Annotated in this window: 37 protein-coding genes and 1 tRNA gene (1 of these 38 running past the window's edge); 17 read left to right on the top strand and 21 right to left on the bottom strand. The window is 41.8% G+C overall.

What is annotated here, in order from left to right:
• Nucleotides 1-186: 186 nt before the first annotated feature.
• The 3 genes from C0V77_RS04455 to C0V77_RS04465 all read right to left on the bottom strand — a co-directional run bounded on the left by C0V77_RS04455 (nucleotide 187) and on the right by C0V77_RS04465 (nucleotide 3,978).
• Complete coding sequence (locus tag C0V77_RS04455; RefSeq protein WP_101725139.1) at nucleotides 187-2,634, bottom strand: glycosyl hydrolase family 95 catalytic domain-containing protein; 2,448 nt, start codon at nucleotides 2,632-2,634, stop codon at nucleotides 187-189.
• A 163-nt stretch (nucleotides 2,635-2,797) separates the two neighbouring features.
• Complete coding sequence (locus C0V77_RS04460) at nucleotides 2,798-3,553, bottom strand: sulfite exporter TauE/SafE family protein (RefSeq protein WP_101725140.1); 756 nt, start codon at nucleotides 3,551-3,553, stop codon at nucleotides 2,798-2,800.
• Between the two features lie 65 nt (nucleotides 3,554-3,618).
• A complete protein-coding gene (locus C0V77_RS04465; RefSeq protein WP_101725141.1) occupies nucleotides 3,619-3,978 on the bottom strand; it encodes a winged helix-turn-helix domain-containing protein in 360 nt (119 codons plus the stop codon).
• A 185-nt stretch (nucleotides 3,979-4,163) separates the two neighbouring features.
• Here C0V77_RS04465 and C0V77_RS04470 point away from each other — a divergent pair, with 185 nt between their 5' ends.
• Together C0V77_RS04470 and C0V77_RS04475 are read left to right on the top strand one after the other, a co-directional pair.
• On the top strand, nucleotides 4,164-4,670 hold the full coding sequence (locus C0V77_RS04470) for a molybdopterin-dependent oxidoreductase (RefSeq protein ID WP_101725142.1): 507 nt from the start codon (nucleotides 4,164-4,166) through the stop codon (nucleotides 4,668-4,670).
• A gap of 76 nt (nucleotides 4,671-4,746) precedes the next feature.
• Nucleotides 4,747-5,559 carry a mechanosensitive ion channel family protein gene (locus C0V77_RS04475; protein ID WP_101725143.1) on the top strand — a complete coding sequence of 271 codons (813 nt, stop codon included), beginning with the start codon at nucleotides 4,747-4,749 and terminating at the stop codon, nucleotides 5,557-5,559.
• 43 nt (nucleotides 5,560-5,602) lie between these two features.
• On the opposite strand, the gene C0V77_RS04480 is transcribed toward C0V77_RS04475, so the two are convergent.
• The 4 genes from C0V77_RS04480 to C0V77_RS04495 all read right to left on the bottom strand — a co-directional run bounded on the left by C0V77_RS04480 (nucleotide 5,603) and on the right by C0V77_RS04495 (nucleotide 9,712).
• The gene (locus C0V77_RS04480; protein WP_143706003.1) at nucleotides 5,603-5,797 is read right to left on the bottom strand and encodes a hypothetical protein; all 195 of its coding nucleotides are present in this window, start codon (nucleotides 5,795-5,797) and stop codon (nucleotides 5,603-5,605) included.
• Nucleotides 5,798-5,938: 141 nt separating this feature from the next.
• Nucleotides 5,939-7,312 (bottom strand): HAMP domain-containing sensor histidine kinase, encoded by a 1,374-nt coding sequence (locus C0V77_RS04485; RefSeq protein WP_101725145.1) that lies wholly within the window; start codon nucleotides 7,310-7,312, stop codon nucleotides 5,939-5,941.
• Entirely contained in the window at nucleotides 7,309-8,001 is a 693-nt protein-coding gene (locus C0V77_RS04490; RefSeq protein ID WP_101725146.1) for a response regulator transcription factor, read from the bottom strand. The genes C0V77_RS04485 and C0V77_RS04490 overlap by 4 nt, the downstream gene beginning before the upstream one ends.
• 358 nt (nucleotides 8,002-8,359) lie before the next feature.
• Entirely contained in the window at nucleotides 8,360-9,712 is a 1,353-nt protein-coding gene (locus tag C0V77_RS04495; RefSeq protein ID WP_101725482.1) for a M24 family metallopeptidase, read from the bottom strand.
• A 132-nt stretch (nucleotides 9,713-9,844) separates the two neighbouring features.
• Between C0V77_RS04495 and C0V77_RS04500 the strand changes: the two genes are divergently transcribed.
• From C0V77_RS04500 to C0V77_RS04530, 7 genes are all read left to right on the top strand, one after another.
• Nucleotides 9,845-12,235: a TonB-dependent receptor gene (locus C0V77_RS04500; RefSeq protein ID WP_101725147.1), complete on the top strand. Its 2,391-nt coding sequence runs from the start codon at nucleotides 9,845-9,847 to the stop codon at nucleotides 12,233-12,235.
• A gap of 149 nt (nucleotides 12,236-12,384) precedes the next feature.
• Nucleotides 12,385-13,425: a DUF4249 domain-containing protein gene (locus tag C0V77_RS04505; RefSeq protein ID WP_101725148.1), complete on the top strand. Its 1,041-nt coding sequence runs from the start codon at nucleotides 12,385-12,387 to the stop codon at nucleotides 13,423-13,425.
• A 30-nt stretch (nucleotides 13,426-13,455) separates the two neighbouring features.
• Complete coding sequence (locus tag C0V77_RS04510) at nucleotides 13,456-14,598, top strand: DUF4249 domain-containing protein (protein ID WP_229236195.1); 1,143 nt, start codon at nucleotides 13,456-13,458, stop codon at nucleotides 14,596-14,598.
• Between the two features lie 27 nt (nucleotides 14,599-14,625).
• Nucleotides 14,626-15,756, top strand: coding sequence for a DUF4249 domain-containing protein (locus C0V77_RS04515; protein ID WP_101725149.1), 1,131 nt, complete (start codon nucleotides 14,626-14,628; stop codon nucleotides 15,754-15,756).
• 42 nt (nucleotides 15,757-15,798) lie between these two features.
• Nucleotides 15,799-16,959 carry a DUF4249 domain-containing protein gene (locus tag C0V77_RS04520; protein WP_101725150.1) on the top strand — a complete coding sequence of 387 codons (1,161 nt, stop codon included), beginning with the start codon at nucleotides 15,799-15,801 and terminating at the stop codon, nucleotides 16,957-16,959.
• Between the two features lie 40 nt (nucleotides 16,960-16,999).
• Nucleotides 17,000-19,387, top strand: coding sequence for a TonB-dependent receptor (locus C0V77_RS04525; protein ID WP_101725151.1), 2,388 nt, complete (start codon nucleotides 17,000-17,002; stop codon nucleotides 19,385-19,387).
• A gap of 121 nt (nucleotides 19,388-19,508) precedes the next feature.
• Nucleotides 19,509-20,027 carry a hypothetical protein gene (locus C0V77_RS04530; protein ID WP_101725152.1) on the top strand — a complete coding sequence of 173 codons (519 nt, stop codon included), beginning with the start codon at nucleotides 19,509-19,511 and terminating at the stop codon, nucleotides 20,025-20,027.
• A gap of 29 nt (nucleotides 20,028-20,056) precedes the next feature.
• Here C0V77_RS04530 and C0V77_RS04535 read toward each other — a convergent pair whose 3' ends face one another.
• Nucleotides 20,057-21,022 carry a helix-hairpin-helix domain-containing protein gene (locus C0V77_RS04535; RefSeq protein WP_101725153.1) on the bottom strand — a complete coding sequence of 322 codons (966 nt, stop codon included), beginning with the start codon at nucleotides 21,020-21,022 and terminating at the stop codon, nucleotides 20,057-20,059.
• Between the two features lie 119 nt (nucleotides 21,023-21,141).
• On the opposite strand from C0V77_RS04535, the gene C0V77_RS04540 reads away from it, so the two are divergent.
• Nucleotides 21,142-22,629 (top strand): glycine--tRNA ligase, encoded by a 1,488-nt coding sequence (locus tag C0V77_RS04540; RefSeq protein ID WP_101725154.1) that lies wholly within the window; start codon nucleotides 21,142-21,144, stop codon nucleotides 22,627-22,629.
• 173 nt (nucleotides 22,630-22,802) lie between these two features.
• Nucleotides 22,803-24,464 (top strand): AMP-binding protein, encoded by a 1,662-nt coding sequence (locus tag C0V77_RS04545; RefSeq protein ID WP_101725155.1) that lies wholly within the window; start codon nucleotides 22,803-22,805, stop codon nucleotides 24,462-24,464.
• 45 nt (nucleotides 24,465-24,509) lie between these two features.
• Here the strand turns inward: C0V77_RS04545 and C0V77_RS04550 are convergent, their stop codons facing one another.
• From C0V77_RS04550 to C0V77_RS04560, 3 genes are all read right to left on the bottom strand, one after another.
• Entirely contained in the window at nucleotides 24,510-25,274 is a 765-nt protein-coding gene (locus C0V77_RS04550) for an SDR family NAD(P)-dependent oxidoreductase (RefSeq protein ID WP_101725156.1), read from the bottom strand.
• Between the two features lie 98 nt (nucleotides 25,275-25,372).
• Entirely contained in the window at nucleotides 25,373-26,278 is a 906-nt protein-coding gene (locus tag C0V77_RS04555) for an AraC family transcriptional regulator (protein ID WP_101725157.1), read from the bottom strand.
• Nucleotides 26,279-26,394: 116 nt separating this feature from the next.
• Entirely contained in the window at nucleotides 26,395-27,360 is a 966-nt protein-coding gene (locus C0V77_RS04560; protein ID WP_101725158.1) for a hypothetical protein, read from the bottom strand.
• 296 nt (nucleotides 27,361-27,656) lie between these two features.
• Between C0V77_RS04560 and C0V77_RS04570 the strand changes: the two genes are divergently transcribed.
• On the top strand, nucleotides 27,657-29,090 hold the full coding sequence (locus tag C0V77_RS04570) for a sensor histidine kinase (protein ID WP_101725160.1): 1,434 nt from the start codon (nucleotides 27,657-27,659) through the stop codon (nucleotides 29,088-29,090).
• Nucleotides 29,091-29,238: 148 nt separating this feature from the next.
• On the opposite strand, the gene C0V77_RS04575 is transcribed toward C0V77_RS04570, so the two are convergent.
• A complete protein-coding gene (locus C0V77_RS04575; RefSeq protein WP_101725161.1) occupies nucleotides 29,239-30,222 on the bottom strand; it encodes a DUF4382 domain-containing protein in 984 nt (327 codons plus the stop codon).
• 433 nt (nucleotides 30,223-30,655) lie between these two features.
• Between C0V77_RS04575 and C0V77_RS04580 the strand changes: the two genes are divergently transcribed.
• Nucleotides 30,656-31,012, top strand: coding sequence for a hypothetical protein (locus C0V77_RS04580; RefSeq protein WP_229236196.1), 357 nt, complete (start codon nucleotides 30,656-30,658; stop codon nucleotides 31,010-31,012).
• A gap of 16 nt (nucleotides 31,013-31,028) precedes the next feature.
• On the opposite strand, the gene chrA is transcribed toward C0V77_RS04580, so the two are convergent.
• Nucleotides 31,029-32,210, bottom strand: a complete 1,182-nt coding sequence (chrA, locus tag C0V77_RS04585) for a chromate efflux transporter (RefSeq protein WP_101725163.1) — start codon at nucleotides 32,208-32,210, stop codon at nucleotides 31,029-31,031.
• A gap of 95 nt (nucleotides 32,211-32,305) precedes the next feature.
• On the bottom strand, nucleotides 32,306-33,262 hold the full coding sequence (locus C0V77_RS04590) for an isopenicillin N synthase family oxygenase (protein ID WP_101725164.1): 957 nt from the start codon (nucleotides 33,260-33,262) through the stop codon (nucleotides 32,306-32,308).
• Between the two features lie 159 nt (nucleotides 33,263-33,421).
• Between C0V77_RS04590 and rpe the strand changes: the two genes are divergently transcribed.
• Together rpe and C0V77_RS04600 are read left to right on the top strand one after the other, a co-directional pair.
• Nucleotides 33,422-34,090, top strand: coding sequence for a ribulose-phosphate 3-epimerase (gene rpe / locus C0V77_RS04595; protein ID WP_101725165.1), 669 nt, complete (start codon nucleotides 33,422-33,424; stop codon nucleotides 34,088-34,090).
• A gap of 16 nt (nucleotides 34,091-34,106) precedes the next feature.
• Nucleotides 34,107-35,846, top strand: a complete 1,740-nt coding sequence (locus C0V77_RS04600; RefSeq protein WP_101725166.1) for a glycosyltransferase family 39 protein — start codon at nucleotides 34,107-34,109, stop codon at nucleotides 35,844-35,846.
• Between the two features lie 40 nt (nucleotides 35,847-35,886).
• On the opposite strand, the gene C0V77_RS04605 is transcribed toward C0V77_RS04600, so the two are convergent.
• Nucleotides 35,887-38,073, bottom strand: coding sequence for a DPP IV N-terminal domain-containing protein (locus C0V77_RS04605; RefSeq protein ID WP_101725167.1), 2,187 nt, complete (start codon nucleotides 38,071-38,073; stop codon nucleotides 35,887-35,889).
• Nucleotides 38,074-38,641: 568 nt separating this feature from the next.
• Nucleotides 38,642-39,517 carry a DMT family transporter gene (locus C0V77_RS04610; RefSeq protein ID WP_101725168.1) on the bottom strand — a complete coding sequence of 292 codons (876 nt, stop codon included), beginning with the start codon at nucleotides 39,515-39,517 and terminating at the stop codon, nucleotides 38,642-38,644.
• Between the two features lie 201 nt (nucleotides 39,518-39,718).
• On the opposite strand from C0V77_RS04610, the gene C0V77_RS04615 reads away from it, so the two are divergent.
• Both C0V77_RS04615 and C0V77_RS04620 read left to right on the top strand, forming a co-directional pair.
• Nucleotides 39,719-40,126, top strand: coding sequence for a hypothetical protein (locus C0V77_RS04615; protein WP_216824395.1), 408 nt, complete (start codon nucleotides 39,719-39,721; stop codon nucleotides 40,124-40,126).
• Nucleotides 40,127-40,722: 596 nt separating this feature from the next.
• On the top strand, nucleotides 40,723-41,853 hold the full coding sequence (locus C0V77_RS04620; protein WP_101725169.1) for a hypothetical protein: 1,131 nt from the start codon (nucleotides 40,723-40,725) through the stop codon (nucleotides 41,851-41,853).
• 379 nt (nucleotides 41,854-42,232) lie between these two features.
• On the opposite strand, the gene C0V77_RS04625 is transcribed toward C0V77_RS04620, so the two are convergent.
• The 5 genes from C0V77_RS04625 to C0V77_RS04645 form a co-directional block, all read right to left on the bottom strand.
• Nucleotides 42,233-42,306 (bottom strand) — tRNA-Arg (locus C0V77_RS04625).
• A gap of 60 nt (nucleotides 42,307-42,366) precedes the next feature.
• Entirely contained in the window at nucleotides 42,367-42,672 is a 306-nt protein-coding gene (gene nuoK, locus C0V77_RS04630; protein WP_101725170.1) for an NADH-quinone oxidoreductase subunit NuoK, read from the bottom strand.
• 56 nt (nucleotides 42,673-42,728) lie between these two features.
• Nucleotides 42,729-43,280 (bottom strand): NADH-quinone oxidoreductase subunit J, encoded by a 552-nt coding sequence (locus tag C0V77_RS04635; RefSeq protein ID WP_229236197.1) that lies wholly within the window; start codon nucleotides 43,278-43,280, stop codon nucleotides 42,729-42,731.
• Between the two features lie 77 nt (nucleotides 43,281-43,357).
• The gene (locus C0V77_RS04640; RefSeq protein ID WP_101725171.1) at nucleotides 43,358-44,119 is read right to left on the bottom strand and encodes a hypothetical protein; all 762 of its coding nucleotides are present in this window, start codon (nucleotides 44,117-44,119) and stop codon (nucleotides 43,358-43,360) included.
• Nucleotides 44,098-44,151, bottom strand: partial view of a 4Fe-4S dicluster domain-containing protein gene (locus tag C0V77_RS04645; protein ID WP_229236198.1) — the end only. 1,848 nt of this gene lie beyond the right edge of the window; only the last 54 of its 1,902 coding nucleotides appear in the window; its start codon lies off the right edge, out of view; its stop codon occupies nucleotides 44,098-44,100. Before C0V77_RS04645 ends, C0V77_RS04640 begins: the two co-directional genes overlap by 22 nt.

Below are 44,151 nucleotides of genomic sequence, written 5' to 3' on the forward strand. Positions count from 1 at the left end.
GTATTTTTTTGAGAATATATATAAGATTATACTGAGTTACGCAGATATGTACTACTTACATGGCTACCTATTTAGCCTTCAGGCATTGATAGCGTTACTTTTTAGCAGCCATTTCACTGTAATATGGCCGCTTATGTTTGAGTTGATAAATCTGCAGTAAGTCAAATATTCGCTTTGGCCTATCACTTACCTCTCCAACAATATTACATACGTTTCCTCTGCATCAGTAGGCAAGTCATACTCAAATTTTTGCCTGATAAAATCGGCATTGACTTTGGCTTTGGGTGATACCAGTGGCTCTTTAATAGCCGCCGTCTGAAAAAACGGATTAGGGTTTATGCCCTCTGCGTTACTCATGGTTATATCCGGGCTCAGTGCATTACCTACGCGCAGGCGGCAGTTACCCCCAATGGTAGATTTAATAACCAGTTCTGTTATTTTGCTGTCTTTCCAGGCCATTTTTACAATTTCAAAACCGCCTCTGGTTCTTAATCCACTCACGCTGCCTTCTCTCCATCTGTCGGGCAGGGCAGGTAATAAATGAATGGCCCCATCATGGCTTTGTACCAGCATTTCCGCAATACCGGCAGTGCAGCCAAAGTTGCCGTCAATCTGAAACGGCGGATGGGCATCAAACAGGTTGTCGTAGGTACCACCTCCTTTCCGGCCGGGCGCTTCGGCGGGCGACAACTGGTCGGTTATCAGTTTATAGGCGCGATTACCATCCAGCAGCCTTGCCCACCAGTTTACTTTCCAGCCCATTGACCAGCCTGTAGACACATCGCCCCTGTAAATTAATGAATTGCGTGCGGCCGCAAATAAGGCTGGGTTTTGATAGGGCGAAATCTGATTAGACGGAAAAAGACCATACAGATGCGAAATATGCCGGTGCTGGTCTTTGGGGTCGTCCAGGTCTTCCAGCCATTCCTGCAACTGATTATACTGCCCTATCTGCATTGGGGGGATCAATTTCAGTCTGGCTTTAATCTGATTTGCAAATTCAGCATCTGTTTTCAGAATTTCGGCAGCTTTGATAAGGTTAGAAAACACATCAAAAACCAGTTGGTTATCCATAGTTGCACCCGCTGTTATAGATGAGTTGGGCCTACCGGCAGGCGAGTTTTCAGGCGATGTGCTGGGTGTTACCACCAGCCATTGATGTGTTGGCTCTGTAACCAGAAAATCATGGTAGAAAGTAGCAACGCCCTTTAGAACCGGATAATATTTTTGCAGAAATACTTTGTTGCCACTGTATAAATACCTTTGCCACAGGTGCTGGCTCAGCCAGGCGCCGCCCATTGGCCACATACCCCAGAAAGCCCCGTCTACTGCTCCGTTTATACGCCATAAATCTGTGTTATGGTGTGCCACCCAGCCATTGGCGCCATACATTCTGCGGGCAGTTTCAGCGCCGGTTTCCGACAGCTCATGCACCATATCAAACAGCGGCTCATGCGTTTCTGGCAGGTTGGTGAGTTCGGCAGGCCAATAGTTCATTTCGGTGTTGATATTAATGGTGTACTTGCTGTCCCAGGGCGGATTCTCCTGATTATTCCAGATGCCCTGCAAGTTTGCGGGTTGCCCGCCGGGTTGTGAACAAGATATGAGCAGGTACCGGCCAAACTGAAAATACAACGACACCAGAGCTGGGTCGTTACCTTGTGCAAAAGCTTTCAGGCGTTCGTCGGTAGGCAGTTTTGCTGCTTCTGTTGAACCTAAATCTAATGTTACACGCCTAAACAACTGCTGGTACTCACATATATGGTTATTGAACAAATTGCTGTATGGTATTTTTGCTGCTTTTTCCATGTAGCTCCTGGCTTTTCTGCTTTCATCACCGCTTATATCCTGATAATTGACAAAGTTGGTGGCAACAGATACCAGAAGTGTAATGGCCGTGGCGTTTTCAACATTCAGGCTTGAGTCGTTTCTGCTCATTTGCCCATCGTTGGGTAGTATTCTGGCAATGGTGTTAAACCTTACCGCACCTTTTACGCCTTCATGGTCTTTGCCCAGCCCCCAGACCGATAACTCGTCTTTCTGAACTGCCGATGCCGTTTTAAAAGGGCTGTTCATTGATAAGCGGAACGATATACTTTTAGGCTTATTGGCATTCAGGCGAATGACCATTATCTGGTCGGGGATAGATATAAATGCAGTGCGTGTATATTTTATTCCGTTGGCCTGATAAGTGGTGGTTTGTAGAGCCTGTTCAATATCCAGTTCTCGTTTGTAATTATCGTAACTCTCATGGTTGGGGAAATCCAGTTGCAAATTACCCACAGGCAAAAACATCTGCCCGTGGTTTTTTCTGGCAATGATGCTTTTCTGTGCCAACTCCTGTGCTTCCTGATTTTTACCTTCAAAAATTAATTTTCTGATGCCCGGCAATGCGGCTTTGGCATCGGGGTTATCGTTGCGGCTGGGGCTACCCGACCAGAATGAAGATTCGTTCAGCTGAAAAGTTTCAGTCTTTACATTACCATAAACCATAGCGCCTAAACGTCCGTTGCCTAATGGCAGGGCTTTGGTCCAGGTGGTATTGGCCGGTTGCTTGTACCAGAGCTTAAGGTTGGCCTGCTGGGCTTGCAGGGCCGTAGTAAAAAATATAAGAATGAATAAGATTCTTTTCATAAAAGGAAGTGTACAGGGTTGTTAAATTATTCAATCTTACTTTGCCGGGTAGAAAAGCAGCAGTTATGGAAAAGCAAAGAGCAATTGTGCAACAAATATAACAGCTTCCGGAAACCTTTTGGTGTTTCGGTGTTAAAAAAGGAGAATTTGACCCGTTAAGAAATCAGGTAAAGAAAAGCTTGATAGTGGCTATGGCAAGCCCGGTGGCAAGCAGGTATCGGAGCGTTGGAATATTGAAACGCCGGCTACCAAAATAAGACCCCAGCAGCCCGCCTGCTATGGTAGCGCCTACTGCCCATTGCAGGTCTGGTGTGAGATGAATGCCCCCTTTTGATAACTGACCATACAAACCGGAAAGTGAATTGACAAAGATAAACAACGCCGATACCGCTGCGGTTTCTTTGAGTTTTGCCCAGCGCATCAGCAACATCAAGGGGCTAAGGATAATACCACCGCCAATGCCTATCATACCCGATAATAGCCCGATGGATGCACCGGAAATGAGACTTGCCCATAATGGCACAGGGCGATTAGGGGTTTCTTCAGACCTGAACTGGTATAGCAAACGTGCAATTGATAGAAGAATACAGGCCGCCAGAATTTTTTTATACAGGCTATCGGGCAGTGTCATGGTACCCCCCAGATACGCCATTGGAATACTTGCCAGTGCAAACGGCAGAAACAGGTTGACTCTGAAATAACCCGCTCTATAAAACCCTATAAAAGAAAACAAGGAAACCGCCAGGTTCATGATTAGCGCAGACGATTTCATCATCGATGGCGCTACTCCTGCCAATGCCATTACTGCCAGGTATCCGCTTGCCCCTCCATGCCCAACAGAAGAATAAAGAAACGCCACAATGGCCATCAGAAAAAGCAGAAGATAGAAGGAAGAGTCCATGAGAATAGATTGAGCCATTCGCTATATTTATTAAAATACAACGCAATATCAGTATTTTACTGAAGGCAATAAAATATTTACTCCTATAATTTTTGGGTCTCCTCTCTCATAAATGCCTCGAATCGTTGTTGCAATGCTTTATAGGCCTCTATGGCCCGGTGGCCCTCGTCAGTTACGATGGCTCCACCGCCCTGTTTGCCACCTACTTGTGTAGCCACTAAAGGTTTTTCTGACTGGGTGTTCATAGAAGTAATCAGGTCCCAGGCTCTTTTGTACGACATCTGCATGGCCTGTGCCGCTTTAGAGATTGAACCATGCTCAATGATAAGTTCCATTAGCTGAATGCGCCCCTTGCCCAGATACCGCTCTGAGCCATCAGCACGTTCAATCCAGATACTACCGGCCACTTTTATGTCTTTCACGCCAGAGGGTAACTCCTGCATAGTTGTTGTGTTTAAATAAAGCTCTTTTACAAAAATAGTGTAAAGCCTTGAAAGAAATACATACCCCATTACTAATTACCCGATTATTTATAGCCTCTTCATTTATTGTGTTTGCATGAAATGTTCTATATTTGAAACGCTATATTTTTTCAAATATAGCGACTCTACATAAAACTACCAAACGAATGATGACCAGCTCTTTCCGAATTCAATTATCGCTCTGCATACTGGTGCTTATGCTTGTTTCAGGCTTTGCTGATGCACAGACAACCACCCTGAAAGTAGAAGGCGAGGTTGAAAAACCACTTATCATTGCTGAAACTGATTTTGCGAAACTGCCACGCACCGAGGTTAAAGGCAGAGACCAAGACGGTAAAGAGCATTTGTTCAGTGGTGTTGCCGTATCAGAAATCTTAAAGCAGGCCAATGCCACACTTGGTACCCAGCTGCGTGGCAAAAACCTGACCAAATATCTGATTGCCAAAGCGGCTGACGGCTATCAGGCAGTTTTTGCTTTACCTGAACTGGACCCCGAATTTACAGACCAGCTAATCATCATAGCCGATAAGGTAGATGGGCAGGCACTGCCCAAAGGCGAAGGCCCCTTTCGATTCGTTGTGCCTAAAGACAAAAAACACGCCCGTTGGGTAAGAGAAGTGGTCAGTATCAGGGTAGTATCTGCCATTCAATAAAACCGGATGCCGGTATTTTGGTAATTACAGGAGGTGTAGATTACCTTTGTGGCATAAAACATTCTGTTGCCATAGTATGAAAGGTGCGTTTCTTGATTTTTTCCATTCGGTAAGTATTCTTATTATTCTGGTTGTGGCATTAATTGTGTCGCAGGTGGCACGTAAGGCATTAAACAGATACGCCCTACGCAGTACCGGCAATATGCGTATCAATGCCACTACTTTCAGTTTCCTGAAAAATGCCTCCAGCTTTGTCATTTTTGCCGTGGCGCTGATAGCCGTTATTCATCTTATACCTGGTCTGGAGAAACTGGCCACCACGCTTTGGGCCAGCGCAGGTATATTATCGGTAGTGATTGGTCTGGCAACGCAACAAACCTTTGGCAATATTGTCAGTGGCATCTTTATTGTAGTATCAAAGCCCTTCCGGATTGGGGATTCTATCAAGCTCCCCAACGGTAACCAGGGCATTGTGGAAGACATCACGTTACAGTTTACAGTTATCAATAATCCTGAAAACGGGCATATTATTGTTCCGAACGCGGTTATTACCAGAGATTACGTGGTGAATTCAACAATTATAGATGACAAGGTGTGTAATCTTATCAACCTGAAAATCATGACTGATGATGTAGACAGAGCCATACTGCTGCTTCAGGAGATTGCTTCTGCACACCCCGATTTTTATAATGCCTCAGGATCTGAAGTAAACCGGGTTTCGACCGATGAATTAAAGCCTGTTATGGTGCAGGTAGTAGACTTGATGGACTCATGGATTACCCTGCGCCTGAGCGTATGGTGTAAGTCTTCAGCCAAAGCCTCAGGTATGAGGTCTGACCTGCTACTGGCCATCAAAAAACGCTTTACGGCCGAAGGTATAAAAATATAAAGGCTACCCTTTCAGGTAGCCCCTTGTATCATTCTTCTTCAAATCAATCTTTCTTTTCTTTTTTATGGTGTTTTTTGGCTGGCTCGGTAGTTTTGTTTTCAGCTTTGGCTTCTTTTTTCTCTACTTTGGCCGGTTTTTCTTTAGGAGCTTGTTGTTTAATGCCACCTTTGGCAGCAAATGTAACAGGGGCGAAAAGGATAGCAACTGCTAAAGCTGCTAATGAGATTGACTTTTTCATGTTTTTAATAGTTTTGAGATTTGTTAGTTGTCCGCCTGTCTGGCGAACTTTCTGTGACAAATCTCAGCCAAAAGTATTAAAATCATTATAAGCCGGTATTAAATGCCGATTAAACTATAAGTACCCACATTAAAATACTGCTCAGTGGGTATCTGCATTGGGTAACTGAACCGTCACTTTGGTGCCTGAATTGAGCTCGCTCTGAATACTTATTTTGCCTTTGTGCAGCTCTACTATTTTATTACAGACAGATAACCCGATACCAAAACCGGATATATTGAGTGCATTCTTTGAGCGGTAGAAAGGCTCAAAAATTGAGTCGAGGTCTTCTTTAGGTATACCTATGCCTTCGTCTTTTATACTTATCAGGGTGTGGTTTTTTGTAAAATCTATAATGACCTCTGCCTGCTGCAAGGGCGAATACTTGCAGGCATTATCTATCAGATTAATAAAAGTGGTTTTCAACAATGCCTCATTGCCAAATACAATAATTGAATATTCGTTTTCGGGTTCCTGGGCGTATTTCACAGTAATTCTATACTCCGGCTTGCCTAGCCCCAGCTCGTCTTGCGCCTGAAAAATAATGTCGTCAATCCGTACTTCGCCAAAATTAATGAGAGGCGATTTAAACGGACGTACAATTTGCAGCAACCCGTTCGACAAATTTATCAACCTGTTGATATCGTGCCGGATATTCTTTAAAATGCCTTTGTGCTGGTCGATAGTCAGGTTCTCCTCCAGACTAATTTCTACCTCCGACTTCAACGCCGCCAATGGTGTGCGTAGTTCGTGAGAGGCATGAGAAACAAAGCTTTTCTGGAGTTCGAACGACTGCTCCAGCCGCGAGAGCATCTTGTTAAAGGCCGCAGCCAGCATACCTATTTCGTTTTTGGTATCGTATCCTTCAATACGCTGCCTTAGGTTGTTGGCCGTAATTGTGCTTATTTTACTGATAAACACATTAACAGGCTTTAGGGCATTGCCTGCAAAGAAAACCCCCAGTATAATAGTAATTAATATACCCACCAATAAACCCACAACCAGTGTATGTCGCAGATTTTTGAGTTTGCTTTTACCGAATTTATCATAGGCCGAGGCCAGAACCACATAGTTTTGCTTACCCAGATTATAAACCAACCCCAGCGATTCGTTTTCGCCTTTTGAAAGCTCTAAGAATTTTGCTTCACGCACGCGGTCCAGCAGGGCGGCGTCATAATCAATGACAATGTCGTCAATGTTACTGTAGAGCAACTCGTCTTTATCTGAAAAAATCAGGATTTTTTCGTCGTGAAGGGCGGTGAGGGTGTTTTTATCGATAATTTTGAGCAATGCCATGTCAATTTCATCTACTTTAATAAAAAAGGATGCGGTTGTCAGGGCCTTGTTTTTCAGACGCTCCAGAAACTCTTCCTCTCTGTAGGAGGCCGATTGCTGGTAGATAATCCACGAAAACAAAGACAATAAACTGGCAACAATTATTGAAAACTGGATTGCTATTTTGGTTTGAATTTTCATGCACTTTCTCTAATCATATAACCCAGCCCCGGGCGGGTATGAATCAACTTAGGCTCAAAGCCCTTATCAATTTTGCGACGCAGAATATTAATATAGACCTCTATTACATTGGTGCCGGTGTCGAAGTGAATATCCCATACGTTTGTGGCAATTTCTGGCTTAGAAATAATTCTTCCCTGATTTCGTACCAGAAACAGCAGGAAATCGTACTCGCGGGCAGTTAGTCTTATCTCCTGCCCTGCTCGTTTCACCAGTTTACTGTCCAGAAAAATCTCCAGGTCAGCAATTCGCATTATATTGCCCACATTTTCAGGCTCAGCATTATTATGTCTTAAAGCCACCATTACACGGTGATACAATTCTCTGAAATCGAATGGTTTAACTATATAATCATCTGCACCTGCCTCAAAACCTTCTATTTTATCTTCAATCTCGCTCATGGCTGTCAGCATCAGAATCGGTAATGTAGGTTTAACAACTCTCAGGTGTTTGCAAACATCAAAGCCATTCATTTCGGGCAGGTTAATGTCTAATATTATCAGGTCATAATCTATTGACTCTGCTCTTTTTAGGCCAAGTGTACCGTTGTGAGCCACGTCTATTTCAAAACCTTTGTTGGCCAGGCCGCGTGTAAGTAATTGAGCAATTCGCTGATCATCTTCAATTACCAGAATTTTCTTTACCGACATTTCCTTTCTGAATCTTTATAATTGTACTTAATCTTAATCATATTGCTCTGGCGGTAAGCTGCTTTGAGCGGCTTACAGCATCTATTTTCAAGCCAATAACTTATTCAAAGATACAAAGCTAAAACTACTGTTTCAGGCATTTATTTTTTTTTAAGGTTTTTCTAACAAACAATTAAGGAGCATTTCAAGGCCAAAAAAGAATTATGGGCTAACATTACATAGAAAAGTGCGAATAGATAAAGCGGAAGATAGGTTCAACTAATTTCGGTAAATCCGTACTTACAAGCATTTCTTAGCTTTGGGATTCATATTATAAAATTGGTAAAGATTGCAATTATCTTTACCAATTTCTTTTTCATTATTTCACACCGCTCAGCGGTTTAGGGATCGGAATAATCTCTGTCTGCCGACCATCAATGTAGCGAAAACCCTTCTCGTCAAAGAATCCGTCTTCTTCCAGCATTATTCTGATGGGCTTCTTCCATTCAGGTAAATCTACCGACACATTCAGTTCAATTGAATAAGCTGTATTGAAATTGAGTGGGTAGTCTCCGCTGCCAATGGTTTTACCCTGGTTGTCCCACATACCTATGGTTGGCCCCGCTGCATGGCCGTGATTCCCGATGGGATGCGTATAAATTGTGCCTCTTAAACCCTCTTTCTTAGACTGCGTAAGCGCCTTTGCCAGAATCTCGTTTCCGGTTAAACCTGCCTTGAAATTATCAGTGAGGTTATCCTGTAAACGGTTACCTTGTTTGAAAGCAGCTTTCAGATACCCGGGTACATCTGCCTCGCCGGGTTTAAGCACATAGGCATGCTGCTGCTGGTCGGTATTAAGGCGCAGATAGGTAATGCCGAAATCGCAATGCAACAAATCGCCGGGCATAATTACCTGCTTTTGCGGCCGCTTTGAAAATGTCCGCAGGTGGTCAAAGTTTTCAGGGTCAAATCTTTGAATATCAACCGTTGGGTGAAACCAGGTTTCCAGGCCTAAATCAGTTACTCGCTGGCGCAGCCACCACACCACGTCGTCGGTAGTGGTAATGCCGGGCTGAATAACCTTATCTGAAAATGCCTCCTGAATAATTTCGTGAGAAATACGACATATCTGCTGGTAAATAATCATTTCGCGGGTGGTGCGGGTTTCCAGCCAGTTAACGGCAAGGTTGGCTGCCGACACTACTCTTCCCTGTAAATCTGTTGGCAGTTTATCTAAAAACTCTTTGTGTTCGGTGTAGGTCAGCCCATCGGCATGGGCATAGTGGGTCGAAAAATTAAGGCCTATTTTCTTAGGGTTCTTTTCTTTTATTACCTTCATAAGGGCATCCCACTGGTCAGGGTTGGTGTTCAGGTCCCATTCACCTTTCAGCAAATTACCTACGTCGTAGCGTGCAATGGCCAGTCTTTCTACACCTTCTTTTGGTCCTTTGTCAAAAAACACCATAATTGTACGTCGGCGTGCCGAAAGCCAAACAGAAGGAAGCATGGTTTTCATAACGGGGTCTTCGTTATATTCTCTTGCTATCAGCACCCACATATCAATACCTTCTTTGCGCATCAGCTGTGGCAACAGATTATTCATTCTGTCTTCCAGAATTTCATCTATCACCACTGCCCGCTCTCGCTCAGAAAGAATGAGCGGAATTGCATTCTGTGAAAGAACTTGGTTGACGGTTAAATAAAAAAATACAAACAGGTAGATTTTTTTCATGATGTTTAGTTTGATTGACGTTCCCAAAGATAATTCGGGCTTATTAAAAAAAATGAGCAATTGTAACATTTTTTATTAGCTATCTGATTTCGTCATTATTTCAATATATTTGTTTAAACCTTCTGCTACCCTATGAAAACACCCATTACTCTTTTGTTTACACTTTTCTGCTGTGTATCAGTACTGGCCCAAACCAAAACTCAGGTGGTGAGAGGCAGTGTAATTGACCGCATAACCCGCCAGCCCATTACAGGTGCCTCAGTACAGGTAACAGGCACTACACAAGGAGCCATTACTGATGCCTCGGGGCTGTTTTCAATTCCTGATGTTGCCATAGGGCGTCGTTCTGTGAAGTGTACTTCAATTGGCTATGAGGCTTACGCAAGCGAAGAGTTTATCCTTAATTCAGTAAAAGAAGCCGTGCTCACCATAGAGATGGCAGAAGCAAGCAGCGATTTGCAGGAAGTAAAAATAACGGCTTCACAAAACACCAGCCGACCGGTAAATGATCTGGCTTTTGTAAGTGCAAGGTCTTTTACGGTTGAAGAAACCGAGCGTATCCCGGCATCGGTTAACGACCCCGGCCGGATGGCGCTGGCGTATCCGGGCGTTAAGCCCGGCCGCGACGAAAACGAAAATAAAATTATTGTAAGAGGTAATTCACCTTATGGCATTTTATGGCGGTTGGAAGGAATTGATATCCCTAACCCCAATCACTTTGCGCAGCCGGGTTCGGGCGGTGGAGGCATTACGGTTTTCAGTGCACAACTGCTGAGCCGCTCAGATTTCTTTACCGGCGGTATGCCTGCCGAATACGGCAATGCCATTACCGGAGCCTTTGATATCCGGTTCAGAGAGGGGAATCAGCAAAAAAGAGAGTATCGCACAAAAATAGGCTTACTTGGGCTGGATTTTTCTACCGAAGGGCCAATCACCAAAGGTCGTTCGTCTTACCTGGTCAATTACAGATACTCTACCCTGGGGTTATTGAGCCAGATGGGATATTACCTTGTGGGCGAACGGGTATCCAATCTTTTTCAGGATTTATCGTTCAAGCTGGCTTTTCATAGTAAAGACGGTAAGAAAACCACTACCGTTTTCGGATTAGGAGGGCTAAGCACCGAACATTATTTTCCGGTAGAAGACCCTGATAAACGCATACCCGGAAAACCCGATAACTGGGAAGACCGGCTGCGCCCGGCCAACATGGGCGCTATGGGCGTTACCCATACCAGTAATATCAACGAGAAATCGTCGCTCAAATATGTTGTGGCCGTAATAGGAAGCTCAATCATACGTAACTCTGACACCCTGAACCTGAAAGATGAACGGTTCAGGTACGACACCCAGCGATTCTCTGAATTCAGGCTTGCGGGTTCGCTTAGCTACAATTATAAGTTCAGCAGCCAAACAAGGCTGAAAACCGGGTTGATATTGAATTATATTGACTTCGACTTTTTCAGAGAAACCGCCCCCCGTAATAACGTAACAGACATTAACCAGCTTCAGGCCGGGCGGCAGGTATCTGTAAGCGGCAGCGGCAGCACGCAAACGGCGCAGGTCTATGCACAGATAGTGCAGAACCTCGGCAATGGGTTTACGCTAAACGCCGGCTTGCATAGCATGCACCTTTTTCTGAACAACACCGCCTCTTTAGAGCCACGGTTATCTGTCATGTATCGTTCACCCAAAGCGCATACCATCAGTTTTGCTTATGGGCTATACGCACAGCTTTTGCCTATGAGCGCTTATTTTTATAGCAAAAGAGATACCATAGCAGGGGTAATTACCGCGTCTAAACCCAACAAGAATTTGTCTTTCCCAAGGTCTAACCATTTTATTTTGAGTTATAGTTATGTAACACCCGGCCTCTGGAAATTCTCAGCAGAAACCTATTACCAACTACTTAGAAAAATTCCGGTTGAGCCTGTAGCCGGGTCATCTTACTGGATGTTAAATTACTCTGACTACTTCCCTGAGTCTACTACTGTAAGCAAGGGCAAAGGTAAAAACTACGGAATAGACCTATCTGTTGAGCGTTTCTTTTCAAAAAAATACTACCTGGTTATTACAGGCTCGTTGTTCAATGCCCGATATCAGACGTTTGACCGTAAGACCTACAACTCTTCTTTCAATGATGTGTTCAGCACTGCATTTACTTTCGGGCGCGAATTTACTTTTAAAAACGGCTCTGTTTTTCAGATAGGCGCCAGGTCAATTTATAACGGCGGCTTTAGGTTTACTCCTCTTGACGAGGCGGCATCTGCCATTCAGAAAACCTACGTTCAGCTTAAAGGAGCCGACTATTCGTTGCAGGCACCTGCCTATTTCCGTTTGGATGGCCGGGTATCGTACAGAACCAATAAAAGTAAATATGCAACGGTTGTGTCGCTTGATATTCAGAACGCCACCAACCGGATAAACTCAACAAGCGTGCAATACAACAGCGTTGAAAACCGGCTTGAAACCCGAAAAACCGGAAACGGCCTGGTGCCGGTTCTCAGTTTTCAGGTTGACTTCTAGCCCAGTAAGTATAATTAAGGCTTTTCAACGGCTCATTAAGGGGTTTCATCTATTAAATATCCTCACTACACATTATTAATTTCTAATCTCTCTTTGAATAATTATATTTGTAATAATTAGTTTCACAATAGATAACATATATTGTTGTGATGGAAAGATTCTCAAAAGCTACACTTTTTTTGCCTGCAAAACTGCTATGCGCCTGTGTTATACCTTATGAGATTCCTCTGCCAAATAATGCCCGGTACCTGGTTGTAGAAGCTAATTTAAATGATGTAGAACCGACACAGGCCATTCGTATTAACGAAACCAGCAATTTTAGCGGAGACATTTACAATACACCTGTAAAGCGCCTGAATGTTGAATTAATAGTGAGCGGCTCAGAAAAAATCAGCCTGCACGAAAACCAAAACGGAGTTTATTATTTGCCTGAGTTTTTTCGGATTGAACCCGGCAGAACTTACAAGCTGCGGTTTAAAAAACCCGATGGAACTACCTATGAGTCGACAGAGGAAAAAACAACGCCGGTACCTGCCATAGACCGCATCTTTGACAATTTTGAGGTAAAGGGTCTGAAAGGCGATTTGAATGATATACCGGCCAGCTATGTTTTTCTGGATTTTCAGGACAACCGTAACACCACCGATTATTATTTATGGCCCTGGAAACTTTGGGAGAGCCAGAAGTTTTGCCGAATAGATTATTACGATTATTACTGTAAAACTAACTGCTGGGAAATTTTAAATAATAAAGACATTAATGTTTTCAGCGATAGATTTTCAAACGGAAAACTGGTTAAATCAAGGCTGGTAGCAAAAATACCCTATTATTCTTTTGATGGTGCCCTGCTTGAAATTAAACAACTGACAGTATCAGAAAAGGCATACAAATATTTTAAACTGGTAAGCGAACAAAAGCAAACCAATGGAACACTGGTAGACACACCCCCTGCGGCTATTATAGGAAACATCAGGAATCTAAATAACGCTGATGAACCCGTTACAGGTGTTTTTTCGGTAGCAAGTATGGTGGTTCAAAAGTATTGGTTAAGTCGGGAAAATGGCATTGGCAAAGCTGCCCCAATCGGGTTGTTAGGTCGTAAACCTAATTTATCTACTTTTCCTCTCTCTTATGCTTGTGAAAAAGGGCCGACACGCACACCTGAAAAACCAGATGGCTGGTTAAATTAATCACACAACAAATAATAAATGCAGATGTTCATGAGTGCTAAAAAGACCTGGGTGTTTTTGTCAATTGTTTTTGGCGTGTTTGCCTGCGTCGAACCGTTTGAAGTTGCGTTCCCCTATGGAAGAAAAATACTGACTGTAGACGCTACCATTAAAGATACCGACGAACAGCAGACTTTTAGTATCACAGAGTCTGAAAGCCGTAATAGCACGGTTTATACTTTTCCGGTTAGCAATCTGAAAGTGGAAGTTATTGTCAATAATACAGATAAGATAACACTTACAGAAAAAGACGTTGGCATTTATGCGCTACCTGCGTCGTTCAAAGTAAAGGCCGGGAATGCGTATAAACTTGTTTTCGTAAAACCTGACGGAACAAAATATGAATCGGCAGAAGAAATAATGACAACCGTACCCGAAATAGAAAAAGTTTATGATGACTTCATGCTGAACGGCCTTGAAACTGCCTCTGGTAAAGCGCCGGCAAATTATGTTTACGTTGACACCAATGACCCCGCCGGCGAGAAAAACAATTACGTATGGTCGTGGAGATTATGGGAGAAACAAATCATTTGTAAATCGTGCTCTTATGGCAGGTATTATACTTCACCATTGCCTTTTGGCGATTGTGTAAGAGAAGAAAAATATAGCCAGACGCCATTTTTTGATTATGCTTGTAATGGCAATTGCTGGGATATTTTTTACAGCGCCAAACTGAATGTTTTCAGTGATGTGTTTAGCAATGGCAAACCCATAACCGGAAGGTTGGTAGCACAAATACCCTATTACTCGGCCGAGGGCGCCTTAATAGAAATTACCCAGCAATCGGTAACGTCAGCAGCCTACAGGTATCTGAAAATACTGGCAGACCAGGTGCAAACAACAGGAAGCCTGGTTGATACCCCGCCTGCACCTGTTATTGGTAACATCAGAAACATTAATAATGCTACAGAAGCAGTAGCAGGCTTTTTTATGGTAACGGGTGTCAGAAAAGTAAACTACTGGCTGAGCCGCCGTAACGCCGAAGGCAGCGGCGCAGTACCAACGGGTATTCTGGGGCATAAGCTCAACTATGAGCCTGCTTCATTACCGCCAGAGCCGCCGAGGCCACCTCTGGCGCCGTGCATACCGGGCAGATTCCGTACCGATACCAAACCGGAAGGTTGGATATATTAAGAAAACATCATTATTATAATTAATCAAATGCTCAAAAGCAAAAACCTCGCATACCTGATTTCAATTTGTGTAATGTTTTATGCCTGCGTAGAGCCTTACGACCTGAATGTTCAGCAAGAAAGAAAAATACTGACAATTGATGCTACCATTACCGACTTAGCCGAAGAGCAATCTGTAAAAATTATAGAGTCTTACAGTGCCGCCAATACTGTTTATGCCATTCCTGTAGCCAGTGCCAAGGTAGAAATCATAGTAGACAACACCGAGAGAATTCCGCTTACTGAGCGTTCAGGCGGGGTATATGTACTTCCTTTATCTTTTCATACCCAAGTTGGCCGAAGTTATAAACTTGCTTTTCAGCGGGCAGATGGCACCAGATATGAATCTGAAGTAGAGAAGCTGGGCGGTATTCCGGCTATTACAAATGTGTATGATGAGTTTAAGATAGATGGCATTGAGGCATCGCTCGGAACAGAACCGGCACACTATGTTTACCTTGACACCCAAGACCCTGCCACTGAGAAAAACAATTATATGTGGACCTGGAAACTATGGGAAAAACAAAGCATTTGCGCTACATGTATTGGCGGGCGTTTTTTCTTGAACAATTATCCGGGGCAATGCAAGATTGAAGCTAATTATTCGGATGTAACTTATGATTATAATTGCAACGGAAACTGCTGGCAGATATTCTATAATCAGGACCTGAACGTTTTTAGTGATATCTATTCTAATGGTAAGCCTATTCAAGGTAGGCTAATTGCCAAAATACCCTATTATGCCGCCCACGGAGCATTGATAGAAGTAAAACAGCAATCAGTTTCACCCAATGCCTATCAATATATGAAACTGCTGGCTAATCAGGTGCAGAACAATGGCAGCCTGGTAGATACCCCTCCGGCGGCTATAATTGGCAACGTTAAGAATATGACCAAACCTGACGAACCAGTGGCTGGCTTTTTCATGGTAACATCAGTACGTGCAGTAAGATACTGGCTCGGACGTGAAAACGCCTCTGGCCAAGCCAGACCGATAGGGCTTCTGGGGCGTCCTGTGTCGTTCGAACCCTCCACTTCTGACGTAACAAGGCCTCCGCTGGCACCTTGTGTGGAAGGTAAGTACCGTACCCCAAGCAAGCCCGATGGCTGGATTGATTAAGGTAGCTTGTAAGGCCATGATATAAACCTAATTACCATTAAAATGAACAAATTTACAGGTGTTTTTTGTGTCTCTTTGCTACTATGGGTTTGTTCCTGTGTTGAGCCGTTTTCTGCAACTTTTGATGGAAAAAGCATTTTTCTGACAATTGATGCAACCCTTACTGACCTCGACGAGCAACAGAGAATAAAAATACACGAGTCTGTTTCGTCTGAAAACAACAATTATACCATACCTGTAAAAAATGCTGTAATTGAATTAATAGTAGACGAAAAAGAAAAAATCAGGTTTGCCGAAGAAGATAATGGCATTTATAGTTTACCGCTGTCTTTCCGGCTGAAACAAGGAAGCTCGTATCAGTTAAATATTCAGAAAGCAGATGGCAGGCAATATAAATCTGCCAAAGAAACGCTGATAAAGGTGGCAGATATGGTAAAGGTGTATGATGAGTTTATGCCAAGGGGAGTACCCCGCGGCGTGTATTATGACCCCGCCAATTATGTTTACATTGATACCCCTGACCCCGGCGACCAGAATAACAATTATATGTGGTCGTGGAAATTATGGGAGCTTCAGGATATCTGCACTACCTGCAATGATGGCCGTTATCATCTTACAGGAACAACCAATACACCCCCCGGATGCAGAAAGGAAGCAGGGTATGAAAATCTAAGCTATGATTATTTCTGCGATGGCAATTGCTGGGAAATACTGAAAAGCAAAGACCTGAACGTTTTCAGTGATATTTATAGTAACGGAAAAACCATAAGCGGCAGACTTGTAGCTAAAATACCTTATTATCAGGAAGGTGGAAGCCTGATAGAAATTACTCAACAATCTATTTCGCCTGGTGCATACAGATATTTAAAGTTGTTAGCCGACCAGGTTCAGAACAATGGCAGTTTGGTTGACACACCACCCGCAGCCATAATTGGTAACGTAAAGAATATCAAAGAAAATAATGAAATGGTTGCCGGATTCTTTATGGTTACAAGTATGAAAAAAATAAGATACTGGATAAGCCGTGAAAATGCAGCTGGCAAAGCGTATCCAATCGGGTTATTAGACCACCAGATTATACCAGAACCCACAGTGAATGGTGTACCTGACAGGCCTCCGCTGGCCTTATGTATTGAAAGTGCCAACCGTACAAAAATTGAACCCAAAGGCTGGGTTCCAAGAGTAAAAAAGCCTAAAAACTGATTTTTATTCATATTCACCATCAATTGTTCTATTTTAAAAAATGAGAAAACTTTACATCGTAAGTTCATTTCTACTACTTACCTTAGCAGCCAGGGCACAGGTTTTTTACCGCTTTAGCGGCTATGTAAAAGATACACTTGATGGTAAACCACTCGCCAAGGCATCTATCAATATTGATTATGGGAAGTTTGGCGCCGTTACCGATGAAAACGGATATTTTGACATTAGCATTCCGTATGGAGAACACGCCGTAACTGTAAAGTTTGTAGGCTACAGACCAGTAAGAGACGGTATTAAAATAAATGCCGATATGAGACGCACTTACTCGATGGGCCGTGTTGAAAACGAGCTGGAAGAAGTGATTGTATCAAGCAAAGGCGTAGAAGCCAACATTCAGCGCCCTTTACTGGGGGTTAATCAATTAAATATAAAAACCCTCAGAAAACTACCTGCTGCCGTAGGCGAAATAGACATTCTGCGGGGTTTGCAGATGTTGCCCGGCGTAACGAGTGTCGGCGAGGCCTCAAACGGGGTAAACATCAGAGGCGGTACAACTGACCAGAACCTGTTATTACTAGACGACATCCCGATTTTCAACCCCACCCATATGTTTGGTTTGTTTACGGCGTTTCCGTCTGAGGCGGCATCAGGCGTTGAGGTTTACAAAGGCAATACGCCTGCGCGTTTTGGCGGCAGAGCAGCCTCTGTAATGGATGTAACACTGGCGCAGCCGTCACTTGATAAATTTAAAATGAATGGCGGTATCAGTCTGGTATCAAATCGGCTCTCGCTTGATGTTCCTGTAATAAAAGACAAACTGGGCGTAATGATTTCCGGCCGTGCATCTTATAACGACTTCCTTTTGCCATTGGCTTCCAAAAAACTGGACGATATCAAAGCAAACTTTACTGATGTAGTGGCAAAGCTTTTTTATCGTGTCAATGCCAAAAATACCATTACAGCTTCAGGCTATTACAGTAAAGACTTCTTTCAGACCGAGTTGCTGGGTGGCATTGGTAACATTAATGCTACTTCAACTCAGTATGACTACCGGAGCAGGAGCTTCTCTGCACGTTGGTTTTATGCCATATCGCCAAAAATCAATATGCAAACCACGGTGGTATCGGCTTATTATTTACCCAAAACATTGCTGCCAGAACTGAACTCTGACAATAAAGTAGTTTTAATGTCCGACATCGACTACAAACAAGCTAAAACCAATGTTAACTTTAACTATGCAAAGCATAACATTGAGGCCGGTATCAGCGCTACAAAATACAGAGTCGGGCCCGGAGAATTAAGGCCCGGCACAAGCCGTAGTGTGCTGGCTCTGAAAACACCTAACGAATATTCGTTAGAAACCGGTATTTATGCGGAAGACGAAATCACCCTTTCTCCTAAAGCCACGCTGGCATTAGGTGTAAGATACTCTCAGTTTTTTGCGCTGGGGCCTGCCGGTGTGCAGATTTATGAGCCTAACCAGCCAAAAGATGCACTGTCGGTCAGAGATACCATTTCTTATGCCAGAGGCAAAATCATTAAATCTTACGGCGGCTTTGAGCCAAGATTAGGCTTTAAGTATTCACTTAGCGACAAAACCTCCATTAAGGCAGGTTATAATATCATGCGCCAGTATATGCAGGTAGTTACTAATACAACTACTCCCCTGCCGACTTCCCGCTGGAAAACTTCTGACACCCACGTTCGTCCGCAAATAAGCTCATTGCTAGCAGCAGGTTTGTTTCATAACCTGCCGGGCAATATCTACGAGCTATCGGTTGAAGGCTACTATCGGATGACCAATAACATTATTGATTATAAGCCCGGTGCCGACTTCCTGCTTGACGCACACCCCGAAATGCAATTGCTGCAAGGTAAAAACCGCTCTTATGGGTTGGAATTTATGATTTCAAAGAAAAAAGGTGAAATGACAGGCTGGGTAAACTATACCTACAGCCGCTCTCAGAATAGGGTATCTGAAGGCACAACCTTTGGCGAGCAGATTAACTTTGGCAAGTGGTATGCAGCTAATTATGACCGCCCGCACTCATTCAATGCTTCTGTAATTATTAATCAGGGTAAACACCACGATTTTTCGTTTAACTTCTCATATAGCACCGGCCGCCCCTTTACCATGCCAGAGGGTTTTATTATCTATCAGGGAACCAGCTACCCATACTATGGCGTGCGTAACAATGCCCGACTACCAGATTACCATCGCCTAGACTTTGCGTGGAACATCTATCAACCGAGCATGAAAGACAAACGTTTTAAAGGTAACTGGACATTCACTGTTTTTAACCTTTACGGTAAGAAAAATGCCTACTCTGTATTTATTCGTACACAAGGTACTGCTGTATCGGCCTATAAACTGGTTGTATTTGGTGCGCCAATTGTATCATTATCTTACAACTTCAAGTTTATGTAAAGCCAATATTTACGGCATTTTGAAGATAAGCCCTTTAACCGGGGGCTTATTTTTGTTTGTAAGCAACCCTCAATAACTGTTCTGCATCTACTCATAAACTAACAAGTAAACTCTCAGAATTATGAAAAAGCTACAATTATTAATTACCTCAGTAATTCTTTTATTTGGCACAAACCTTGCCTTTGCTCAAACTTTAGAATCAAATACCAAATGGTTGAGCTTCCAGCTAGACCGACTGGTAAAAGAGAAAGATGGCAACCATTTAAAAGTGAACGACAATGAAGCCGTACCTACTTTTAAATTTAAAGGCTGCCAGATGAATATGAATATTGATGCCAGAGACTCAGACCTCAATTTTGGAATGAGAATCTCATGGTTATTGAAAGACGTACAGAAGATTTCTTATGATAAAGAAGACAGCGGAGAATATCAGTTGAAGATGATTGTACCTGCCGATAGAATGAGAATGAAGGTAGGCTTTGGCCAGAATCATAATATTGGCGGCTCGTTTAATCTAAAAAATGATGATGACAATGAGAGCAAAACAAATTTCTCGCTTCACACAAAAGATGAGCGGCTGGTGAAAGAGATTGTGAACAAGTTTGAAGAATCAGTGAAGATTTGCAAAAATACAAGATAACCGGAGGGGCTAACGCCCCTCTTGTTTTTTTAATACTCCAGATACGGTTCAATTTTCTGAATAGTGGCTTCATCCAGTACTTTTATCTGTCTCAAATCTTCAATTGATTTAAAACTTCCGTGCTGCTCACGGTAAGAAACAATGGCCTTTGCCTGGTGATACTTCAGATACAAATGCCTTAGTTCAGATACTGCCACCTGATTAATTTTCAGCTTTTTTATACCTCCGCTCACAAATCCATATTTTAACAATTCGTCTGCCGTCTCGGGGGGTAAACCGTAAGTTTCTCTTACCTGCTCTGCTTTGGCAAAACCACCTAGTGCATCTCTGAACTTCACAATCCGCCGGGCATAGCCTGAGCCAATGCCGTTAATTAACTTTAGTTGCGTGGTATCGGCTGTATTTAAATCAAACCTGGTTAGTTTGTTTTCCTTCTTAAACTCTCTGGCAGGCGCTTCGTTCTTTTCAGAATTTGCCGGCTGGGTTATTGAGGTAGTTTGCGGGGAAATGACCGATGTTTCATCTGCCGAAGGTAAATCAATATAAGGTGCCAGGCGCTCGTAGGTTTCAGGGTACAGACCGTAAATTTTCTTGAAGTCTTCCTTCTTACGGAACTTCCCGCCTTTGCTGCGGTATTTCTCTATACGTTCTGCAATAAACTTTGGCAAGCCCAATTCCTGAAATTGTGCTACTGTTGCCGTATTAGGATTGAAATTGAAGTACTTGTAATTTTTGTCTTCGGAACCACCAAAGCCTGATTTACCTTCACCATACTTGCTATACGCGCTGGCCTTGGTATCTAGTGCCACTGTAAGGCTGTCAATATCTTTGGGAGACGAAATAGTCAGATTCTGTGGTTTTTGGCTAAAAAAGTAGTCGGCGCCTGCCATGAATAGCATAGCAGCAATAATAATGAAAAAGGCCACTAAAACCCCTTTGGCCTCGTGCGAAGACATGCTAAGAGAAGCACGAATAAATTTCAGGATTCGGTTCATAAATAATGGTCACAGACAAATTACTCCAAAAATAATAAGATAGCTAACGTATTTGTCAGGTTTTCGCTAATTTTGTAAGATTTTCAATATCAGGACATAAATCTATTTAAAATAATTAAATGAGCAAACCAGCACTAACTAATTCACTGCAAGATATTATTTCTCATGCCAAAGAATATGGCTTTGTGTTTCCTTCATCTGAAATCTACGACGGTCTTCAGGCAGTTTATGATTATGGTCAAAACGGTGTAGAGCTAAAAAATAACCTGAAAACAGCATGGTGGAAAGCCATGACTCAACTGCACGATAACATTGTGGGGATTGATGCGGCTATTTTTATGCACCCCCTTACCTGGAAAGCCTCTGGCCACGTAGATGGTTTCAACGACCCGATGATTGACAACAAAGACAGCAAGAAGCGATACCGTGCCGACCAGTTATTGGAAGGCAAAGCAGAAGAATATGAAGCAGCGGGGCAGGCGGAAAAGGCGCAGGCATTACTGGCAGAAATGGGCCGTTTGTTAGGCGCTGAAGACCTGGCAGGTGTACGTGAATTAATTATTGCAGAAAATATTGTTTGCCCCATCTCTAAAACCGCTAACTGGACGGAGGTACGCCAGTTTAACCTGATGTTCTCTACACAGGTAGGTTCGGTGGCAGAAGATGCCAGCATGATTTATTTGCGCCCTGAAACAGCACAGGGTATTTTTGTTAACTTCCTGAACGTGCAGAAAACCGGCCGGATGAAAGTACCTTTCGGAATTGCTCAGATTGGTAAGGCTTTCAGAAATGAAATTGTGGCGCGTCAGTTTACCTTCCGTATGCGTGAGTTTGAACAAATGGAAATGCAGTTTTTTGTGCGTCCCGGAACAGAAATGGAATGGTATAAAGAATGGAAAGAAACCCGTTTGAAGTTCCATAAAGCGGTTGGCTTACCGGCCGAGAAACTGAAATTCCATGACCACGAAAAACTGGCTCATTACGCCAATGCCGCGGTAGATATTGAGTTCCAGTTCCCATTCGGCTTCCGTGAAATTGAGGGTATCCACTCAAGAACTGATTTCGATTTGCGTAACCATCAGGAGCTATCGAAGAAAAAACAACAATACTTTGATGCCGACTTGGATGCCAACGGTAAGCCTTACGGTAATTATATTCCGTATGTAGTTGAAACTTCGGTAGGTGCCGACAGACTATTCCTGGCTACTTTCTGTAACGCCTTTACCAGAGAAACTGTAGGCGAAGGTGAAAACGAAAAAGAACGTACTTACTTGAAACTGCACCCGGCTCTGGCTCCTATTAAGGCTGCTATCTTACCTTTGGTAAAAAAAGACGGATTGGCAGAAAAAGCCGAAGCCATTACGCAATCGCTTAAATCTTCGTTCAGAGCAGTTTATGACGACGGCGGCGCTATTGGTAAACGTTATACCCGTCAGGATTTAATCGGTACGCCTTACTGTATTGCAGTTGATTACCAGACGATGGAAGATGACACCGTGACCATCCGTTACCGCGACACAATGGAGCAGGAAAGAGTTGCAGTAAGTGCTTTAAAAGAGAAAATCGGATACGAAGTTTCAATGGAGCGTATCCTTGAAAATATCTGATTATAAAGAATTGATTTAATTAGAAAGCAGCATGATTCAGCCTTTGAGTCATGCTGCTTTTGTTTTGTCGCTAAAAGCACAATATACACAAGGCAATTTGCCCGACAAATTAGCAATTCTGCTTTTTTAATTTAATTTTACAAAACCGAAACCTATTAACACCCTTTACTGCTATGGAACTTTTACCAGATAAAACCTTCCTGGAGTATTTTTATGCCCATGAAAAAAACCAGCCTGACAAGATATTTCTAAAACAGCCATTTGGCAATACATACAAAGATTTTTCTTGGAAAGAAGTAGGCCTGCAGGCTCGTACAATAGCCAGCTATCTGGAATCGCTTAACCTGCCACCCAAAACAAACATTGGCCTTATTTCAAAAAACTGTGCAGAATGGCTGATAGCCGATTTCGGTATTCTGATGGCAGGCCATGTATCTGTGCCTTTTTATGGAACACTAAATGCCGAACAGTTGAATCAGGTAATGACGCACAGTGGCTGCCGTGTACTATTTATTGGTAAAATGGACGACACCAAAAGCATTGAGCCTGGCATACCAGAGGGTGTAAAATGTATTTCATTTCCTACTTATAACCCACAGGCAAAGCATGTGCAATGGGAATGGATCATGAATAGTTTTAAGCCGAAGCAGGATAATTTTATACCCGATTTGAACGACCTCTTCAGTATTATTTACACCTCTGGCACTACCGGCAACCCAAAAGGTGTAATGATAACTTACAAGGCTTTAACTATGGCACTTTATTATACCCGGCATTATACAAAACTCGACTACCCTGAATCGCGGTTTATATCTTATCTGCCATTGTGCCACGTGGCCGAAAGAATGGTGATAGAGTCTGGAGCAACCATTGCCGGCGCAACTGTTTACTTTGCAGAAACAGTAGAGAGTTTTGCCAGAAATCTGGCAGTGGCCAATCCGACGCATTTTTTGGCCGTTCCGCGTATCTGGACCAAATTCCAGTTGGGTATATTGTCAAAAATTTCGCAGAGCAAGCTGGATATATTATTAAAGATACCCATTGTAAATAACCTGATTAAAACAAAAATACGCAAAGGATTGGGGCTGAATGATGCCATCATTATTCTGGCTTCTGCTGCACCTATGCCGGTATTGTTAATTGAATGGTTTAAAAAACTGGGTATCATAATTCAGGAAGCCTACGGAATGACCGAAAACCTGGGTGTAGCCACCATGATGCCCCGAGAAAAAATAAAAAACGGAACAATTGGCAAGCCTTACCCAGGAATGGAGATAAAACTGATGCCCGAAACCAACGAAATATGCACACGCTCGGCCTGGAATATGAACGGTTATTACCGCGAACCGGAAATGACAGCCGCAACCATTGATACAGAGGGCTGGATTCATACCGGCGACGTTGGCGAAATAGATAATGAAGGTTACCTGAAAATAACCGGCAGGGTAAAAGAAATGTACAAAACAGCTAAAGGCGAGTACGTGGCCCCTGCCCCTATTGAGGCCGGTTTTTCTGCCAATTGCATGATAGAACAGATATGCGTGGCAGGTAATAACTTACCCCAACCCATTGCGCTGGTGATATTGTCTGACATAGGAAAAGCCGAAAGCGCTGAGAAGGTTAATGAAAGCCTGCAGGAAACCCTCCATGCAGTAAACGCGACCCTGAAACCCTATGAAAAAGTACGCAGAATAGTTATACTGAATGAACCGTGGACAATTGATAACAACAAACTTACCCCAACCATGAAGATAAAAAGGGGTAACATAGAAAAAGAATTTGAGTCGTACCTGGAAACCTGGTACAACAGGAAAGAATACGTAGTATGGCAGTAAAGTTATGGGGGCGCCTGGTAGCTTGTTCCCCCATAAACCAAAACATTATAGCATCATTCCGCCAGACACTTCAATGCGCTGCGCGTTTATCCATTTTGCATCGTCGGTACACAAAAAGGCTACTACACTACCTATGTCGTCTGGCAAACCCACTCTGCCGAGTGCCGTAATAGATGATATTTGGGCATTTATATCAGCATTGTCTCTTACTGCACCTCCACCAAAATCGGTTTCAATAGCGCCCGGCGCTACGGCGTTCACTCTTATTTTTCTGCTGCCCAGTTCTTTTGCCTGATATTTAGTAAGTACTTCAATTGCTCCTTTCATTGAAGCATAAGCCCCATAACCCGCAAAAGAAAAACGTGTAAGACCTGTAGAAATATTTACTATTCCGCCTCCGTCAGCAATCAGCGGCAGGGCTTTTTGTGTAAGGAAGAAAGCGCCTTTAAAATGAATATTCATCAGGGTATCAAATTGTTCTTCGGTGGTTTCAGACAAAGAGGCATGAATCCCAATACCGGCATTATTTATCAGAAAATTAAAATTCTCTGCATTAAATTCGTCTGTGAGCACCTGCTTTACCTGTTCAAAAAATGAATCAAAACTTTTAGAATCGCCTGTATTCAGTGGTAATGCTGCTGCCTTTTGGCCTAATTCAGTTATTTCGTTTACTGTCTGAAACGCCTCCTCCTTTTTTTGATTATACGTAAGTATTACATCTATACCTTTACGGGCAAGTTGTAGCGCCATGTTTTTTCCTAAGCCCCGGCTTCCGCCTGTTACTAAAGCAATGTTGTTTGTTTGTGCCATAATTATATTATTTAAAATGATGACACAAAGGTATAACCCATACCCAACAGACCGGTTACGTGTATCAATCCGTAAATTGCAAAAATCAATCAATTGCCTTACGCACGAAAACCCAACGGCGAAAATGAAGTATGCTTCCTGAAAAAATTAGAGAAATGAGCAATCTCATCAAAGCCCAGCGAATAGGCAATTTCAGATATGTTCCAGTCTGTTTGTTTCAGCAGAATCTTGGCTTCCTGAACAACGCGGCTGCTGATGATATCGGTAGTGGTTTTACCTGTATTCTGTTTAAGCACTTTATTGAGGTGATTCACATGTACCGAAAGCCTGTCTGCATAGTCTTTGGCTGAGCGCAAAGATAATTTCTGATGCGGAGATTCTATTGGAAACTGGCGCTCAAGTAACTCAATAAACAAAGAAGAAACTCTGGCCGAGGCATTGTGAGTTGGGTGCAAGGCGGTTAATGGCTGCAATTTCTGGCCGTAATGTATTAGTTCTAAAACATAATTGCGCAGCAAATCATACTTATAGATATAGTCTGACGCGATTTCATCAAACATTTTATTAAAAACATGAAGAATATCTTCGGCCACCTTATCTGATAACTGAAAGATGGGGTAGCCACCGGGTCTGAATATCGGCAGGTCGTCAAGCACGACTCCACTTTTGCTCTGGGTCAGAAACTCAGCCGTAAAAATACAGAAATGACCATGCTGTTTATCGTCTTGGGGCAACCAGTGATACGGAATTTTAGGTGTGGCAAATAGCAAGGCATTTTTTTCAATGTCAATTACCTTATCGGCATATTCTGCTCTGTTTCTGCCACTTATCAGGCTTATTTTATAATAATCCCGCCGGCTGTAAGGCATCGTTGTACGCTTGTTACCCGCTGCTACCAACTCATGCAGCTTAAACACATTAAAATGCCCCAGCTCTTTGTTAATACCTTCGGGTACAACTAATGAGGCCTCTTTATAAAAATCTTCAAGTGTTGTTACTTTCATTATGGTATTTGCAAAATACAAATATACCAATCTAAATTATATTAAAAAGCCCAATAATGAAAAAGGGGCGATGAAACCCGTGTTTCACCGCCCCTTAAAAATCAAAATGCTGAGCATCAGAAAAACAGGAAACTGTTTCTTACCTTAAATTCAACTGTACCCAGGTAATCATTGTCGGCGTATGCAGAAGCTTTATAAGTACCGGGTTTTAATTTTTCTTTCAAATCAAACTCAAATGTTGCATTTTGAGGACTCCGTGCCAAATCAACAGTTTGCATGGCATGAACGGCCACAGGCATCAGCTTTTCTCCTCGCATAATGCTCACTTCTTTTATTGAACCTTTTACAGGCATATTTTTTTGGTCAAGAACAGTAAGGTACACCTTCTGTTGGCCCTCTTTGCTATTCTTTAAACTCTCTGGCACTAAAAAAGAAACCCTTAACGAATGTGCTTTTTTTGCTTTGGCGGTAAGCTTGCTGTTGGTCTTTAGCACTTCAACCTTAAAGTTATCGGCCGGGGCGTCATAAATAATTTCATCTATCCTTTTATTGAGCGAGGCAATGTGTGTATTCAGTTCATCTCTTTGTGCGCGCAGTTCATCATATTTTACTTTCCATTCGGTATTTTCCGAAACCAGATTGGCATTACTTGCCTGCAAATCTGTTAAGTTTCTTTCCATCAGAGCTTTTACGTCGTTCAGTTCAATAATCTGATTATTCAGTAAAGCCAGTTGCTCATCTTTAGACTTATTCTTACCTTTTAGCACTTCAGCCTCTTTATTAAGCCTTGCCATTATTTTTTCTTTTTCTGCCAGCAAGCCATTTATGTACTCGGTTCTATTTACCAGTTCGGCGTTTTCATCACGCTCATCGTTTAAATCTTTGGTCAGACCGCTTATTTCCTCTTCCAGGTTTTGCTTCACCGTCATCAGCGAATCAGCCTGTATTGTAAATCTGTCGCGCTCGTCAGAAATGGCACTTGATCTATATGCCTGAAAAATCCCAAAAGCAGTAGCAAACGTAAGTGCCACAACCATTGCCCCGGCAAATGCTCTTCTTCTTGATTGTGTTAAATTTTCCATATTAAAGTATCGCTAAATGAATATAATTACCTTGCGGATATTTCCAATTTATACTTTAAAATTGTTGGACCATTGCCTTTTGCCTGCCGGCAAAAGGCAAAAACACAGCCAAACCGAGAAATATATTCTACAAAAAGTAACTATTAAATTAAAAATAGAACAAAGAAAGATGAATTTTTGGGTTTTTACCCCTGAATAAAGATGAGAATACCTAACTTTGACTGACGAAAGCCCCGGGTATTGCAGATACCATGCAATGCCTACATATAAAATAGCCAAAAAAACATTCACTACTCATGCGCAAACCGTTCAGATACGTAACGATTTCGTTTATCTCCTGTATTATCCTATTGATGATACTTACGGTTGTTTCTTATCTGAAAGTACATCAGACACTGGCTTATATGGAAGACATTGAGCGCAACTACCAGGTAATGATGAAAGGAGAAGAGCTGATATCTAAAATGAAAGACATGGAAACCGGGCAAAGAGGCTATTTGCTTACCCAACGAAATGTTTTTCTGAACCCTTACTACGATGCTTACCGTGTTATTGGCAAAATAATAAACGAACTGGAAGACCTGGTGGAGCATAACGAAGGGCAAACCCAACGGTTGATGCAACTGAAAAAACTCATTGCCGAAAAAATACAGATTACAGAAACCAACATTAAACTTGCACGAATAAAAACCGCTGTAAGTGCTGAGAGCCTGAAAAGCGATAAGCTGAAAATGGATGAAATCAGAAATGTAATGAATCTGTTTTTACTTACCGAAAAGCAGATTCTTAATAACAAATATGCGCTGAAAATAAGTAACGATAAACACCTGCCAGGCTACATTATTTCACTATCGGCATCGTCGGCACTGTTACTGCTGGCTTCTTTCGGGTTTCTGATTTACGAGCTTCGCAAGCGCATCAGGTTTCAGAAGGCGCTTGAAAATAATCTGGATAAATTACAGCGCACAAACTCTGAGCTGGAACAATTTGCTTACGTGGCCTCTCACGACCTGAAAGAGCCCCTGCGTAAAATTCGGGCTTTCAGCGGTATACTGCTTAAAAAACACTACTCGTCACTGAATCAGGACGGGCAGGAATCGCTCAATAAAATTGAGAAGTCTGCCGAAAGAATGCAATTACTGATTGACGATTTACTCACGTTCTCGAGAACGGTTAATCATTACGATCAGGAATTACAGACAGTAGATCTTAACCAGATGCTGGAAGAAGTTGAAACCGACTTATCACTGGCCATTGAAGAGAAAAAAGTAAGGATTATTACTGAGGAACTTCCGGTAATAAAGGCGTTCCCGTTTCAGATAAAACAGTTGTTTTATAACCTGATTAACAATTCCATTAAATTTTCTCAGAATGACATTGCACCGATTATTGAAATATCGTCGGAGGAGATGTCAGGAAAAGACATATTTTTTATTGAAGGGCTGAGAGAAGAAAGCACTTTTTACCATTTGTGTTTTCAGGATAACGGTATAGGTTTTGAACCTGGTTATGCCGAAAAAATATTTGTTATTTTTCAGAGGCTGCACGGGCGGCATGAATACGAAGGAACCGGCATAGGCTTAGCTATATGCAAAAGAGTTATGGGCAACCATAATGGTTTTATATTCGCCGAGGGGCAAGTTAATAAAGGCGCCAGGTTTCATTTGTTTTTCCCAAAAACTTTTAATCCTGCCAAAGGTAATCAATTTGAAAAACTACTTTCTGTTTAACTTGCCTTTGTATACGTAGGCGGGTAAAAATAAAAACCGCCGGTTTGGCGGTTTTTATGGGAGCCTTATGGCTCCTTCTTTGAGTTAAATGTGTTTTACTTATTCCGAACAGTGTAACACATTTTATTCCAGTATCTTTTGGGTTCCATTACAAGCCAAGTATAGTGCTAACCGAGATTGACAGACTTACATCGGCATCAGATTTCAGTGCAATACTGCTTAAATCTACATTGTTTTTGCTTTGGATATTCAGAAGGGCTTTCAGACCAAAGAAACCTCCGGTTGGCTTGCTGTAAGAAGCGCAATGTACTTCGTAATCACCCTGCTCTAAAAAGGCCGCCTTGAAATTACCGCTGCCATCAACTTTGGCGCTGGTAACCGCGTTTTTGAATTTTATCTGGCTTTCTCCCTGTCCCTGAGTTTCAGTTGATTGGTTAAACGTACCTTTTTTGTAAACGTAAACCACTACGTCGCCCATGGTGGTTGAGTTGTAATTATCTATTTTACCACTAATGTCGCTTGAAGACGGTTTATCTACGGTACGGATGGCAGCCTGAAGTTCGCCATAACTTACAAATGAATAAGTAGTTTGTGAGCCCGATGTCTCTGACTTAATGGCTTTTCTGAGGTCAAAATCCATTACCAGCTCAGTGGCTTTACCCTCCTGCACAGCAAATTGCTTGGCTGTCAGTTCTATTGCATTCTGGGTACTTCCGTTAAGTTGAAGTTTTTGTTTGGTATTATCTGCCTTCTGAATGTAGCATCCAGGCGCTGTACCAGATGCATCTTTTTCGTAATCAAGTACCAATGTTATTTTGCTGAATGTGCCAGCGTTAAAATTTCCGCTTCCCAGCTCAAGCGAATTACCGTTTTGCAATTCAAGCAGATTTACGGTTTTGGGGCCTTTAAAGCCATCAAATGTTTTTCCATCTACTTTAATTTCAGTTACTGTTACAAATGCCCCTTTAACCTCCGGTGAGTCAATGGGTGAATCAGTAATACTAACTTTCAGAGTGCCGGAGGCTGAGCCCCCGTCGGGACCCATGTCGTTTGAGGAGTCTTCGCAAGACATTTGCAGGAATCCGAGTGAGCCAATAAGCGCTGCGCCGAGAAACAATCTTGTAACTTTCATAAAAAACAGGATTTAGTTAAAAAATGATTACTAAAGTACAGATGTGCTTCATATCATTTAAGAATGGTTGTTAATTGTAAATGTTCTGTGTTGTAATTGACAACCTGACTAATCAAAACAGCGTACCATTGGTAAAATCCGGCTCCAAAAAACCTGAGATGTGGAATTTTATACCCATCATTCACAAGATTTTCTACAATTCATATCCTTCAGATTGGCAATTAACCCTTTTACAGATTTGGAATAGGTTTTTATCGTTTATATACGCTAACTATTCTTTATTAATCAATAATTATTCAGCACTATGCGTAAATTATTTTTGTTAACAGGCCTTATTATTTTTTCGATTACAGCAGCTTCTGCCCAATCTGACTACAAAACGGGGGTCGGCCTACGTTTAAATTATGGATACGGTTTGAGTATCAAACACAACATGTCTGAAAGAAAAGCCATAGAAGGTATAGTTTATACACGCTGGCGCGGCATAAACATTACGGGTTTGTATGAAATTCATGCTCCTGCTTTTCAGACTGCCGGTTGGAGATGGTACTACGGTGTTGGTGGACACGTAGGTGTTTGGGGTAACGGTGGCCAATATGGTAATCCCTGGTTTGATAACAACGATTCGCACGCTATTGTAGGGGCAGATGGTATACTCGGGCTGGAGTACACTTTCAGAGAGATTCCGCTTAATTTAAGCGTTGACTGGAAACCGGCAATAAACGTGATTGGTTATCAGGGATTATGGCTTGACGACATAGCGCTTACGGCCAGATTTGCCATTAAATAGTACTTTCACAACCACATCAGGCACTTGCCCAACCCATAAGCAGGCCGCCTGTTATAATCAGATACACTGGCACGTATCGGGTCAGTAAAAGAATAAAAGTAAGTATCATTGTCATTACCGATACTAAATCCACATACATTGGTTGAGACAGAGAAAATGCCGCCGCTGCCGTTAAACCGGTGCTGGCGGCATTAATGCCTTCCAGTGAGGCCCTGATACCCCTGTATTTTTTTAGCTGGTCCCAGAAACGGATTACAAAGAATATCAGAAATGTACCCGGCAAAAAAATACCTGCTGTGGAGACAAAACTTCCAAGCAACTCGCCGTATATCCCCCATTCTCGCATAGATAAAGTACCTACAAACGAAGAAATTGAGAAAACTGGCCCCGGAGCTACTTCAACTATTGCCAGCCCCGACAAAAACTCGTCGGCGGTAAGGTAGTGCTTAAACTTCACAAACTCATTATACAAAAGCGGCTTCAGGATATGCCCCCCGCCAAAAGTAAGACTGCCGTTACGATAAAAATTTTCAAATAAACGTATCGGTAAAGAGTGTGTAACAGCCCCCAGAATAGCTGAAGACAGCAATACGCCTATCCATAAAAAGAAATTACCCCACTCAATTCTGATAGGCTCTTTCTGCATTTTCTCCTGCTCGTTAAATTTAAGTGCGGTGGCCAGGCCACCGAGTAATATCCAGATTGGCGTAATATAAGGCGAAGGGAAAAAATAGCCTGCTATAGCTGCCAGCACCATTAATACAACGCTGACTTGTGTTTTTATTACTTTTATACCAATAGAATAGGCGGCAAAAATGATAAAAGCCACCCCCATAGGTTTAATAAAACGGGTGAGGCTGGCCAGTTGCTCTTTTTCTATATAAGTAATACCCAAGGCTGCGAGCGTCATTAAGATAGCGCCCGGAAGCACCCAGATAAACAGCGTGATGTAGGCAAGGTTGGCTCCGCCGAGCCGAAATCCGAGGGCTGTAATGGTTTGTGTTGAGGTTGGCCCGGGGAGTATCTGACACAACGATTGCAGCTCCAGCAATTCTGCTTCGGTCAGGTAGTTTCTTTTTTTTACGAATCTGTCCAGAAACATGGTTAAATGCACCTGAGGCCCGCCAAAACAGGTGAGCGCAAGAATCATAACATCTTTTAAAAAAATGAAGTATCGAATCTGGCGGGTTTTACTCATTTAAGGTTTTCCTGGATATATGTCGATAAATTAAATAAATATAGCACAGAAAATTTGATTTTTCTGTGCTATGCGGAAATAACAGTACATGAAGCCTATTTTTTAAGCCCCAGTTCTCTTAGTCTTTCGTCCAGAAATTCGCCGGCTGTCATGTTTTCATATCTGCGCGGATTGGCCTCATCAATGCAACTTTCAAGGCAGGTAAGGTCTGTTTCTGCTCTGGCATGCATGAAAAAAGGAATAGAGAATCTTGACGTTTTCATTTTTCCACGAGGCGGATTTACTACCCGGTGAATTGTCGATTTCAGTTTATGATTCGTCAGGCGGTCAAGCATATCACCTACGTTGATAATTATCTGGTCTGGCAATGCCGTAACCGGAATCCATTTCCCATCCAGGCGTAAAACTTCCAACCCTTCGGCAGAAGCGCCCATCAGCAAGGTAATCAGATTTATATCTCCATGTGCAGCAGCTCTTACGGCCCCCTCTGGCAATGCATCGGGGTTTTCAATCGGAAAATAGTGCAAGGCACGCAAAATGCTATCGCCATTTCTTACTTTTTCTTCAAAGTAATCTTCGGGCAAGCCCAGATAAAGGGCAATGGCGCTTAAAAGGGTTTTGCCGGTATTTTCAAAAGTTTTATAAACGGCCAGCGTGTACGTTTCAAACTCCGGAACCTCCGTCGGGAAAACATTGCTGGGCATTTCGCCTTCCGCAATCGGCTGACCCACATGATAAAACTCTTTCAGATCCGGGCGATTGTGCCCTTTGGCGGTTTCTTTTCCTTTGCCCACATAACCTCTCTGCCCTGCCAGCTCCGGAAACTCATATTTTGTTTTCAATTCGTCTGCCTGATAAAAAAACTTCTGAACGGCATCATAAAGTTTTACCCGCAGGTTTTCTGTCAAACCATGATTTTTTATTGCTACAAAGCCTATGGTGTTAAAGGCATTTCCGATATCCTGCACAAATCTGGCTTTACGCTCAGGGTCGCCGGAGGTAAAGTCTGCAAGGTCTAATGACGGTATTTCGTCAAGCAGTGCTTGTTCCATGAAATGATTTATTTTTTCTGCAAAACTAATCTTTTTTTAGTTTTTTTTGATAAAACCGTCGTATGTTTCTGTTTTAGAAGCAATACTAAGCGGGTATCTGGCTGAATTGTCTTTCTGGTTTCACACATTTTTTTAAGGAAAATAGCATACCTTTGTAGTATGAAAAATACGATTATTGCCCCCTCTGTACTGGCGGCCGACTTCGCCAATTTGCAAAGAGATGCCGAAATGTTGAATAACTCTGTTGCAGACTGGTTTCATATTGATATTATGGATGGTGTTTTTGTGCCTAATATTTCATTCGGAATGCCCGTGCTTGAAGCCATTCAACGCCATGCAACGAAACCGCTGGATGTACACCTGATGATTGTTCAGCCTGAGCGTTATATTGAAACATTTAAAAAACTGGGCGCTGAAATTATTACTGTACACTACGAGGCCTGCCCGCATTTGCATCGTACTTTACAACAAATAAAAGATACCGGCTGCAAGGCCGGTGTGGCGCTTAACCCGCATACGCCGGTAAACGTACTTGAAGACATTCTTCATGATATTGACATGGTTCTGATTATGTCTGTTAACCCTGGTTTTGGCGGACAAAAATTTATTGAACATACCTACGAAAAAGTAAGGAAAGTGCGCCGGATGGCAGATGAACGCGGACTTGGCACAATGATAGAAATTGACGGTGGTGTAACCACTGCCAATGCGGGCCTTTTAGTAGATGCAGGAGCTAATGCTTTGGTAGCCGGTAGTTTTGTTTTTAACTCGACCGACCCAGCTCAAACCATCAGAGACCTGAAAAATATATGTGATACTCATCATTAAATACAACTGAAGCTGTATGTTCTCTCTGAGCCGAAAAACAACTTATATTATATTAGCAGGCATTATGGTGCTTGCTTTTTTATTGCGTTTTCATAACATAGGCAAACATGGCCTGGCAGGCGACGAGAAATACTCGCTTTTTGTGAGCCAGTTTGTGAGCTACGAAGGCAATAACCAGCGGAACTCAGTAAGAAAGCCCGACAGCCCCTATTTCACCCCAAGGGAGTTCTGGTCAGAAAAAAGTATTCATGATTTTTTTGATTCAATAGCGCGGATTGACACCGGCAATGGGGCTTTATATACGTATTCTTTACACTACTGGACACAGCTGGTTGGCCTTCAGGATGCTGACCTGCGGTTTTTGTCTTTAATATTTAACCTGTTGACGGTGCTTTTGACATACGTATTTGTTAACAGACATTTTAAATCATCTAATCTGGCTTTGCTGGCATCATTTTTAGCCGCCGTTTCTCCTTTTAATATTACCTATTCGCAAGTTGCCCGCAATTATGCATTGCTCTTCTTTTTTTCATTGCTGGCCACCCACTTGTTTCTGATTATTTTAGAAAAAGAAAAAAACAATAAAAGCAGCCTTGCCTTTTATTTGTATTATGGCCTGAGCGCACTTGCCTGCGAGCTATGCCACATCTCGGCATTTCCGCTTTTTTTAATTCACGGACTTTATGTGATTATTTATGTGAGGAAACTCAGGGTATGGGTAGGGCTTGCGCTTGCCATGCTGATTCCGGCTATGGGTGTGATTGCCTGGCTTAAGTCAGACGGTGGCCGCTGGTTAATTGAGTACGTTGAAAACAGCGTAAAATCATACAATATAATGGCCAGAACAGCCCCTGACGACTACCTGTCGGTGGCTACCCTGCCCAACATTTTTAAACAGTTGCGCTTTGTAGTTTCATCGGCATTTATAACCAGCGAAGGGCTATATATTCATTTATCAGGTCTTAAAAATACAATCATTGCACTGGTAAGTGTTTTGGCTGGTCTGTCTTGTTTCAGATGGCTACCGTCTGACAAACTGAAAGTTGCCGGTATCTGCGGGCTGCTGACACTCGATTTCTTTCTTTACAGCACCGCCAGGCTTCATTTTATGGTGTTAACCCTTAATATAGTACTGCTGTTTATTTTGCTAGGTACTTTATTACAGAAAAGTAAAGCAGCCAATCACTCATTACTGGTATTTTTATCAATGCTCACTTTATTGCCTTTTGTGTTTCTGATATTATTTTCAATTCAGGATGGCAACACGTTCAGAATTATGCCCCGATACATAGGCTATATGTATGCCTTTGGTATTGTACTGACAGCCTTGCTTATCAGGCAGATTTTATTGCTGGAATCGAGCGTTAAGTATGCTTTAGCGTTGCTTCTGGGCGTGCAACTGGTCTTGGTATGTGGAATAGTGGTAAACATCTGGGAAGACAAAGCACCCAGGTATTTTATGCATTTTGCTGAACCAAGAAAAGAAAACCCATATAAACTGGCTGCTGACAAAATAGTGAACCTTTATGCCAAAGGCGATACGGTAGTTTATTGTTCTTTTCTGGACAACAGCACACCAGGCGGCAAAGACTTACCACCGTTTTCGGTGGTTGATGCGCAGCTTACCAATTTTTATCTACCCAAAAACTCAGAAATAATTCAGAGAGTTAATCCTAAAGAGCAAAACAGAATTTTCATTAAAAAACCTGATGGCCGCCAGATACTGATAACTGATTTGGAAAAAAGCAGGTACTAAAAAAAATCCTCCGGCAAGCCAGAGGATTTTTCGTGTTTTATCATTTCCCTCCAGGAGGGCAATATTGTTTCAGGTAATTAGTAAACAGGGTATTCAGATGCATTCTTGTACCTTCTCCTTCATATATGCCGTGCGAGCGGTTTGGATAGGCCATAAACTGAAACTGTCTGTTGTGCCTGATTAATTCGTTAACAATCAGCTCGGCATTCTGGTAATGAACGTTGTCATCGCCGGTGCCATGAATATACAACAGGTTTCCTTTCAGATTTTTGGCATAAGTAATGGGCGAACCTTTAATAAAATCTTCCCGGTTCTCCTGAGGTAAGCCCATGTAGCGTTCCTGATAAATGTTGTCGTAAGTAAGCTGGTTTCCCACTGCCGCTACCGAAATTCCGGTTTTATAGATTTCAGGATACTGAAACATCAGGTTAAGAGTGCATGACCCACCACCACTCCAACCGTGCACAGCCACACGATCTTTGTCTACATAGGGCCATTCCAATATCTTTTTGGCAGCCATGGCCTGATCCCGTGTATTTAAAAGGCCAATTTTTCTGTAAATTGATTTCCTCCACATTCTGCCCTTCGGCGCTGGAGTACCCCGGTTATCAAGCGAAACATAAATGTATCCATCTGCCGCCATATCGCCGTTATAAAGCCCATTGCGGCCTACACCAAAGCGGTCTGTAACGGTTTGAGATGCCGGCTCACTATATACCATAAATACAATCGGGTATTTTTTTGAGGCATCAAAATTTTTCGGTTTGGCTATCCAACCGTCCATTTCAATTCCCTCTTCGGTGGTTATTCTGAAAAACTCAACATTTGATTTTTTCTTTCTTTCAACATCAATCTTTTTGCTGATGTCTTTTTGAGGGTCTAGGGGTTGGTGTTCGGGCAAAGCAACCCATTCTATGGCCGTAGGTGTATAGTAGTTAGTAAAACTATGGTAGGCAAACTTTCCGTTTGGCGAAATCTGATACCCGTGTGTACCTTCTTCAATAGCAGGCGAAATCCTTACGGCCTCACCGGCACCATCAAGCCCGGCACGATACAGGTATTTCTGGGTAGCATTGGCAGGAGAAGCCATAAAATAGACATAACCATTTGCTTCATCTATTGCTTCGGGCGATATCACATCAAAATTTCCTTTGGTGATTAAGGTTTCTTTCTTGCCATCTGCCGACACCCTGAACAGGTGTCTCCAGCCATCTTTTTCGCTTATCCAAATAAATTCCTTACCTCCTTTTAACCATCTCCATCCGGCAGGATTCTCATCAGCCCAATGGGTACTTATATCTACCCAGGCTTCGTCTGCTTCCTGATAAAAAGTACTCACTGCACCTGTCAGGGCATTGGCATACATCAGCTTACTTTGGTTCTGCTTGCGGTTCAGTTGTTGCAAAATCAGCTGGTTAGAGCTACCCGCCCAGTCCATACGAGGAATATAATGCTGGCGGCTGTCGCCCGGCACTTTCATCCAGGTAGTTTTTGCTGTTGTAACATTTACCACCCCTACTCTGCAGGCAGATGGGGCTTCACCAACTTTGGGGTACTCTACCGGCACTATAAATGAATAGATAGAGTCTGTATTGTTAATCATGTAAAAATCACGGATGGTGTTGGCATCTATCTGCCAGTAGGCGATAGACTTACTGTCTGGGCTCCAACGAAAACCATCCCGGCAGTCAAATTCCTCTTCATAAACCCAGTCGAAGGTACCGTTTATCAATTTCTTGGTGCCATTGGTTGTAGTAAGCACTTTGGGTTTGCCGCCAGCCAGTTCTTCTACATAAATATTGTTTTTGCTAACATAGGCGGCCTTTTTACCATCGGGCGAAATCTTTGCAAACATCAGAGAGGCCTCAGGCAAAGAAGCCCCCAGTTTTTTAAGTTCTTTGGTAGTTAAATCCAGCACCCAGTAGTCGCCTTTGGTTTCGTAACGCCATACGCGTTTGGTGTTGGTAAAAATCAATAATTTTTTCTGGTCGTCTGAGAAACTGAAATCACGAACAGCCAGCGGAGCATTACTGCCCTTGGGTGTCAGTAAATCTTTGCTCACAATTACACGTGCCTGCTGTGTAAGCAAGTCAAATTTTACAATTTCCTGTTTTTCAACAGAATAATATCCATTGCCATCGGGTGTCCATTTGGAAGACTGTCCCGGTTGTGCGGTAGCATTAAATGCCCAAATAAAGAAACAAAAGCCTAATAATTTTCTTAGCATAGTCTGGTAAATGAAGGATGATTTTGGGTTGCTAAATTAAGCAAAAAAGGTTGTTGTCTATACAAATAAATTAGTATGGGACTAAGATTTCAGCATTTGAACTTTAATATTACCTGCGCGCTCTTACTTAAGCAACCAAAGAACGAAATTATTGATTAAAAATATAGTTCAGCCTCACCCATACAGGGTGAAATAAATACCAATTGAAATTTTAACCACGGAGAGTCACAAAGTTTAGCACAGGGGGTAAAAATCGACCTATCAAACAAAAACAAAACAATAACAACTAAAATCACAACCTTAAAACATCATTTCCTGTTTGAGTACGATTAAAAATCAAGGAATAGCTGTTGCAAAGTGAAAATGATTGTCGGATATTTAATTGTACGAGTTTAAATGATGCAGGTTTTTGGTTACTTTTTGCGTAAAAAGTAACAACAGGGGAATGTAAAAACAGTTGATTTATGGCACCAAGTAGGTTTACAAAACCATATTTCCGCGTTTTAAAGTAACAGAACGGTAGCTCTTAACCAACTCAACATTAAAAACAACAAAGCACAAGAAAACCTTATTTCCTACTAGTAAGCAAAATCCCCAAAAGAACTAATGCTCCACCCAAAAGCGTTGGGATTGTCAGCTTTTCACCTAAAAAAGAAACGGCAATCAGCACTGCAAATACTGGTGTAAGATTACCAATAATGGCCGATTTGGTAACACCAATTAACCGAACGGCCTCATAATACCAGATAAAACCCAGAGCAGTAGCAGCTGCGCCCATATATACAACCGACGCATAAGCCTGCCAGCTGGCAGTAGCCATGCGCTCAAACAATTGATGCTGCATGGCGGGTATAAATAAAAGAATACAGCCTATGAACGCCGAAAAAGCGCTGAGTGTTAGCGCAGGCATGGTTCTTAAAGCCAGTTTTCCGGTTAGGGTATAGGCCGTCCACGACAACACAGCGCCCATAATAAACCACTCGCCAATGCCCCAGGTACCTTGTTCTAACAGATTACCGAAATCGCCCCTCACAATTACTACCATAGCACCGGCTATGGATATCAGAATGCCCGTCCATTTCAGAAACGTAACCTTCTCGCCAAAGAAAATGGCGCTGCCTAATGTAATCGTAATGGGTGCAAACGCAATAATGAGCGATGCCCGCACCGTAGGCATATACTGAATACCCATAAAAAAGCTCAGGTTGTAAAGTACCACCCCCAATATGCCGGCTACTGCTGCCCATTTCCATTGGGTTGGGCTCAGCTTAGGAATTTTACCCTCTTGCTTATAAAGCATCAACATTAATAGAGTTGCCCCTACTGTAAAACGTAAAAAGGCTGTTGAATATGGCCCGAACGACTGTATGGCTATTTTTCCGGCTGCAAAGTTTGAACCCCAGAAAAAAACAGTTGCAATCAGTTTAAGATAGGTAAGACGCATGAAAATCTGTTAATAAAGAGAAATAAGACCGCAGGCACTATACTATAAAATACACTTTCAGCATTTAATTGGTTCGGTTTGGCAAAATTTTCTACACTCAACTGTGCGATGAGTATTTTGTATCACAATTACATGGCCAGATGGCGGTTATCTGGCCAAGGCACAACAATTGTAAGATGATAAGTATTAAACCTTACGACTATGGATACTACGAATAACGAGGCAATGGCAACTACAATGGAGCCGCTAAAGGAATATTCAGACAAAAGCACAGACATGACCACCATGGTTACTATTCTGGATAAACTAGCCAAAAAGGGCTACGACAAAGAGTTCAGATGGGCAGCCCAAGGTTTTCATATTTCAGACTCTGACAAATATTATCAGCCTGAAGAACTGGAAATCATTAAGACGTATCGTTTTGAGGGAGAATCGAGCCCTTCGGAATCATCGATTATTTACATCATTGAGTCGAAAGACGGAACAATCGGATATACTATTGATGCCTACGGCGCTTACAGCAACCATGAAGATGAAGCAGGGTATGATGAATTTGTGAAGAATATTCCGGTAATTGAAAAGGACGAACGCCTCATTTTTGAGCCTTAATTAGTCTTCTATTTATATTTCAATATATCTCCAAGCAGGAGTAAGTCTTAGGGCTTACTCCTATCTTTGTTTTGTGGGGGATAATAAAATAAATCCCCCTTTGCGATTTAAATTCTTCAATTTGCTAATTTTTTGATAGTATCGTATATACAAGTCTCATGTATGACCCTAATACTAGCACCAGACTTATTCAAATTCATAGCTTTTTCTACTTTTCTACCATATCCAACAAATGCCCAACAGCTACTTTATTTTAAATCTAACTATTTTTGCTAACCGATTAATATATTTGACAACTTTTACTCATTCGTAAAGGCACAAAAAAACAAAATACAGATATTCTGAAATTCGTATTTCCAAATATATTTCAATATTGAACGGTTATTCAAGCTAAAGCCAATTAACTCAATTGTGTAATGCAGGTTATTATTAGAGAAACGGAATATAAGACGGGTTTTCTAAAAGTAAGCCAATACATGTTATGCTCTCTCTTTTTCATCAAAAGTATATATTGCGTTTATTGATTAAAAGGACAATAGATAGTTGCAAAACTTCGAATGTTTTTTATTTTTGTGGAACTCTATTTTTAATTAAACATGCCAGAAAAATATCATATTACTTATTTAATGGGCGCCGGTGCAAGTGCCAAAGGTATCCCGATAGTATCTGAATTTAATTCAATTCCAAAACTTGCGATGGAATACATTGATACGCTATCTATAAATATCTCAATCAAGACAAAAATTAAGATTGTATTAGAAAAGTATCAAACTGAATTCGAAAGTGCTTCCAGTATGGATACTTTAGCAAAAAGATATTACCAGACAGATGAATCGCGTTTGGTGTATTTTGAATATAAATTATTCCTTGAATTAATATTTTGCTTCTGTCATTTTAAGAAAAAAAAGAAACAGTATTTTGAAAATACACTAATGGAGACCGCAAGTTACGGTTTTGAGCATAGTAATATTGATTCAAGATATGAAAATTTGATTAGAACAATTGGAGAAAAAACGGATAATCCAAGTAAATTATTAAAAGTTGAGATTCCCAATAATTTTGATTTTATATCCTGGAATTATGACATACATTTTGAATCAGCTATAATAAACAATCTTTATGACAAAAATAATGAATTCAAGGCTTACGAGGAATTCTTAGGGATTACAAATGAAAATTCTTTATACACAGGCGCAAAGCTGTTAAAATTGAACGGTTCTTCAATTAATGACAACATAGTAAAAAATGTTTTCAACAGAAAGGAACCTGCGACTCATTCCCAAGTTGAATACCCAGATATTCACTTAATAGATGCTTTAGAAAAAATAATTGAAAATTATGAAAATTCCTTGAATCAAGACAAAGGACCGGAATCATCTTCAATTAAGTTCGGTTGGGAAAATCAGAACGACGATGATTTAAAAGAGAAGTTAAAAAAAATTGCTGAAAAGACTGATATTTTAGTACTAATTGGTTATTCATTTCCCACAGTTAATCGATTAGTTGATCAGGCTTTTTTTAAATCACTTGAAGAAAAAGATAGTAAAGTACAAATCTATACTCAAGGAAAGGATTTTAGTGATTCAGTTAAAATTGAGAAACTTCTGAATCAATGTTACTCAAACAATAAAGCACCCTTTGATATTTTTCCGGTAGAAGGTGGAGATTTCTTTTATGTCCCAGCTCAATATTTTGAAACAAAAGATGAAACCGTTCAAGTCTGGTAAGTTTTAACAATCAATTTTTAAACGATTACAGTAATATTCCAAAATATTTCCTTTATGCCTGCTCAAACATAGACTGCTTGATAAGTCGCATCAATGTAAAAATATCTCTGTCCGGACGTAGCCTTATAATACTCATGAGTAGCAATTAAATGATACAATTTTTTTTTAAGCTTGTGATTGGTTGGAAGCAAAAGAAAACTTGCGCATCAAATTAAAAAATTTAAGATAATTTTTTATCTTTTACGAAAAAGTCGAAAAGTAGTGCCACCGCGAGAAAAAAATGCCACCGAATTTACCTTGAGAAAATACTAGGAAATTACAAAAAAAGGAGAGAAAATAACAAAAAAAGCCCTGTTTTAGCAGGGCTTTTTAACTTTCGTGACCGCGAAGGGATTCAAACCCCTAACCTTCTCATCCGTAGTGAGACGCTCTATTCAGTTGAGCTACGCAGCCTTGTTCCCGATTTGGGATTGCAAAGGTAGCAAGCGTAAATGTATTTGTCAAATACTTTTTTCACTTTTTTAATTCACTTACGCCATCTATATCAATATTCTTGAAATAATCATATATTTTCAAAATAATCGCCAATGCAACCGTAATTTCCGCCGCTGCCACCACCATCACAAAGAGTGCAAACATTTGTCCCTGTAGCCGGTTAGGGTCATACTGGCTAAAGGCAATCAGATTCAGATTAACCGCATTGAGCATCAATTCAACCCCCATCAGCACCAGAATAGCATTGCGCTTGGTTACTGCTACTGCCAACCCTATAGAAAACAGAATGGCCCCAATTATGAGGTAATTTTGTATGTATATCATCTGTTTATTGTAAGTAATCGTGAATGGTGAATTGCGGATTAGTGAATAATTTTTCTCTACACTTTATCCTTTTTTGCCACGTAAGCTGCACCAACCAGTGTTGCCAGCAAAAGCAAGCCAATGAGTTCAAAAGCCAATACATAGTTAGTCATCAGCTCTACGCCTATTTTATTAACGGTGGTTCCCTGAATGGTCTGGCGGGTAATCAGATGAAAATTGGCGGTAAAAATTACTTTCAGAAAACCTAAAAACAATAAACCTGCTACCAACACCCCCCAGAACCGGTTATGGTGGCTTACCAGTATTGTATTCACTTTATCTGCCGCCTGTTTGTCTTTGGTTTTATTGGTAAGCATGATACCGAAAATCATCAGAATAAGAATACCGCCAACATAAATCATAATCTGGCTCACTGCCAGAAAGTCAGCCCCGGCAAAGACATATAGCCCTGCCATGCCCAATAAAGTAACCAAAAGGCTGAATGCCGCATAGAGTACGTTTCTGGTAAAAAGCAGATAAACTGCCCCGCCAATGGTAATGCTTGCAATAAAAAAGAAGGCAATTTGCTTTACCAGCTCTTCGTCAATATGTTTAAGTAAATCTTCCAAACCTGGTTATATGTTATTCTTGACCGCGTTTCAGGGGATAGCCTGAAATCCTTTTAAAATTATTATGCTGAAATTATTTATTCTTCCTGACTACCAAAGTCAAACAATGACTGCTGCTTGGGCGGTTTAGGAGCCGACCTGGCTTTAGGTTTCGGTGTTTCTTTCGGCACCTTCTCTCCTGCCTGGCCATCTAAATCAAATAAAGACTGGCTAGCGGCCGGTTTAGGTACAGCCTTAGCTTTAGGCTTTGGCGTATCTTTAGGGGCAAAGTCACCAAACAATGAAATGGTGGGTTCTGCCTCTTTGTTTGCATTTTTAACAGGCTCTGGTAATGGTGCCGGCTCAGTTACTTGTTCTTTTGCCAGAGGGGATTCTTTTTCATCTGTTTTTGTTGCAAATTCAGTAACAGAAACGGTACCAACAGGCAACAATGCTGCTTCGGGTGTTTCCTCTGCTACAGGTATTTCAATTGTTTCCCGTTCTTCAGCCTCCTCAACAGGCCCTGTACTAATTGCTTCGGCCGTTTTTTCTGTATCAACCATTTCTGATTGTACTTCTACTTCAACAGATGGCATGAATACGGCACCGGGTGATTCTATTTCTTTCGTTTCTTCAACATCTTTTAGATGCCCCTCAACCATGTCTGGTTCTGCTGACTTATTCAAAACCGATGTATTTTCAGGAAGGTTTTCATTAATAACGTCCGGAGTTAATCCTAACTCAATATCTTCTGCTTTAGCCTCAACAGATGGTACTATATCAGCCGCTGGCAATGCTGTTTCTGTTTTATCTTCTGCTGATGTTTCTGCTGGTTTTACTACTGCCCTAAACTTAGGCACAAAGGCAGGTTTGGGCTTGGGTGCGGTTTCCG

The sequence above is a fragment of the Emticicia sp. TH156 genome (assembly GCF_002855535.1).
In the GTDB taxonomy this organism is placed as follows: Bacteria; Bacteroidota; Bacteroidia; order Cytophagales; family Spirosomataceae; genus Emticicia; species Emticicia fluvialis.

Coding starts and splice junctions, on each gene's coding strand:
- C0V77_RS04455 (WP_101725139.1), bottom strand. CDS start 2,634: ATGAAAAGAATCTTATTCATTCTTATATTTTTTACTACGGCCCTGCAA.
- C0V77_RS04460 (WP_101725140.1), bottom strand. CDS start 3,553: ATGGCTCAATCTATTCTCATGGACTCTTCCTTCTATCTTCTGCTTTTT.
- C0V77_RS04465 (WP_101725141.1), bottom strand. CDS start 3,978: ATGCAGGAGTTACCCTCTGGCGTGAAAGACATAAAAGTGGCCGGTAGT.
- C0V77_RS04470 (WP_101725142.1), top strand. CDS start 4,164: ATGATGACCAGCTCTTTCCGAATTCAATTATCGCTCTGCATACTGGTG.
- C0V77_RS04475 (WP_101725143.1), top strand. CDS start 4,747: ATGAAAGGTGCGTTTCTTGATTTTTTCCATTCGGTAAGTATTCTTATT.
- C0V77_RS04480 (WP_143706003.1), bottom strand. CDS start 5,797: ATGAAAAAGTCAATCTCATTAGCAGCTTTAGCAGTTGCTATCCTTTTC.
- C0V77_RS04485 (WP_101725145.1), bottom strand. CDS start 7,312: ATGAAAATTCAAACCAAAATAGCAATCCAGTTTTCAATAATTGTTGCC.
- C0V77_RS04490 (WP_101725146.1), bottom strand. CDS start 8,001: ATGTCGGTAAAGAAAATTCTGGTAATTGAAGATGATCAGCGAATTGCT.
- C0V77_RS04495 (WP_101725482.1), bottom strand. CDS start 9,712: ATGAAAAAAATCTACCTGTTTGTATTTTTTTATTTAACCGTCAACCAA.
- C0V77_RS04500 (WP_101725147.1), top strand. CDS start 9,845: ATGAAAACACCCATTACTCTTTTGTTTACACTTTTCTGCTGTGTATCA.
- C0V77_RS04505 (WP_101725148.1), top strand. CDS start 12,385: ATGGAAAGATTCTCAAAAGCTACACTTTTTTTGCCTGCAAAACTGCTA.
- C0V77_RS04510 (WP_229236195.1), top strand. CDS start 13,456: ATGAGTGCTAAAAAGACCTGGGTGTTTTTGTCAATTGTTTTTGGCGTG.
- C0V77_RS04515 (WP_101725149.1), top strand. CDS start 14,626: ATGCTCAAAAGCAAAAACCTCGCATACCTGATTTCAATTTGTGTAATG.
- C0V77_RS04520 (WP_101725150.1), top strand. CDS start 15,799: ATGAACAAATTTACAGGTGTTTTTTGTGTCTCTTTGCTACTATGGGTT.
- C0V77_RS04525 (WP_101725151.1), top strand. CDS start 17,000: ATGAGAAAACTTTACATCGTAAGTTCATTTCTACTACTTACCTTAGCA.
- C0V77_RS04530 (WP_101725152.1), top strand. CDS start 19,509: ATGAAAAAGCTACAATTATTAATTACCTCAGTAATTCTTTTATTTGGC.
- C0V77_RS04535 (WP_101725153.1), bottom strand. CDS start 21,022: ATGAACCGAATCCTGAAATTTATTCGTGCTTCTCTTAGCATGTCTTCG.
- C0V77_RS04540 (WP_101725154.1), top strand. CDS start 21,142: ATGAGCAAACCAGCACTAACTAATTCACTGCAAGATATTATTTCTCAT.
- C0V77_RS04545 (WP_101725155.1), top strand. CDS start 22,803: ATGGAACTTTTACCAGATAAAACCTTCCTGGAGTATTTTTATGCCCAT.
- C0V77_RS04550 (WP_101725156.1), bottom strand. CDS start 25,274: ATGGCACAAACAAACAACATTGCTTTAGTAACAGGCGGAAGCCGGGGC.
- C0V77_RS04555 (WP_101725157.1), bottom strand. CDS start 26,278: ATGAAAGTAACAACACTTGAAGATTTTTATAAAGAGGCCTCATTAGTT.
- C0V77_RS04560 (WP_101725158.1), bottom strand. CDS start 27,360: ATGGAAAATTTAACACAATCAAGAAGAAGAGCATTTGCCGGGGCAATG.
- C0V77_RS04570 (WP_101725160.1), top strand. CDS start 27,657: ATGCGCAAACCGTTCAGATACGTAACGATTTCGTTTATCTCCTGTATT.
- C0V77_RS04575 (WP_101725161.1), bottom strand. CDS start 30,222: ATGAAAGTTACAAGATTGTTTCTCGGCGCAGCGCTTATTGGCTCACTC.
- C0V77_RS04580 (WP_229236196.1), top strand. CDS start 30,656: ATGTCTGAAAGAAAAGCCATAGAAGGTATAGTTTATACACGCTGGCGC.
- chrA (WP_101725163.1), bottom strand. CDS start 32,210: ATGAGTAAAACCCGCCAGATTCGATACTTCATTTTTTTAAAAGATGTT.
- C0V77_RS04590 (WP_101725164.1), bottom strand. CDS start 33,262: ATGGAACAAGCACTGCTTGACGAAATACCGTCATTAGACCTTGCAGAC.
- rpe (WP_101725165.1), top strand. CDS start 33,422: ATGAAAAATACGATTATTGCCCCCTCTGTACTGGCGGCCGACTTCGCC.
- C0V77_RS04600 (WP_101725166.1), top strand. CDS start 34,107: ATGTTCTCTCTGAGCCGAAAAACAACTTATATTATATTAGCAGGCATT.
- C0V77_RS04605 (WP_101725167.1), bottom strand. CDS start 38,073: ATGCTAAGAAAATTATTAGGCTTTTGTTTCTTTATTTGGGCATTTAAT.
- C0V77_RS04610 (WP_101725168.1), bottom strand. CDS start 39,517: ATGCGTCTTACCTATCTTAAACTGATTGCAACTGTTTTTTTCTGGGGT.
- C0V77_RS04615 (WP_216824395.1), top strand. CDS start 39,719: ATGGATACTACGAATAACGAGGCAATGGCAACTACAATGGAGCCGCTA.
- C0V77_RS04620 (WP_101725169.1), top strand. CDS start 40,723: ATGCCAGAAAAATATCATATTACTTATTTAATGGGCGCCGGTGCAAGT.
- nuoK (WP_101725170.1), bottom strand. CDS start 42,672: ATGATATACATACAAAATTACCTCATAATTGGGGCCATTCTGTTTTCT.